The 51,971-nt window shown below is 75.2% G+C and carries 45 protein-coding genes and 4 tRNA genes (1 of these 49 cut by a window edge); 32 read left to right on the top strand and 17 right to left on the bottom strand.

Annotated features, from left to right (window positions below; translation table 11 throughout):
• The 14 genes from RDI86_RS13185 to htpX all read left to right on the top strand — a co-directional run.
• Positions 1–2,837: fibronectin type III domain-containing protein (locus RDI86_RS13185; RefSeq protein ID WP_308821559.1), on the top strand; the 2,837-nt coding region annotated here is incomplete at its 5' end.
• Positions 2,838–2,884: 47 nt separating this feature from the next.
• Positions 2,885–3,859 carry a MoxR family ATPase gene (locus tag RDI86_RS13180; protein ID WP_076405057.1) on the top strand — a complete coding sequence of 325 codons (975 nt, stop codon included), beginning with the start codon at positions 2,885–2,887 and terminating at the stop codon, positions 3,857–3,859.
• Between the two features lie 82 nt (positions 3,860–3,941).
• On the top strand, positions 3,942–5,285 hold the full coding sequence (locus tag RDI86_RS13175) for a DUF58 domain-containing protein (RefSeq protein ID WP_083711821.1): 1,344 nt from the start codon (positions 3,942–3,944) through the stop codon (positions 5,283–5,285).
• Positions 5,285–7,786, top strand: coding sequence for a transglutaminase-like domain-containing protein (locus RDI86_RS13170; RefSeq protein WP_308821558.1), 2,502 nt, complete (start codon positions 5,285–5,287; stop codon positions 7,784–7,786). The genes RDI86_RS13175 and RDI86_RS13170 overlap by 1 nt, the downstream gene beginning before the upstream one ends.
• On the top strand, positions 7,783–9,402 hold the full coding sequence (locus RDI86_RS13165; protein ID WP_308821557.1) for an RDD family protein: 1,620 nt from the start codon (positions 7,783–7,785) through the stop codon (positions 9,400–9,402). The genes RDI86_RS13170 and RDI86_RS13165 overlap by 4 nt, the downstream gene beginning before the upstream one ends.
• A complete protein-coding gene (locus RDI86_RS13160; RefSeq protein WP_308821556.1) occupies positions 9,399–10,256 on the top strand; it encodes a protein phosphatase 2C domain-containing protein in 858 nt (285 codons plus the stop codon). The genes RDI86_RS13165 and RDI86_RS13160 overlap by 4 nt, the downstream gene beginning before the upstream one ends.
• Positions 10,253–11,944, top strand: a complete 1,692-nt coding sequence (locus tag RDI86_RS13155) for an FHA domain-containing protein (RefSeq protein WP_308821555.1) — start codon at positions 10,253–10,255, stop codon at positions 11,942–11,944. The genes RDI86_RS13160 and RDI86_RS13155 overlap by 4 nt, the downstream gene beginning before the upstream one ends.
• Positions 11,941–13,734, top strand: coding sequence for a protein kinase (locus RDI86_RS13150; protein ID WP_308821554.1), 1,794 nt, complete (start codon positions 11,941–11,943; stop codon positions 13,732–13,734). The genes RDI86_RS13155 and RDI86_RS13150 overlap by 4 nt, the downstream gene beginning before the upstream one ends.
• Positions 13,731–14,432, top strand: a complete 702-nt coding sequence (locus RDI86_RS13145; RefSeq protein WP_043654136.1) for a hypothetical protein — start codon at positions 13,731–13,733, stop codon at positions 14,430–14,432. Before RDI86_RS13150 ends, RDI86_RS13145 begins: the two co-directional genes overlap by 4 nt.
• Positions 14,433–14,535: 103 nt before the next feature.
• On the top strand, positions 14,536–19,014 hold the full coding sequence (locus tag RDI86_RS13140; protein WP_061268516.1) for an FtsK/SpoIIIE domain-containing protein: 4,479 nt from the start codon (positions 14,536–14,538) through the stop codon (positions 19,012–19,014).
• A 135-nt stretch (positions 19,015–19,149) separates the two neighbouring features.
• Complete coding sequence (locus RDI86_RS13135; RefSeq protein ID WP_021482523.1) at positions 19,150–19,422, top strand: WXG100 family type VII secretion target; 273 nt, start codon at positions 19,150–19,152, stop codon at positions 19,420–19,422.
• 131 nt (positions 19,423–19,553) lie between these two features.
• Complete coding sequence (locus RDI86_RS13130; protein ID WP_211931983.1) at positions 19,554–20,027, top strand: LpqN/LpqT family lipoprotein; 474 nt, start codon at positions 19,554–19,556, stop codon at positions 20,025–20,027.
• 217 nt (positions 20,028–20,244) lie between these two features.
• Positions 20,245–21,657, top strand: coding sequence for an FAD-dependent oxidoreductase (locus RDI86_RS13125; RefSeq protein ID WP_034653179.1), 1,413 nt, complete (start codon positions 20,245–20,247; stop codon positions 21,655–21,657).
• Positions 21,658–21,889: 232 nt separating this feature from the next.
• A complete protein-coding gene (gene htpX, locus RDI86_RS13120; RefSeq protein WP_021483666.1) occupies positions 21,890–22,774 on the top strand; it encodes a zinc metalloprotease HtpX in 885 nt (294 codons plus the stop codon).
• A 44-nt stretch (positions 22,775–22,818) separates the two neighbouring features.
• On the opposite strand, the gene RDI86_RS13115 is transcribed toward htpX, so the two are convergent.
• The 3 genes from RDI86_RS13115 to rarD are packed head-to-tail and all read right to left on the bottom strand — an operon-like array spanning position 22,819 to position 25,387.
• Positions 22,819–23,793: an HAD family hydrolase gene (locus tag RDI86_RS13115; RefSeq protein ID WP_308821553.1), complete on the bottom strand. Its 975-nt coding sequence runs from the start codon at positions 23,791–23,793 to the stop codon at positions 22,819–22,821.
• A 5-nt stretch (positions 23,794–23,798) separates the two neighbouring features.
• Positions 23,799–24,293, bottom strand: coding sequence for a YajQ family cyclic di-GMP-binding protein (locus RDI86_RS13110; RefSeq protein ID WP_043654125.1), 495 nt, complete (start codon positions 24,291–24,293; stop codon positions 23,799–23,801).
• A gap of 56 nt (positions 24,294–24,349) precedes the next feature.
• Entirely contained in the window at positions 24,350–25,387 is a 1,038-nt protein-coding gene (gene rarD / locus RDI86_RS13105) for an EamA family transporter RarD (RefSeq protein WP_308821552.1), read from the bottom strand.
• A gap of 130 nt (positions 25,388–25,517) precedes the next feature.
• Here rarD and RDI86_RS13100 point away from each other — a divergent pair.
• The 6 genes from RDI86_RS13100 to RDI86_RS13075 all read left to right on the top strand — a co-directional run bounded on the left by RDI86_RS13100 (position 25,518) and on the right by RDI86_RS13075 (position 27,150).
• A tRNA-Tyr gene (locus RDI86_RS13100) sits at positions 25,518–25,599 on the top strand.
• Positions 25,600–25,764: 165 nt separating this feature from the next.
• Positions 25,765–25,837, top strand: a tRNA-Thr gene (locus RDI86_RS13095).
• A gap of 61 nt (positions 25,838–25,898) precedes the next feature.
• A tRNA-Met gene (locus RDI86_RS13090) sits at positions 25,899–25,975 on the top strand.
• A gap of 86 nt (positions 25,976–26,061) precedes the next feature.
• A complete protein-coding gene (gene rpmG, locus RDI86_RS13085) occupies positions 26,062–26,232 on the top strand; it encodes a 50S ribosomal protein L33 (protein ID WP_021482899.1) in 171 nt (56 codons plus the stop codon).
• Positions 26,233–26,260: 28 nt separating this feature from the next.
• Positions 26,261–26,719 (top strand): MaoC family dehydratase N-terminal domain-containing protein, encoded by a 459-nt coding sequence (locus tag RDI86_RS13080; protein ID WP_076405063.1) that lies wholly within the window; start codon positions 26,261–26,263, stop codon positions 26,717–26,719.
• Entirely contained in the window at positions 26,716–27,150 is a 435-nt protein-coding gene (locus RDI86_RS13075; protein WP_021482901.1) for a MaoC family dehydratase, read from the top strand. Before RDI86_RS13080 ends, RDI86_RS13075 begins: the two co-directional genes overlap by 4 nt.
• Positions 27,151–27,238: 88 nt before the next feature.
• On the opposite strand, the gene RDI86_RS13070 is transcribed toward RDI86_RS13075, so the two are convergent.
• The gene (locus RDI86_RS13070) at positions 27,239–28,270 is read right to left on the bottom strand and encodes a hypothetical protein (protein ID WP_061268513.1); all 1,032 of its coding nucleotides are present in this window, start codon (positions 28,268–28,270) and stop codon (positions 27,239–27,241) included.
• On the bottom strand, positions 28,267–28,881 hold the full coding sequence (locus RDI86_RS13065; protein WP_370670917.1) for a SigE family RNA polymerase sigma factor: 615 nt from the start codon (positions 28,879–28,881) through the stop codon (positions 28,267–28,269). Before RDI86_RS13065 ends, RDI86_RS13070 begins: the two co-directional genes overlap by 4 nt.
• Positions 28,882–29,042: 161 nt before the next feature.
• Between RDI86_RS13065 and RDI86_RS13060 the strand changes: the two genes are divergently transcribed.
• Positions 29,043–30,572: a Tat pathway signal sequence domain protein gene (locus RDI86_RS13060; protein ID WP_308821551.1), complete on the top strand. Its 1,530-nt coding sequence runs from the start codon at positions 29,043–29,045 to the stop codon at positions 30,570–30,572.
• 9 nt (positions 30,573–30,581) lie between these two features.
• Here the strand turns inward: RDI86_RS13060 and RDI86_RS13055 are convergent, their stop codons facing one another.
• Positions 30,582–31,724, bottom strand: coding sequence for a LacI family DNA-binding transcriptional regulator (locus RDI86_RS13055; protein WP_168944725.1), 1,143 nt, complete (start codon positions 31,722–31,724; stop codon positions 30,582–30,584).
• 72 nt (positions 31,725–31,796) lie between these two features.
• Between RDI86_RS13055 and RDI86_RS13050 the strand changes: the two genes are divergently transcribed.
• From RDI86_RS13050 to RDI86_RS13040, 3 genes are all read left to right on the top strand, one after another.
• Positions 31,797–33,404 (top strand): MFS transporter, encoded by a 1,608-nt coding sequence (locus RDI86_RS13050; RefSeq protein WP_308821549.1) that lies wholly within the window; start codon positions 31,797–31,799, stop codon positions 33,402–33,404.
• On the top strand, positions 33,401–34,714 hold the full coding sequence (locus tag RDI86_RS13045) for an MFS transporter (RefSeq protein ID WP_308821548.1): 1,314 nt from the start codon (positions 33,401–33,403) through the stop codon (positions 34,712–34,714). The genes RDI86_RS13050 and RDI86_RS13045 overlap by 4 nt, the downstream gene beginning before the upstream one ends.
• A 62-nt stretch (positions 34,715–34,776) precedes the next feature.
• Positions 34,777–35,994 carry a UDP-N-acetylmuramate dehydrogenase gene (locus tag RDI86_RS13040; RefSeq protein WP_374990535.1) on the top strand — a complete coding sequence of 406 codons (1,218 nt, stop codon included), beginning with the start codon at positions 34,777–34,779 and terminating at the stop codon, positions 35,992–35,994.
• Between the two features lie 87 nt (positions 35,995–36,081).
• Here the strand turns inward: RDI86_RS13040 and RDI86_RS13035 are convergent, their stop codons facing one another.
• The 3 genes from RDI86_RS13035 to RDI86_RS13025 all read right to left on the bottom strand — a co-directional run bounded on the left by RDI86_RS13035 (position 36,082) and on the right by RDI86_RS13025 (position 38,579).
• Positions 36,082–37,068 (bottom strand): L,D-transpeptidase family protein, encoded by a 987-nt coding sequence (locus RDI86_RS13035; RefSeq protein ID WP_308821547.1) that lies wholly within the window; start codon positions 37,066–37,068, stop codon positions 36,082–36,084.
• A 154-nt stretch (positions 37,069–37,222) separates the two neighbouring features.
• Positions 37,223–37,618, bottom strand: coding sequence for a GntR family transcriptional regulator (locus tag RDI86_RS13030; RefSeq protein WP_308821546.1), 396 nt, complete (start codon positions 37,616–37,618; stop codon positions 37,223–37,225).
• A complete protein-coding gene (locus tag RDI86_RS13025) occupies positions 37,611–38,579 on the bottom strand; it encodes a hypothetical protein (RefSeq protein WP_308821545.1) in 969 nt (322 codons plus the stop codon). Before RDI86_RS13025 ends, RDI86_RS13030 begins: the two co-directional genes overlap by 8 nt.
• Before the next feature lie 123 nt (positions 38,580–38,702).
• Between RDI86_RS13025 and RDI86_RS13020 the strand changes: the two genes are divergently transcribed.
• Together RDI86_RS13020 and RDI86_RS13015 are read left to right on the top strand one after the other, a co-directional pair.
• Positions 38,703–40,031 (top strand): aminoglycoside phosphotransferase family protein, encoded by a 1,329-nt coding sequence (locus tag RDI86_RS13020; RefSeq protein WP_308821544.1) that lies wholly within the window; start codon positions 38,703–38,705, stop codon positions 40,029–40,031.
• Positions 40,032–40,095: 64 nt separating this feature from the next.
• Positions 40,096–40,479: a hypothetical protein gene (locus RDI86_RS13015; RefSeq protein ID WP_308821543.1), complete on the top strand. Its 384-nt coding sequence runs from the start codon at positions 40,096–40,098 to the stop codon at positions 40,477–40,479.
• 72 nt (positions 40,480–40,551) lie between these two features.
• Here the strand turns inward: RDI86_RS13015 and RDI86_RS13010 are convergent, their stop codons facing one another.
• From RDI86_RS13010 to RDI86_RS13000, 3 genes are read right to left on the bottom strand one after another with little or no spacing between them, the layout of a single operon-like run.
• The gene (locus tag RDI86_RS13010) at positions 40,552–41,226 is read right to left on the bottom strand and encodes a response regulator transcription factor (protein ID WP_034654727.1); all 675 of its coding nucleotides are present in this window, start codon (positions 41,224–41,226) and stop codon (positions 40,552–40,554) included.
• Positions 41,223–42,878, bottom strand: coding sequence for a cell wall metabolism sensor histidine kinase WalK (locus RDI86_RS13005; RefSeq protein WP_251177559.1), 1,656 nt, complete (start codon positions 42,876–42,878; stop codon positions 41,223–41,225). The genes RDI86_RS13010 and RDI86_RS13005 overlap by 4 nt, the downstream gene beginning before the upstream one ends.
• Before the next feature lie 41 nt (positions 42,879–42,919).
• Complete coding sequence (locus RDI86_RS13000) at positions 42,920–43,255, bottom strand: hypothetical protein (protein ID WP_308821542.1); 336 nt, start codon at positions 43,253–43,255, stop codon at positions 42,920–42,922.
• Between the two features lie 122 nt (positions 43,256–43,377).
• Here RDI86_RS13000 and RDI86_RS12995 point away from each other — a divergent pair, with 122 nt between their 5' ends.
• A complete protein-coding gene (locus RDI86_RS12995; RefSeq protein ID WP_308821541.1) occupies positions 43,378–44,148 on the top strand; it encodes a methyltransferase domain-containing protein in 771 nt (256 codons plus the stop codon).
• 49 nt (positions 44,149–44,197) lie between these two features.
• On the opposite strand, the gene RDI86_RS12990 is transcribed toward RDI86_RS12995, so the two are convergent.
• From RDI86_RS12990 to RDI86_RS12970, 5 genes are all read right to left on the bottom strand, one after another.
• Positions 44,198–45,217 (bottom strand): adenosine deaminase, encoded by a 1,020-nt coding sequence (locus RDI86_RS12990; protein WP_168944719.1) that lies wholly within the window; start codon positions 45,215–45,217, stop codon positions 44,198–44,200.
• Between the two features lie 101 nt (positions 45,218–45,318).
• Positions 45,319–45,984 (bottom strand): response regulator transcription factor, encoded by a 666-nt coding sequence (locus RDI86_RS12985; RefSeq protein WP_082774644.1) that lies wholly within the window; start codon positions 45,982–45,984, stop codon positions 45,319–45,321.
• Positions 45,981–47,303 (bottom strand): sensor histidine kinase, encoded by a 1,323-nt coding sequence (locus tag RDI86_RS12980; protein WP_308821540.1) that lies wholly within the window; start codon positions 47,301–47,303, stop codon positions 45,981–45,983. The genes RDI86_RS12985 and RDI86_RS12980 overlap by 4 nt, the downstream gene beginning before the upstream one ends.
• The gene (locus RDI86_RS12975; protein WP_168944717.1) at positions 47,290–48,147 is read right to left on the bottom strand and encodes an ABC transporter permease; all 858 of its coding nucleotides are present in this window, start codon (positions 48,145–48,147) and stop codon (positions 47,290–47,292) included. Before RDI86_RS12975 ends, RDI86_RS12980 begins: the two co-directional genes overlap by 14 nt.
• On the bottom strand, positions 48,144–49,154 hold the full coding sequence (locus RDI86_RS12970; RefSeq protein WP_308821539.1) for an ABC transporter ATP-binding protein: 1,011 nt from the start codon (positions 49,152–49,154) through the stop codon (positions 48,144–48,146). The genes RDI86_RS12975 and RDI86_RS12970 overlap by 4 nt, the downstream gene beginning before the upstream one ends.
• Positions 49,155–49,359: 205 nt before the next feature.
• On the opposite strand from RDI86_RS12970, the gene RDI86_RS12965 reads away from it, so the two are divergent.
• The 5 genes from RDI86_RS12965 to rplA all read left to right on the top strand — a co-directional run.
• Positions 49,360–49,432: transfer RNA gene (locus RDI86_RS12965), tRNA-Trp, on the top strand.
• Between the two features lie 106 nt (positions 49,433–49,538).
• On the top strand, positions 49,539–49,820 hold the full coding sequence (gene secE, locus RDI86_RS12960; RefSeq protein ID WP_031316181.1) for a preprotein translocase subunit SecE: 282 nt from the start codon (positions 49,539–49,541) through the stop codon (positions 49,818–49,820).
• Between the two features lie 114 nt (positions 49,821–49,934).
• Complete coding sequence (gene nusG / locus RDI86_RS12955; protein WP_085388402.1) at positions 49,935–50,792, top strand: transcription termination/antitermination protein NusG; 858 nt, start codon at positions 49,935–49,937, stop codon at positions 50,790–50,792.
• A 96-nt stretch (positions 50,793–50,888) separates the two neighbouring features.
• A complete protein-coding gene (gene rplK, locus RDI86_RS12950) occupies positions 50,889–51,320 on the top strand; it encodes a 50S ribosomal protein L11 (protein ID WP_021482529.1) in 432 nt (143 codons plus the stop codon).
• A gap of 184 nt (positions 51,321–51,504) precedes the next feature.
• Positions 51,505–51,971: the 5' portion of a 50S ribosomal protein L1 gene (gene rplA, locus RDI86_RS12945; protein WP_034653773.1), read on the top strand. The gene runs 250 nt beyond the window's last position; 467 of the gene's 717 nt are visible here — the first part of the coding sequence; the start codon lies at positions 51,505–51,507; its stop codon lies off the right edge, out of view.

The following is a 51,971-nucleotide window of genomic DNA, read 5'->3' as shown; positions in this document are numbered from 1 at the left end:
CCGTGCCCGTGGAGGACATCCTGGGCAAGACCGAGGTCACCGTCCCCGTCCTGGACAACGACGAGGACCCCGACGGCGCCGCGAGCGAGCTCACCGTGACCACCGACGCGACCACCGCGAGCGTCACCCCCGACGGCGAGCTCACCGTCACCCTCACCGAGGGTCGCCAGGTCATCACCTACACGGCGACCGACATCGACGGCCTGACCGCCAAGGCCTTCGTCAAGGTCCCCGGCCTCACCGACCAGAAGCCCACGCTGCGGCCGGGCACGCAGCTCGAGGTGCTGGCGGGGGAGTCGCTCCCGATCGACCTCACCGAGCACGTGCTCGTCGTGGAGGGCCGCTCCCCGCGCCTGACCACCGAGGACAAGGTCAAGGTCACCGAGGGGGACCGGCAGGTCCCGTCCGTGACCGAGATCGTCTACACGCCCGACGCGGACTACACCGGCCCGGCGTCGGTGTCGTTCGAGGTGACGGACGGGTCGGGCCCGGACGACCCGGAGGGCCGGACGAACGTCCTGACGATCCCCGTCCAGGTGCTCCCGCCGGAGAATTTGCCGCCGGAGCTGTCGACCCCGACGCTCGACGTCGCGGCGGGCGAGGAGGCCTCGATCGACCTCGCGCGCTTCGCGACCGACCCCGACGGCGATCCCCTGACCTTCAAGGCCACCGGCCAGGCCCAGGGCGTGACCGTGTCCGTCGAGGGCACCACGCTGCGCGCCCAGGCGACCCCGGACGTGCCCAAGGGCTCGGTCGTGCAGGTCCCGATCACCGTCACCGACGGCGAGCACCCCCCGGTCGAGGGCACCGCGACCCTGACCGTCGTGGCCTCCACCCGGCCCCTGGCGCGCGCCAACCCCGACACCGTCGACGACGCCCACCAGGGCAAGGCCACCACCGTGCCCGTCCTCGCCAACGACTCCAACCCGTTCCCCGACCGGCCGCTGACCCTCGTCGACGCCGTGGTGGAGACGGGGCAGGGCACCGCCTCCGTCTCGGGCGACCAGGTCTCGGTCACCCCGCGCGACGACTTCGTCGGGGTCATGGTCGTCCGGTACCGGATCCAGGACGCGACGAAGGACCCCGACCGCGAGGTCGAGGGCCGCGTCCAGCTCAAGGTCCTGGGCAAGCCCGAGGCGCCCGCGACCCCGCAGGTCGTCGAGGTCCGCTCCAAGACGGTCGTGCTCACCTGGGACCCGCCGAACAACAACGGCGCCGACATCACCGGCTACACCGTGCGCTCCCAGAACGGCTACACCAAGGAGTGCGGCACCACCACGTGCACCCTCGACGGGCTGACCAACAACGTCGAGTACACCTTCACCGTCTACGCGACCAACGCCGTCGGCGACGGCCCCGCCTCCCCGGCCTCCGCCGTCGCCCGACCCGACGAGAAGCCCGACCCGCCCGCCGCACCCCGCCTCGAGTTCGGCGACAAGTCCCTCACCGTCACCTGGACCAACAAGACCTACACCGACCGCTCGCCGATCCAGGCCGTCAACCTCGAGATCTCGCCCGCGCCGCCGGGCGGCGCCGTGCAGAAGACGGCCCTGACCGGGACGTCGGTGACGTGGGACGGCCTGCAGAACGGCGTCGCGTACAAGGTGCGCGCCCAGGCCGTGAACCTCGCCCCTGACCCCTCGGACTGGGGCGACTACTCGGCCGCCGAGACGCCGGCGGGCAAGCCGGCGGCTCCCGCCAAGCCGGCGGTGCGGCGCACGTCGATCGGCGACACGTCGCAGATGCAGGTCTCCTGGGGCGCCCCGGACGGCAACGGCGCCCCGATCACGCGGTACACGATCGAGGCGCTGCGGGGCGGGAGCGTCGTGCAGACCTCGACCGCCGCCGGCGGCGCGACGTCCGCGACGATCGGCGTCCCGGCGGACACGACGGGCTACGCGTTCCGGGTGCGCGCGCACAACAAGGCGACGGACAAGCTCGGCGACGCCGAGTTCTCGCCGGCGTCGGACCCGGTGCGCGCGTTCGCGAAGCCGGGCGCGGTGTCGAACCTCAGCGCCGACGCGAACGGCACGAACGGCGAGATCCAGCTGTCGTTCGGCGCGGCGTCGGGCAACGGCGTGCGGGCCGACGAGATCACCTACCAGTACGACGCCGGCGGTGGCTGGCAGCCGCTCGGCGCGAACAAGGTCGTCGGCGGGCTGTCGAACGGCAAGCCGTACCGGATCGCGGTGCGCGCCGTCGCGGGGGTCGACGGCGCGCGCGAGCCGGGGGCGGCGGCGACGGCGAACGAGGAGTCGCCCTACGGGCCCATCCCGGCGCCGGTCGTCTCGATGAACGGCGGCGACCGCTCGATCACGTACAGCTGGTCGACCGCGGGCAACGGGCGCGGGTACTCCGTGCAGGTGCGCGGCGCGGTCCAGTCCACCCAGAAGGAAGGCTCCGGGAGCCTCTCGGTCGGCTACTCCGAGACGCGCGAGATCTGCGTCCGGGTCACCCCGACGGAGGGCGCCCCGAAGGAGACGTGCAGGTCGGCGACGTCCGACAAGAAGCCCGAGCCCGTCCTCACGGTGAGCAAGGGGAGCAACCACAAGCTCCCCGACGGGAAGTGGCCGGGCGAGTGCGGGCACTCGTCGTGCGCCGAGCTCTACCTCACCATCAAGGACGGCCCGGCCAACACCTCGTTCCGGGTGACGTGCTATGGCGGCGGTTCGCAGATCGGGTCCGGCAACTACAGCCGCGACGCCCAGGGCCGCGCCCTGCAGACGGACGGGAACGGGAACTACTCCGGCGGCCAGCAGTGCGTCTACGGCCAGCCGGGCGGCTCGGCGCGGATCGAGACGACCATCGGGAGCACGAACACCATGACGTGGTACTAGCGCGGCCCGCGCCCCACCTCGGACAGCACAGCGAACGGAAGCGACGAATGACCACCATGACCCCCGAGCAGGCCACCTGGTTCGCTCAGACCTTCGACCGCCTCGTCGGCAACGTGGGCCAGGCCGTCCTGGGCAAGGCGCACGTCGTGCGCCTGACCCTGACGTGCATGCTCTCCGAGGGGCACATCCTCCTCGAGGACGCGCCCGGCACCGGCAAGACCTCGCTCGCGCGCGCGCTCGCCGCGAGCGTCCAGGGCACGAACAACCGCATCCAGTTCACCCCGGACCTCCTGCCGTCCGACGTCACGGGCGTGACGATCTACGACCAGAAGACGGGGAAGTTCGAGTTCCACCCGGGCCCGATCTTCGCGTCCATCGTCCTCGCGGACGAGATCAACCGCGCCTCGCCCAAGACGCAGTCCGCGCTCCTCGAGGTCATGGAGGAGGGCCGGGTCACGGTCGACGGCGTCGGTCACGAGGTCGGCCGCCCGTTCATGGTCATCGCGACGCAGAACCCCATCGAGCAGGCCGGGACGTACCGCCTGCCCGAGGCGCAGCTCGACCGCTTCCTCATGAAGGCGTCGATCGGCTACCCGGACCACGCCTCGACGGTCGAGATCCTCTCGGGCGCGTCCGTCCGCGACCGGAGCAAGACGCTCCAGCCGCTCATCACGACGCAGGCCGTCACGGAGATGGCCGAGCTCGGCGCGCGCGTGCACGTCGACGGCGCGGTGCTCGAGTACGTCTCCCGGCTCGCCGAGGAGACGCGCAACGCGCCCGAGGTGCGCGTCGGCGTCTCCGTCCGTGGTGCGCTCGCCCTCGTGCGCTGCGCGAAGGTGTGGGCCGCCGCGCACGGGCGCAACTACGTCCTGCCGGACGACGTCAAGGAGCTGGCGCAGCCGGCGTGGGCGCACCGCCTCGTGCTCGACCCCGAGGCGGAGTTCGCGGGCGCGACGAACGAGGCCGTGCTCGGCCGCCTGCTCGCCGACGTCGCGGCGCCGCAGGAGCGCCGCAGCGCCTGACGCGACCGGCGTCCCGCACGCCGGCCGCACGCCGTCCCGCCGCCGGCGGACCGACGGCCCGCACCGACCGAGAGCCCATGCCATGAACGCCACCTCCGGCCCGACGAGCGGGCGCCCCAGCGCCCGCTCCGGCCGCACCGCCAGCGGCGGCCGCCCGGGCGCACCCCGCGCGGGGTCCGCCCTCGCCGGGCTGCTCCGCCCCCTGGCCGCACCCCTCGCGCGGGTCACCGCGCCGGTCGGGCGCGCGCTCGCGCCCGCCGCGCGGACGGTCCGGCCCGTGACGTCCGCCGTCAGCCCGTTCGGCTGGGCTGCGCTCGTCGTCACGGTCGCGGCCTGGTGGGCCGGGCTCGCGCTGTCGTGGCTCGAGCTGCTCGTCGTGGCGGTCCTGCTCACGGTCGCGCTGCTCGCGGCCGTCGCGTTCGTGCTCGGGCGCTTCCGGTACGCCGTCGTGCTCGACCTCGCGCAGCAGCGCGTGACGGTGGGGGACCGTGCGGTGGGCCGGCTCGACGTCCGCAACGACTCCGCCCGTCCGCTGCTCCCGTCGGTCATGGAGCTGCCCGTGGGGCAGGGCATGGCGACGTTCCCCGTGCCGCGCCTGCGCCCGCAGGGGAGCCACGAGGAGATCTTCACCGTGCCGACCCACCGGCGGTCGGTCATCTCCGTCGGCCCGGTGCGCTCCGTGCGGGCCGACCCGCTCGGGCTCCTGCGGCGCGAGGTCGTGTGGACCGAGCCCGAGGAGCTCTTCGTCCACCCGCGCGTCAAGAACCTGTCCGGCTCGTCGACCGGGTTCCTCAAGGACCTCGAGGGCCGCGTGACCACCGACATCTCGAACTCCGACGTGTCGTTCCACGCGCTGCGCGACTACGTGCCCGGCGACGACCGGCGCCACATCCACTGGAAGACGACGGCCCGCACGGGCCAGCTCATGGTGCGCCAGTTCGAGGAGACGCGGCGCTCGCACCTCGCGGTGCTGCTCTCGACGCGGGCCGAGGACTACGCGCACGACGACGAGTTCGAGCTCGCCGTGAGCGCGTGCGGGTCCCTCGGGCTCCAGGCGATCAAGGAGGACCGCGGCGTCACGGTCCTCGTCAACGACGGCAACCTGCGCGGCGACCACCGCACGCGCCTCCTCGACGACCTCGCGCGCGTGGAGACGCAGTCGCAGCGCACGTCGCTCGTCGACGTCGCGCGCGTCGCGGGCCTGACGATCACGGACGCGTCGGTGGTGGCGTTCATCGTCGGGAGCCGGGTCACCCCGACGGAGCTCCGTGCGGCGTCGGCGCGCCTGCCGCAGGACGTGCGCGTCATGGCGATCCAGTGTGTGCCCGGCGCGTCCCTCAGCCGGCACGCGATCGCGGAGCTCGTCGTCCTCACCATCGGCGAGCTCGGCGAGCTCCCCCTCGCCCTGCGGAGGCTGAACGACTGATGAGCGCGCCCAGCACCACGACGCGCGGCTCGCGCCGCGCCACGCCGGTCGGCACGCCGGCGCCCTCGTCCGGCACGTCGCAGCGGAACACGACCCGGCTGCGCGGCGCCGACACGCCGCGCGCCCTCACGGCGCTCGGCGCCGTCGACGCGCTCGCGCTCGTCCTCGTCCTCGGTGCCACGGTCGTCGGGTTCGGCCCCGTCTGGGGCTCCTCGGGCTACCTGATCCCCGCCGCGGGGGGCGCCGTCGTCGGCCTCGCGGTCGCGTGGCTCGGGGCCTGGCGGCGCTGGGCGGCCTACACCGTGCTCCCGGTCGCGGTCCTCGCCTACCTCCTCCTGGGCGGTCTGCTCGCCCTGCCCGCCGACGCGATCGGCGGCGTGCTCCCGTCGCTCGCGACGATCGCCGACCTCGCGCGCGGGGCGGTGACGGGCTGGAAGGAGTTCGTCACGACCGTCCCGCCGCTGCACTCGTTCCCGCACCTCGCCGTCGTCCCGTACCTCCTCATGCTCGTCACGGGGCTCCTCGCGGGCACGATCGCGTGGCGCGCGCGCCGTGCCGCGTGGGCGCTCGTGCCGGTGGCCGTCGCGTTCGTGGCGGTCATCCTGCTCGGGACGGTCATCGCGGCGTACCCGGTGGCGCAAGGCCTCGTGCTCGGCGGCGTCGGCCTGCTCTGGGCGGGGTGGCGCGTCACCGCCGCGCGGCTCGGCGCGCACCAGATCACGACGGAGGCGAGCCGCGCCGCGACGCGGCGCCTGTGGTGGCACCGCGTGCGCACGGGCGCGGCGATGCTCGTCGTCGGGGGCGTCGCGGCGGCGTTCGCGGCCCCCGCGCTCCTGCCCGACGACCCGCGCACCGTCCTGCGCGAGACGGTCGTCCCGCCGCTCGACCTGCACCAGTACGTCAGCCCGCTCACGGCGTTCCGCAAGTACGCGAAGGACATGCGCGAGGACGAGCTGTTCACCGTGCGGGGCCTGCCCCCGGGCGCGAAGGTCCGCCTCGCCGCGCTCGACACCTACAACGGCGTCGTCTACGACGTCTCGAGCGGGCTGCCCGGCTCGGGCGTCTACACGCGCGCGGGCCAGGAGATCGCGACGGTCGCGCCCGGCACGCCGACGCGCCTCGACGTCCAGGTCGGCGACTACACCGGGGTGTGGGTGCCCGACGTCGGCCGGCTCGCGGGCATCACCTACACCGGCGAGCGGGCGCGCGAGCTCGCCGACACGACGTACTACAACGGCACGACCGGCACGGCGCTGTCGACCGCCGGGCTGCGCCCGGGCGACACCTACACGCTCGACGCGCTCGTCACGGCCGAGCCCACCGAGGACGACCTCCGCGCGGGGACGATCGACCAGTCGGTGCAGGTCCCCACACCGCCGAAGGGCGTGCTGCCCGCGTCGCTCGCGGGCAAGGCCGCGCAGTTCATGGGCGAGGAGACCGAGCCCGTCGACCAGCTCTACGCGCTGCGTGACGGCCTCGTCGCGAGCGGCATCTTCTCGAGCGGGCTGGACACGCAGCCGCCGTCGCGACCGGGCCACTCGGCGGAGCGCATCGACACGCTGCTCGCCGACGAGGAGATGGTGGGCGACGACGAGCAGTTCGCCGTCGCGCTCGCGCTCATGGCCAACCAGGCCGGCATCCCGGCTCGCGTCGTGATGGGCTTCTACCCCGACCTGGACAAGAACCCGCTCGAGCCGGGCGAGCCGTACACGGCGACCGGGACCGACGTGCACGCGTGGGCCGAGGTGCCGTTCGTCGGCCACGGCTGGGTGCCGATCACGGCGATCCCGGACGAGGACAACAAGATCCAGCCGGAGCCGAAGAGCCTCCAGGTGCCCAAGCCCCCGATCCTCGAGGACCCGGAGCCGCCGGAGGAGCCCGCCGAGGCCGAGGCCGGGAAGATCGACGACGAGGAGAAGGAGAAGGCCGACAGCGACGGGTTCGACTGGGGGCAGGCGGTCCTCATCGGCGTCGCCGTGGTCGTGCCGCTCGCGCTGCTCGCGCTCCCGGTCGTGCTCGTGCTCGCCTACAAGGCGCGACGCCGGGCCCGGCGCCGCACCGCGGAACGGCCCGTCGACCGCGTGAGCGGCGGCTGGCGCGAGGTGCTCGACACCGCGACCGACCTCGGGACGCCTGTCCCCGCCGGCTCGACCCGCCGCGAGGGCGCGGGGGTGCTCGCGCAGGCGTACGGCGCGACGGCGACGATCCCGCTCGCGCACCGCGCGGACGCGACCGTCTTCGGCACCGGGGAGCCGACGGAGCAGGAGATCGAGGCGTTCTGGGCGGACGTCGACTCCGTCGTCGGAGGGCTACGCTCCTCCGTGAACCGTCGCGCCCGGGTGCGTGCCGCGCTCTCGCTGCGGTCCGTGCGCGCGGGCGGCGGTTCCGCGGGCCTGCGCCGGTGGCTGCCCGGCCGCCGCGCCGGCGCGCGGGGTGGCGCGGTGCCCCCGGCGGCAGGGTCGTCGTCGGGGCCGTCGAGACGACAGGGAGACGAGTCATGAGCGACGTGACGTGCCCCGCCTGCGGGTCCGCGCAGTCCCCGGGGGCCGCGTTCTGCGCGGTGTGCGGGCAGCCGTTCCCGCGGACGGGCCGGCCCGTCGCCGCGCCGTCGGCGGGGCCGGTCGGCGGCGTCCAGGCCGTCGCGGGCCGCGGTGGGCCGGACCTGCCGTACGCCGCCGTCGCGCACTCGGCGCCGGACACGACGACCGAGCCCGAGGTCTACGCGGCGACGCAGAAGGCCTTCGTCCCGGTCTCGGCCGGGGCGTCGCCGTCGTCCCTCGCCGCCGCGCCCTTCGCCGGGACCGGCCGCCGCTTCCTCGCGTACCTCGTGGACGCGGCGGTGCCGGCCGTCGTCGCTCTCGTCGTCCTCGTGGCGGGTCTCGCGGTCGTGGGCGCGCCGCTCGGCAGCGTGCAGACGGTGACCCAGGAGGAGGCCGCCGCGCTGCTCGGCAAGATCCTCGTGGTCTACGTCGTGGCCGCGGTGCTCGCGCTCGCGTGGTGGGTCGGCGTCTGGTTCTGGGAGGGGTCGACGGGCAAGACGCTCGGCAACCTCGCGACCGGCATCCGCACGGTGGACGCGGGCACGCGCGGGCCGGTCGGGTTCGGGCGCGCGGCGCTGCGCTGGATCATCGTGGGCGTCGTGCCGCTGGGCGGGATCCTCGTCGTGCTGCTCAGCCCGCGCTTCGACTCCACCGGCCGGTCGCAGGGCTGGCACGACAAGGCGGGCCGGTCGCTCGTGCTCGACGTGCGCGGCGTCGCCCCCACGTCCTCGGGGTACGACGGCGTCGCCTCGCTCGTGGCGGGCGGCCCCGCCGGGGCGTACGGCGCCCCGGCCGCCCCCGGCGCGTACCTCGCCGCCCCGGGCGGCCAGCCGGCGCCGTACCCGGCGCCCGACGTCGGGCGCCCGCCCGCGCCGTCGGCCGCGACGCCCGCCGCGTCGTTCGCGCCGCCGCCGTCTCCCGCCTCGTCGGCCCGCCCGGGCGAGGCGTCCGGGGCGGTGCCGGCCGCGCCCGTGCCGGACCCCTGGGCCTTCCCGTCCACGCCCGCGCCCACCGAGGGCGGTCTCATCACGGGCGTCCCCGGCGTCGGGAGCGGAGCGTCCGCCCCGCCGCCCGCCGCGCCCCCGCCGGCCGCGGTGCCGGCGCCTGCGCCCGTGCCGACGCCCGCCCCGGCGGCTGCTGCGCGGCCTGCCGCCCCGCCGGCGGGCCCCGAGGCCGCCGAGCCCGAGTGGGACAGCACCCGGATGTCCGCGCGCGACGTGCGCGCGATGGAGCCCGCGCCCGACGTGGCCGTCGTCATCGAGCTCGAGTCGGGGGAGCGGCGCACCGTCGACCGCCCGACCCTCGTGGGCCGCAACCCCCAGGCGCCCGACGACGGACCCTGGACCCTCGTCGCCCTCGACGACCCGACGCGCTCCGTCTCCAAGACGCACGCCGAGCTGCGCGTCGACCCGAGCGGCCTGTGGCTCACCGACCGCGGCTCGACGAACGGGACCGTCGTCTCGGTGCCCGGATCCCCGCCCCGCGTCGCCGAGCCGGGGACGCGCGTGCGCGTCCCCGTCGGCGCGACCATCCACGTGGGCGACCGTCGCCTCGTCGTCCACCCGGGAGTCTCGTGACCACCGACCAGCCCGCCGAGGTGCACCTGGCCTGGGGCGCGGCGTCGCACCGCGGCGCCCGCCGCCTCCTCAACGAGGACCGCTTCCTCGCCGCGCGCTCCGTCTTCTTCGTCGCCGACGGCATGGGCGGGCACGAGGCGGGCGAGGTCGCGAGCGCGACCGCCGTCGAGGCCCTGCGCCCGCTCGCCGACCTCGAGGTCGTCACGCCCGAGGAGGTGCGGACCCGGATCGCGGTCGCGCAGGAGAACGTGCAGGCGATCGTCACCGAGCCGGGCCGCGGCGCCGGCACGACCGTCACGGGCGTCGTCGTCTCCGAGCAGGACGGCAACCCGTACTGGCTCGTCGTGAACGTCGGCGACTCGCGCACCTACCACCTGGCGGGCGGCCGCCTGGAGCAGGTGAGCGTCGACCACTCCGAGGTGCAGGAGATGGTCGACGCCGGTCTCCTCACCCCGACCGAGGCGCTCACGCACCCGCGGCGCCACGTCGTCACGCGTGCGCTCGGCTCGCGCAACGCCCCGCAGGCCGACTTCTGGTACCTGCCCATCGAGCGGCACGACCGCGTGCTCGTCTGCTCCGACGGCCTCACCGGCGAGCTGTCCGACGAGCGGATCGCGGAGGTCCTGCTCGCCACGCCGGACCCGCAGGCCGCGGCCGAGCGGCTGGTCCACGAGGCCATCGCCGCCGGTGGCCGGGATAACATCACAGTCGTCGTCGTCGACGCGACGGGCGTGTCCGACGACACGAGCGGCGGGAGCACGACGCCGCGGGACCAGGTGGCGGCGCCGGGTCCGGTCGTCGACGAGGACACGCTGCCCAGGGATGTTCGTCTGCAGATCGGGGGTCTGATGTGACGCTGCGCTACGTCACCGGAACGGCACGCACCGTGGTGCGCGGCGGCGCGGTCGTCGTGCTGCCCGCACCGGTGGAGCCCTCGCTCGTCGAGCAGGTGTGGGACCAGCTCGGCACGGACGCGGGCGTCGTCGAGGTCCTCCAGGTCCTCACGGGTGCGTTCGGCTCGAGCCTGCGCACCGTGCCGCCGTTCGTCGTCGCGGTCGTCACCGGCCGCCGCGTCCACGTGGCCGCGCGCGGCCGCCTCTCCGTCACGCTCGAGCTCGACGGCGGCGAGCGCGTCCAGGTCGAGGGCGAGGGCGTCACCACCTGGTCGGAGCGGGTGCTGGACGACGTCGTCGAGCTGCTCGTCCAGGCGGACGCGGGTGTGGTGCCCGTCGAGCCCGCACCGCCCGGCGGGCCGCTCCTCGGGGACGCGCTCTCCGTGCCGCTGGAGTCGGGCGTGGTGCTCGCGTCCGCGGTCGCGTGGCCGCTCGTCGAGCGCCCCGAGCAGCCCGTCGCGTCGGGCGGCGAGGACCTCGGCTCCGACCCCGGGCCGGACGACGACCGGCTCGCCGCCTCGGAGGCGAGCGTCCCCGAGGACGGAGCGTCGCAGCCCGGTCCGGGTGCGCGCCACGCCGCCGCGGAGACCGCGACGCTCGCCGAGGCGCCCGCGGTGCCGTCGGCGACGACGGTCCTCGGCGGGCTCGGGGCGACGCTCCGGCTCCCGGAGGAGACGATCGCGCCGCAGCCCGACGCCGTCGAGCCGTCGCCCGTCGTGGAGCCGGTCGCGCCGGTCTCCGAGGCGCCCCCGGAGGAGGACGACGACTACGCCCACCTGTGGGGCTCCACCATCCTGCGGACGGTCGAGGACGCCGCGGTCCGGTCCGCGGAGGACGAGGAGACGGACGAGGCCGACGATCCGACGCCGTCGGCCACGGTGCCGCCCGTCCCGGCCGTCCCCGCCCCGCCGGCGGACGAGGCGCCCGTGCCCGCCCCGCCGCCCGCGCCGGACGGCCTCATCGCGGGCGTCCCGCGCGAGTGGACGGGCGCCACGCCCGCCGCCGCGCACCGGGCGGCGACCGTCACGCCCGACGACGAGCCCGCGCCCGTCGCCGGGCTCGACCACGACGGCCACACCGTGCTGTCGTCGGCGATCGCGGACCTGCGCGCGGCGGCCCAGGAGCCGGCGGTCGAGGACGCGCCCGTGCCGCCCCCGGTCCCGTCCTTCAGCCCGCCGCCCGCACCGGGGCAGCAGCAGATCCTCGCGCGCACGTGCCCCGAGGGGCACGCGAACCCGCCGTCGCGCGACACGTGCGCCGTGTGCGACGCGCCGCTCGACGGCGACGCCGAGCTCGCCGTGCGCCCGCCGCTCGGCCGGGTCGTGGTCTCCACGGGGCAGACGCTCGAGCTCGACCGGCCCGTCGTCGTGGGCCGTCGCCCGCGCTCGCCGCGCACGCAGACCGCGGAGCTCCCGCGCCTCGTCACGGTGCCGAGCCCGCAGCAGGACATCTCGCGCTCGCACCTGGAGATCACGCTCGAGGGCTGGCACGTGCTCGTGAGCGACATGGCGACGACGAACGGGACCACGCTCCTGCGCGGCGGCCAGCCGCCGCGGCGCCTGCACCCGTCCGAGCCGGTCCTCGTGGTGGACGGCGACGTCGCCGACCTGGGCGACGGCGTGACCCTGCGCTTCGAGGGGATCCGGTGAGCAGCAAGCGCGCACCGTCCCCTCCACCGGAGATCCGCGGCTTCGAGTACGTCTCGCTCATCGGTTCGGGCGGGTTCTCGGACGTCTTCCTGTACCAGCAGCAGCGCCCGCGCCGCCGCGTCGCGGTGAAGGTGCTGCTGCACGAGTGGTCGAGCCACTCGCAGCGCGCGGCGTTCGACGCCGAGGCCGACCTCATGGCGACGCTCTCGACGCACCCGTCGATCGTCACGATGTACGAGGCGGACATCGCGGACGACGGCCGCCCGTACCTCGCGATGGAGTACTGCTCGCGGCCCAACCTCGGCGCGCGCTACCGCACCGAGCGGCTCCCCGTCGCCGAGGCGCTGCGCACGGCCGTCCAGATCGCCGGTGCCGTCGAGACGGCGCACCGCGCCGGGATCCTGCACCGCGACATCAAGCCCGCGAACATCCTCGTCACCGAGTACGGGCACCCCGCGCTCACGGACTTCGGCATCTCGTCCACGGTCGACGACGCCGCGCGCGCGGAGGGCATGTCGATCCCGTGGTCCCCGCCGGAGTCGTTCGCGGAGCCCCCGCGCAGCGGCATCGCGACGGACGTCTGGGCGCTCGCCGCGACGACGTACACGCTGCTCGCCGGGCGCACGCCGTTCGAGGTGCCCGGCGGGTCGAACTCGAGCGCGAACCTCATCTCGCGCATCGAGGGCTCGCCCCTGCCGCCCACGGGCCGCACCGACGTCCCGGCCTCGCTCGAGCGTGTGCTCGCGACGGCGATGGCGAAGAACCCGGCGTCGCGCTACCCGACGGTCCTCGCGTTCGCGCGCGCACTCCAGCAGGTCCAGAACGAGCTGTCGTACGCGGTGACGCCGATCGACCTGCTCGACGACTCAGGCCACGTCCAGGAGGAGGAGCCGGACGACGACGCCGGGACGCGCCTGCGCCAGGTCGTCTCGATCGACCCGTCCGGGACCGGGACGTCCGCGGGGCCCGTGGCACCCGGCCGCCCGACGCAGCCGACGACCCCGCTGCACACCGCCCCGCCCGGTGCGTGGCCCGGGCAGACCGTCGCCCCGGGCACCGCGCCCGGGCAGCCGGCGCCGTACCGCCCCCAGGTGCCGTACGCGCCCGCCGCGTGGGACCAGGGGCCCTCGGCGGGGACGTCCGGCACGGTGCCGACGACCGCCGTCGGGCAGGGCGGCGCGCCCGTCGCGGAGCTCACGGACCCCTCGCGGCTGTACCCCGGCCCGCGGCGTCCCGGTGTCTGGGGGACCCCGCCCGTCGAGGACACCGTGCACCGGACCGCCGGGCCGGACCAGGCGCCCGACGACGCGTCCCCGCAGGAGCAGCGCTCCGGCCGCGGTGCGCTCTGGGCGACGGTCGCGGGCGTCGTCGGCGTCGCGGTCGCCGTCGGGGGCTTCTTCCTCCTGCGGCCCGACGCGACGCCGGACGACACGGAGACCACCGCGGGCGGCGAGAGCTCGGCCGCGCCCGACGACGACTTCGTCCCGTCCGACAACCTCGGCGACCTCGTGCCCCCGGTGAACGACCTCGTTGGCACCTACGACCCGGCGCGCGAGGTCGCGACGTTCACGTGGGCCTACGACTCGGACAAGGCGCTCGAGGACGACTCCTTCTGGTGGCGCAAGATCGACCCGATCGAGGAGACGCCGTTCAAGGAGAACTTCGACAAGACGTCGGTCGAGCTCCGGGCCAAGCCCGGCGAGCAGGTCTGCGTCGAGGTCATCGTCGACCGGGACGGCAAGGTCTCGGCCTCGCCGCAGAAGGCGTGCGTCACGGGGGAGGCGGCATGAGCGAGCTGGCGGTCGAGTTCTGCGGCGAGTGGTTCCGCCCGTCCACCGACGGCGACCCGTTCGACATCGGGCGCGACGGGGACCTCGCGATCGAGGACAACCCGTACCTGCACCGGCGCTTCCTGCGCATCGCGCACGAGGGCGGCATCTGGTGGCTCGCCAACGTGGGGTCGCTCATCTCCGCGACGGTGTGCGACTCCGGCGGCGGCGTCCAGTCGTGGCTCTCCCCGGGCAACCGCCTGCCGATCGTCTTCCCGACGACGTCGATCGTGTTCACCGCGGGGCCGACGACGTACGAGATCACCGCGCAGCTGCGCGGCGCGCCCTACCAGGAGATCCGCTCGGAGGACCCGGAGGCGGGCGGCGCGACGACGATCGGCATGATCACGTTCACGACGAGCCAGAAGCAGCTCATCGTGGCGCTCGCCGAGCCGATGCTGCGGCGCGACGGCACGGGCCTGTCGGAGATCCCGTCGTCCGCCGCGGCGGCGGCCCGGCTCGGCTGGGCGACGACGCGCTTCAACCGCAAGCTCGACAACGTGTGCGACAAGCTCGACCGGATCGGCGTCAAGGGCCTGCGCGGCGGGCCCGGCGCGCTCGCGACGAACCGCCGCGCGCGCCTCGTCGAGTACGCCGTGGCGTCGCGCCTCGTGACGGCGGCCGACCTGCCCCTGCTCGACCTGACCGACGACGGCTGAGCCCGCCCGCTCGTGCGAGCGCGCGCCGCGCGCTCCGGTCGGTCGCGCCCGTCGACCGCTCGCCGTCCGCCGCTGACCACCCGGACCCGAACGAGGAACTCCCGTGCGAATCAAGCTCACGCTGCACCGTCCCGACGCCAGCACGACGAACGTCGCCGTCACGGCCGACGCGACGGCGTCGGTGCGCGACGTCGCCGAGGCGCTGTTCGCGGGCGACCCGACGCGCGCGGGCACCGCCGTCCCGGACCGGCTCACGCTGCAGGTCGGGACGTCGCCGTCGGGCAGCGGCCAGGGCCGCGTGCTGTCGCCGACGAGCGACCTCGTCGAGGCGGGCCTGCGGTCCGGCTCGACCGTCTCGATCGTGCGGGTGTCCGAGCAGTTCGACTCGCCGGGCCAGGACCGCGGGGCCGCCGTCGCCGTGCTGCGCGTGCTCGAGGGCCCGGACGCGGGGCGCGAGTTCTCGCTGCCCGTCGGCACGAGCTACCTCGGGCGCGACCGCAACATGGACATCCGCCTGAGCGACCCGCAGGTGTCGAAGCGGCACGCGCGCATCACGGTCGGCGAGACGATCGAGATCACGGACACGAACTCCGCGAACGGCCTGGTCATGGGCGGCCAGCGGATGCTGCGCTCGACGCTCACGTCCGCGGACACCGTGACGATCGGCTCGACCGTGGTCTCGGTCGTCGCGCTGCACCGCACGACGAGCCTCGCGCCGACGAGCCCGGTCGTGGAGTTCAACCGGTCCCCGCGCGTCGTGGCCCGCTTCGGCGAGCGCAAGCTGCGCGCGCCCAAGCCGCCGCAGCCGCCCGAGCCGCAGCGGTTCCCCTACCTCGCGATGGTCGCGCCGCTCCTCATGGGCGTGATCCTCTACTCCGTCACGCGCAACGTCCTGTCGATCGTGTTCATCGGGCTCAGCCCGATCCTCATGCTCGGCAACTACCTCGACCAGAAGGTGCAGGCGCGGCGCAAGCTCAAGGCGCAGCGCGAGCAGTTCGAGGCCGCCGTCGTCGCGATGCGCGACACGATCGACCGCACGCACGCGGTCGAGCGCGCGGTGCGGCTCTCCGAGGCGCCCTCGGTGGCCGACACGGTCGACGCGGTGCGGCGCCTCGGCGGCCTGCTGTGGACGCACCGCCCGGAGCACGACGCGTTCCTCTCCGTCCGGATCGGTCTCGGCTCCGCGCCCGCGCGCACGCAGCTCGAGCAGCCGAACGAGAACAACACGCTGCCGGAGTACTGGAACGAGCTCGAGAAGCTGCACGCGCAGTGCGCCACGATCTCCGGCGTCCCGGTCGTCGCGCGCCTGCGGACCGACGGCGCGCTCGGCGTCGCGGGGGCGGGGGCCGCGGTCGACGCCGTCGCGCGCGGCGTGCTGGTCCAGCTCGCGGGCCTGCACTCGCCGTCGGAGCTCGTGCTCGCGGCCGTGACGTCGCAGCGCTCGCGCGCGGACTGGGAGTGGCTCGAGTGGCTCCCGCACACCGGGTCGGCCCACAGCCCGCTGGGCGGCGAGCACCTCGCCGACAACCCGGGGGCCGCGCAGTCGCTCCTGTCCCGGCTCGAGGACCTCGTCGAGCTGCGCGGCGCCGACCTCGGCACGCACGCCGAGCTGCGCGGGCCGATCGACCCCGAGGAGGGGGAGGACACCCCCAAGCCGGTCCTGCCGACCGTCGTCGTGCTCGTCGAGGACGACGCCCCGGTCGACCGCTCGCGCCTCACGCGCCTCGTCGAGCGCGGCGCGGACGCGGGCGTGCACGTCGTGTGGGTCGCGCCGTCCGTCGAGCAGCTCCCGGCCGCGTGCCGCACGTTCGTGCTCGTGGACACCGTCGACACCGCCGACACCCCGGGCGGCTCCGCCGGCGCGACGAGCGGCGAGGTCCGCGTGGGCCGTCTGACCTTCCCCGTGGCGTGCGAGACGGTGGACCTTGCGACGGCGCACGAGGTCGCGCGCATCCTGGCCCCGGTGGTCGACGTCGGCGCGCCCGTCGACGACGACTCCGACCTCCCGCGCTCGGTCTCCTACCTCGCGCTCGCGGGCACGGCGCTCGCGGAGGACCCGAGCCGGCTCATCGACGCGTGGCGCGAGAACGGGTCGCTCACGCCGCGCGACGGCTCCCCGCCGGTACGGCGCTCGGCGCCGACCAACCTGCGCGGGCTCGTCGGCCACTCGGGCACCGAGCCGCTCTACCTGGACCTGCGCACGCAGGGCCCGCACGCGCTCGTGGGCGGGACGACGGGTGCGGGCAAGTCCGAGTTCCTCCAGTCCTGGGTGCTCGGCATGGCCGCCGCGCACAGCCCGGACCGCGTGACGTTCCTGTTCGTCGACTACAAGGGCGGCGCCGCGTTCGCCGACTGCGTGAACCTGCCGCACACCGTCGGGCTCGTCACGGACCTCTCGCCCCACCTCGTGCGCCGCGCGCTCACGTCGCTGCGGGCCGAGCTGCGCTACCGCGAGCACCTGCTCAACCGGAAGAAGGCCAAGGACCTCGCGTCCCTCGAGCGCACGGGCGACCCGGACGCGCCGCCGAGCCTGCTCATCGTCGTCGACGAGTTCGCGGCCCTGGTCAACGAGGTCCCCGAGTTCGTGGACGGCGTCGTGGACGTCGCCCAGCGCGGCCGGTCCCTCGGGCTGCACCTCATCCTCGCCACGCAGCGTCCCGCGGGCGTCATCAAGGACAACCTGCGCGCCAACACGAACCTGCGCGTCGCGCTGCGCATGGCCGACGAGGACGACTCGACGGACATCCTCGGCATCCCCATGGCCGCGCACTTCGACCCGTCGATCCCGGGCCGCGGCGCCGTGAAGACCGGCCCCGGTCGGATCACGCCGTTCCAGACCGGGTACGCCGGCGGCTGGACGACGTCGCGCCCCGAGCGTCCCCGGATCGACGTGCAGGAGATGTCGTTCGGCACCGGGGTGCGCTGGGAGCTCCCGGAGCCCGAGGTCGAGGAGGTCACGGACCCCGGCCCCAACGACATCGCGCGCGTCGTCGCGACGATCTCGCGGGCCGCGACCGAGGCCGCCGTCCCGATGCCGCGCAAGCCGTGGCTCGCCGAGCTCGCGCCGACGTACGACCTCGCGCGCCTGCCCAACCCGCGCACGGACACGATGCTGCTGCTCGGCGTGGAGGACGACCCGAAGTCGCAGGCCCAGCCGACGGTGTTCTACGAGCCCGACCGCGACGGCAACATGGCGATCTACGGCACGGGCGGCTCGGGCAAGAGCGCGACGCTGCGGACGATCGCGGTCTCGGCCGCCATCACCGCGCGCGGCGGCCCCGTCCAGGTGTACGCGATCGACGCGGGTGCGAGCGGCCTGCGGATGCTCGAGGACCTGCCGCACGTCGGCGCCGTCATCTCGGGCGACGACGAGGAGCGCGTCCAGCGCCTGCTGCGCACCCTGCGCGACCTCGTGGACGAGCGGTCCGCCCGCTACGCCGCCGTCCGCGCGGGCAGCCTCGACGAGTACCGCCGGCTCGCCGGCGCGCCCGACGAGCCGCGCATCCTGCTCCTGGTCGACGGCATCGGTGCGTTCCGCGAGTCGTACGAGTTCCGGCCCGCGCACGCGTTCCCCGTGTGGGGCGCGTTCACGGCCGTCGCGACCGACGGGCGCCAGGTCGGCGTCCACGTCGTCGTCGCGGGCGACCGCGCGGCGTCGGTCCCGACGTCGCTCGGCTCGACGATCCAGAAGCGGCTCGTGCTGCGCCTCGCGAGCGAGGACGACTACCTGACGCTCGGCGTCCCGAAGGACGTGCTGTCGCTGACGTCCCCGCCCGGTCGCGGCGTCCTCGACGAGAACGAGGTCCAGGTCGCGGTGCTCGGTGGCGACCCGAACGTCGCGCTCCAGGCGCGCGAGCTCGGCAAGCTCCGCGACGCGATGACGCGGCTCGGCATCCCGCAGGCGCCGGGCGTCGAGCGGCTGCCGGACGGCTTCGCGCTCGAGTCGCTGCCCGAGGTCACGGGCGGGCGCCCCACGATCGGCCTCGACGACCTCGACATCGCGCCCGTGGGGCTCCCCGCGCGCGGCACGTTCATGCTCTCCGGCCCTCCCGGGGGCGGCCGCACGACGGCGCTCGTCACCATCGCGCAGGCCGTGCGCCGGGCGCGCGCGGGCCGGGTCGTGTACCTCTCGCCGCGCCGCACGAGCATCTCGGCGCTCGACGCGTGGGACACCGTCGCGACGTCGCCCGAGGAGGTCGTGACGCTCCTCGAGACGCTCACCCAGGCGATCGAGGGCGGGTCGCTGCGCCCGGGCACGCTCACGGTGCTGGTCGAGTCGGTGACCGAGTTCACCGGCACCCCGGCCGAGCAGCCGCTCGTCGCGTTCGTGCGGGCCGCCACGCGGGCCGAGCAGCTCGTCGTGGGCGAGGCGGAGTCCTCGACGTGGGGCCAGGCGTGGGCGATCGCGCAGCCGTTCAAGGCGGGCCGCACCGGCCTGCTCCTGACGCCCGGCGACCTCGACGGCGACACGCTGCTCGGGACGGGGCTGGGCCGCATCCGCCGCGCGGACTTCCCGCCGGGACGCGGCTTCCTCGTGGTCTCGGGGAGGGCGCGCAAGCTGCACGTCGCGCTCCCGCGGTAGCGACGTGACGACCACGGGCACCTCATGGGGACACCTCCCCATCGACGGCGCTCGTGGGCCGATGGTTGAGTACTGCCATCGACAACGGGACGACGTCCACGCAGGGTGGGGGTCGAGACACAGAAGGAGAACACCATGGCTGGTGGCATGTGGGGCGCGAACGTCGAGGAGCTCCGTGGGCTCGGTCAGACGCTGCAGCAGAAGGCGGACGAGATCCGGACGACGATGCAGAACCTGAACTCCCAGATCCAGAGCGTGCCGTGGGAGGGCCCCGACGCCCAGCAGTTCAAGGGCAGCGACTGGCCGGCCGCGCAGACGCAGCTGAACAACGTCGCGCAGACGCTGACGGACGCGGGCCAGAAGGCCACGCAGAACGCGCAGCAGCAGGAGCAGGCTTCGAACAGCTGATCCGGCTGAGCTCCGCCGAGGGCGCGGGACCCCGAGAGGGTCCCGCGCCCTCGGCGTACGCACGCCCTGGCTCGGGTGCGAGACTGCTGACGCGCCCCGTGGCGCCCACCCCCGACGAGAGGACCTGACGCATGACCGAGCTGCGCTACCCGAGCGACGACTTCCCCGCGCCCGTGGGGGTGCGCGTGGTCGCGCCGGAGAGGTGGGTCCCGCTCCCGCACGTGGGCCTGCCGCTCGCGCTCGGCCGCGAGGTCGAGCCGGGGGAGTTCAACCCGAACGTCATCGTCACGGTGTCGCGGATCCGGGCGGAGCAGACGCTCGACGACGCGCACGCCGAGGTGCTCCGCAAGCTCCGGCCGATGCCGCGCCTGCGCGAGCTCGACGGCGGCGAGGTGGACGTCGACGGCCTGCCGGGGCGCTGGCTGGAGGCGTCGTTCAAGGGGGGCGGGGGCACGGTCCTCGTGCAGGCGGTGCGCACCGTCGTGGTCCCGCGCGGCCCCGTGGCCGACCTCGTGCAGACGACGGGGACGTGCACGCTGACGCAGCACCCGTGGGCCGCGGCGGAGATCCGCGCGGTCCAGGAGAGCCTCCGCGTCGACCGCTGACCCCCGGCGTTACATTCGCCCGGACCGCAAGACGGGGTATCCAGCAGGCGAGACCGGTGTCAGGCTGGTCACGGAGGAGAGGGTCCGAGTGAGGCAACCCTCACCCCAGTCGTACAATCGAGAGGTCTCCTGCGGCCGGTACCCACCGGTCGACGCGGAACGGCCCGTCGGCCGCGCGGGAGAGACCCCCGTCCTCGACCGGAAGGCGCCCTGTCCTGTGAGCAGCATCCGTCCACTGCGCGTCGCGATCGTCGGCGCTGGTCCCGCCGGGATCTACGCCGCGGACATCCTGTCCAAGACCGACCTCGACGTGAGCATCGACCTGTTCGAGCGCCTGCCCGCGCCGTTCGGGCTCGTGCGCTACGGCGTCGCGCCGGACCACCCGCGCATCAAGCAGATCATCGTCGCGCTCCACAAGGTGCTGAGCCGCGGCGACATCCGCCTGCTCGCGAACGTGGACTACGGCGTCGACCTCAAGCTGGACGACCTGCGCCAGTACTACGACGCGGTGATCTTCTCGACCGGCTCGATCCGTGACGCGGCGCTCCCGATCGAGGGCATCGACCTCCCGGGCTCCTACGGCGCGGCGGACTTCGTGTCCTGGTACGACGGCCACCCCGACGTCCCGCGCACGTGGCCGCTCGAGGCCCAGCAGGTCGCGGTCCTCGGTGCCGGCAACGTCGCGCTCGACGTCGCGCGCGTGCTCGCCAAGCACGCGGACGACCTGCTGCCGACCGAGGTCCCGCAGAACGTCTACGAGGCGCTCAAGGCGTCGCCGGTCACCGACGTGCACGTCTTCGCGCGCCGCGGCCCGGCGCAGGCCAAGTTCTCGCCGCTCGAGCTGCGCGAGCTGGGCCACGTCCCGGACGTCGACGTCATCGTCTACCCGGAGGACTTCGAGTTCGACGAGGGCTCGATGGCCGCCATCAGCTCCTCGAACCAGACGAAGCAGGTCGTCAAGACCCTCACCGACTGGACGCTCAAGGACCCGAGCGAGAACACGGCGTCGCGCCGCCTGCACCTGCACTTCCTCCACGCGCCGTCGGCCGTCCTCGGCGACGGCAAGGTCGAGGCGCTGCGGACCGAGCGCACGCGTCTCAACGGCGACGGCACGGTGTCCGGGACGGGCGAGTTCCACGAGTGGCCCGTCCAGGCCGTGTACCGCGCGGTCGGTTACTTCGGCTCGCCGCTCCCGGAGATCCCCTTCGACGAGCTCAAGGGCGTCATCCCCAACCGCGAGGGCCGCGTCGTCGACATCGACGGCGAGCACCTCCCCGGCGTCTACGCGACGGGCTGGATCAAGCGCGGTCCCGTGGGCCTCATCGGGCACACGAAGTCCGACGCGTCCGAGACCGTCCGGCACCTCGTCGAGGACGTCACGGGCGCGGGCGACGGCGGCGACGTCGCGGCGGCCGACCTCACGGCGGGCCGCGTCGCGCCGCTCGGCGAGCCCGAGGCCGTCCTGGACTTCCTGCGCGAGCGCGGCGTCGACCCGATCGAGTGGTCGGGCTGGGAGCTCCTGGACGCGTACGAGCGCTCGCTCGGCGAGCCGCACGGGCGCGAGCGCATCAAGGTCGTGCCGCGCGAGGACATGATCCGCGTCGCGCGCGGCCAGTCGCAGGCCGGCTGACCCGGCCCCGGCCGCACGCCCGACGGCGCCCCACCCGCACCGGGTGGGGCGCCGTCGTCGTCCCGGGCGTGGTCCGGGACCTCCCTCGTCGCGGGTGCCCGACGCCGTCGCCCCGCCCGGGAACGGGACGGTCGCCTCGGGCGTTCATCCAGGTGGGCGTCGGCAGGGTCGGCGCCCGTCGGGCGCCCGGCACACCGCGCGGGCGGGCCCGGGGCGCGGAAGGGAGCACAGCGTGGGGCGTCAGCACTTCAACGGTCTCAAGACGGCGGGCCTGTTCGGCGTCATGTGGGCCATCGTCCTGGGCCTGTGGGCCCTGTTCGGCGCGCGCGCGAACCTGCTGTGGGTGTTCGTCGGCATCGGCCTCGTCACGACGTTCTACGGCTACTGGAACTCCGACAAGATCGCGATCCGCGCGATGCACGCGCGCCCGGTGAGCGAGCTCGAGCAGCCCGCCATGTACCGGATCGTGCGCGAGCTCTCGACCGAGGCGCGCCAGCCGATGCCGCGCCTGTACGTCTCGCCCACCCAGGCGCCCAACGCGTTCGCGACGGGTCGCAACCCGAAGAACGCCGCCGTGTGCTGCACCGAGGGCATCCTGCGCCTGCTCGACGAGCGCGAGCTGCGCGGCGTCCTCGGGCACGAGCTCATGCACGTGTACAACCGCGACATCCTCACGTCGTCGGTCGCGGGCGCGCTCGCCGGGGTCATCACGTCGCTCGCGCAGTTCCTGCTGATCTTCGGCGGCGACCGCGACCGCGGCGGCAACCCGCTCGCGGCGATCGCCATGGTGGTCCTCGCGCCGATCGCGGCGATGCTCGTGCAGCTCGCGATCTCGCGCACGCGCGAGTACGACGCGGACGAGGACGGCGCGAAGCTCACCGGGGACCCCCTCGCGCTCGCGTCCGCGCTGCGCAAGCTCGACGCCGGGACGCAGCGCGCCCCGCTGCCCCAGAACCGCGACCTCGTCGACGTCTCGCACCTCATGATCGCCAACCCGTTCCGCGGTGCGGGCGTCGGCAAGATGTTCGCGACCCACCCGCCGATGGCGGAGCGCATCAAGCGCCTCGAGGCGATGGCCGGCCACGGCCCGGGCTACGGCGGCATCACGTACCACTGACCGGTGCGCACCGGAGTGCGGGGCCTGGAGCCCGGTGGCCGCGCTCAGCGGGCCGTCGACGTCCTCCCGGGTGCGTGGAGCAGGGCCTCGACGGCGTCGAGCAGGACGCGCGCGACGCCGTCGTCGTCGTTCGAGACCGTGCGGTCGGTCGCCGTCGCGAGCACGTCGGGGTGCGCGTTCGCGACGGCGAACGAGCGCCCCGCCCAGCGCAGCATGGGCAGGTCGTTGGGCATGTCGCCGAACGCCCAGACGTCGCGCGGCTCGACGCCGAGACGCGCGCACCAGCGCGCGAGCGCGGCGTCCTTGGTGACCGTGGGGGCGAGCAGCTCGGCGAGCCCTGCCGCGCCGGAGTAGGCGAGGTGGGCGCGGTCCCCGACGGCGTCGCGCACGCGCGCGAAGAACGTCTCCTGCGCCGTCGTCTGCACGTCCGCGACGACGACCGGCTGCGTCGCGGGGGCGTCCTCGACGGGCACGGCGGGGTCGCGCGCGAGGATCTTGCCGACGGGCTGCCGTCCCGCGTCGCCCGGCGCGTCGTCGTGGCCGAGCGTCGTCTCGACCACGGCGACGACGTCGGCGTCGTCGTCCGGCGTGGAGCGGAAGCCCGGGTCGAACGTCGGGCCGTCGACGCGCTCGAACGCGAGCGCGACGCCCGGGACGGCGGCCCGCAGGTCTTCGACGAGCGTCGAGGCCTCGCTGTCCGTGAAGCCGCACACGTCGAGCGGGCTCGCGGTCGCGAGGTCCCAGACGGCGGCCCCACCGAGGCAGATGACGTGCCCGTGCCCGCCCACGACGTCGGCCAGCGCGCCGAGCCAGCGCGGCGGCCGGGCGGTGACGAACACCACCTCGACGCCCGCGTGCTCGGCCGCGCGCAGGGCGGAGCGGGTGCGCTCCGAGACGGTGCCGTCGGAGCGCAGGAGCGTGCCGTCGAGGTCCGTCGCGACGACGCGCGGGAGCCCGCTCGGCGACGCGGCGGGACGGCCCGGCGCGACCGGGCGCGGGCCGCCGTCGGGCACGGTCACGGTGGCTACCGGTAGTTCGTGAACTGCAGCGCGACGTCGAGGTCGGCGCCCTTGAGCAGCGCGATGACGGTCTGGAGGTCGTCGCGCGACTTGCTCGTCACGCGCACCTCGTCGCCCGTGATCTGGGTCTTCACGGCCTTGGGGCCCTCGTCGCGGATGATCTTGGTGATCTTCTTCGCGTTCTCGCTCGACAGGCCCTCCTTGAGGGTCGCGACGAGGCGGTACTCCTTGCCCGACGCCTTGGGCTCCTTGTCGCCCGTGTCGAGGGACTTGAGCGAGATGCCGCGCTTGATGAGCTTGGTCTCGAACACGTCGAGGATCGCGAGCACGCGCTCGGCCGAGTTGGCGACCATGACGATCGTCTCGCCGCTCCAGGCGATCGACGCGCCGACGTTGCGGAAGTCGTAGCGCTGCGAGACCTCCTTGGCGGCCTGGTTCAGCGCGTTGTCGACCTCCTGGCGGTCGACCTTGCTGACGATGTCGAACGACGAGTCGGCCATGGGTGGTCCTCTCTCGGGCCGGGAACGGTGCTGGGTCCCACCGTAGTCGAGCGTGCTCAGCGACGGGCCGCGAGGCGCGTCGCCCGGGCGGTGCGCAGGCCGTCGACCGACAGCACGACGAGCGCGAGCCAGACGAGCCCGAAGCCCGCCCACCGCGTCGGCGACATGGGCTCGTGGAACACGAGCAGGCCGAACAGGAACTGCAGCGCGGGGCCCAGGTACTGCAGGAGGCCGACGACGCTCAGCGGCAGCCGCCGGGCGGCCGCGCTGAACAGCAGCAGCGGCAGGGCCGTGACGATCCCGGCGGAGGCGAGCAGCAGCGCGTGCCCGACGTCCTCGGTGCCGAACGTGCCGGCTCCCGTGGCGCCCAGCCACCCGAGGTAGACGAGCGCGACGGGCGTGAGCACCGCCGTCTCGACGGCGAGCCCCGGGAGCGCCTCGACAGTGCGGCCCACGCGGTTCTTCACCAGGCCGTAGAGGCCGAACGAGCCGGCGAGGACGAGCGCGATCCACGGCAGGCCGCCGGCACCGGTGCTGATGACGACGACGGCGGCCGCGCCGACGCCGACCGCGACCCACTGCGCGGGCCGCAGCCGCTCGCGCAGGACCGCCACGGCGAGGAGCACGGTGACGAGCGGGTTGATGAAGTACCCGAGCGCGGCGTCCAGCACGTGGCCGGAGAGGACGCCGTACACGTAGACCGTCCAGTTCGTCACGATGAGGACGGCGGCGACGGCGAGCGTCCCGAGCGTCCGGGGCGACCGGAGGGCGGCGACGAAGCCCCCGAGCTGGCGTGTCGCGGCGAGCAGCACGAGACAGAAGAGCAGGCTCCACACGACGCGGTGGGCGATGATCTCGAGCGGTGCGGCCGGCTCCAGGAGCGGGAAGTACAGGGGCATCGCGCCCCAGAGGAAGAACGCGCCGGCACCGAGCAGCAGGCCCCAGCGGTCCGTCGGGGCGGGTGCGCCGCGGTCCGTGCCCGACGGCGCGGGTGCCGCGGCGTCGGACGGTGCGGCGGGGACGGACGGGGCGTCGGGGGGCGCGGGCGTCCCGGTGCCGGGGAGGTGGTCCGGCGCGGGGGAGGGGTGGGTCACCGCACCACTGTACGGAGGGGCGCCCACACGCGGATTTCGCACCTGGTCCGCTCGGGCTGTATCGTTGGCTCGCCCGCACGGCAGGGGCTGCACCTGGTGCAGCGTCCACCGGCGAGCGACAACTCCACACGGCAGGTTGCCCGAGCGGCCAAAGGGATCTGACTGTAAATCAGACGGCTCAGCCTTCGGGGGTTCGAATCCCTCACCTGCCACCGGAGCGACGGGGCGTCACCCACGGGTGGCGCCCCGTCGTCGTGCCGGTCCGGTGCGTGGGGCGTGCCCCGCGAGCGCGTCGCCGGCACGGTCCGACGGCCCGGAAACGGCGGAACGACGCCGATTTCTCTCGGCGCCATGTTCCGTGTAGAGTTTTCCGCGCTGCCCCGATAGCTCAGTCGGCAGAGCGTCTCCATGGTAAGGAGAAGGTCAAGGGTTCGATTCCCTTTCGGGGCTCTGTGGTGACGCGGGGTCGTCTTGCTGGAATACTGCAAGGCGACCTCGCGTTCAGTCACGCGGCGGGGTAGCTCAGATGGTTAGAGCGCACGACTCATAATCGTGAGGTCGCGGGTTCGATCCCCGCCTCCGCTACCACTTTCGACAACCTCGTACGGCGGCCGGCGTCGTGCGACCTGCACAGCACATGCGCCCTCCGGAGGCGCGAGAGGTGGCTCACTACCGTGGCAAGCAAGAGCGCTGACGTTCGCCCCAAGATCACGCTGGCCTGCGTGGACTGCAAGGAGCGCAACTACATCACGAAGAAGAACCGTCGCAACGACCCGGACCGCCTGGAGCTCGCGAAGTTCTGCCCGCGCTGCGGCAAGCACACCGCGCACCGCGAGACCCGCTGAGCCTCCGGCTCCGCGCCCGCGACCCGCAGTGAGCGTCAACCTGGCCTATGTCGGCCGCGAGTACCCCGCCAACGCGCCGTACTCGGTGGGGCGCGAGAAGCTGCGCGAGTTCGCGGGCGCCGTCGGCGCCACCCACCCCGTGCACCACGACCTCGTGGCGGCGCGGGGTGCTGGCTATCCGGACCTCGTCGCACCTCCGACCTTCGCGGTCGTCGTCGCCCAGCGGGCGGAGGGGCAGCTCATCGAGGACCCGGAGGCGGGCATCGACTTCTCGCGCGTCGTCCACGCGGACGAGCGCTTCACGCACCACCGGCCGATCGTCGCGGGCGACGAGCTCGTGACCGTGCTGCACGTGGACTCGATCGTCGAGCGAGCCGGCCTCGCGATGGTCACCACGCGCTGCGAGATCGCGGCCCTGTCCGACGCCGGCGCCGAGCCGGTCGCGACCGTCACCTCGACCCTCGCCGTCCGCGGGGAGGGCGCATGAGCACCGACGTCACCCGTCCCGTCCTCGCCGACCTCTCCGTCGGCGACGTGATCGGCACGCGCACGGTCGAGGTCGACCGCGCCCGCCTCGTGCGGTACGCCGGTGCGAGCGGCGACTTCAACCCCATCCACTGGAACGACGCGTTCGCGGCCGAGGTCGGCCTGCCGGGCGTCATCGCGCACGGCATGTTCACCATGGGGGCCGCCGTCGCGCTGGTGGAGGACTGGGCCGGTGACCCGGGCGCGGTCGTCGACTACCAGACCCGGTTCACGCGTCCCGTGCCCGTGCCCAACCCAGGCGTCGCGACGCTCGAGGTGACGGGCACCGTCGGCGCGATCGACGGCGAGGCGGGCACCGTCCGCGTCGACCTCACGGTCACGTTCGAGGGCGCGCGCGTGCTCGGCAAGACGCAGGCCGTCGTCCGCCTCTGACCCGCGGTCGCCCGGGGCGACCACGCGCTCCTGACGCCACGAGGGCGCCGCACCCGGCCGGGTGCGGCGCCCTCGTCGTCTCGAGGACTCAGCAGGTCTTCCAGCAGTCGGGGCCGCCGCTCGCCGGGGGCGGCCCGGCGACCTCTCCCTCGTCGAGATACGTGGTGTGCAGCACGACGTGCTGCAGTGCGGCGGCGCCGTCGCCGTCCGACCCCGCGGTCGGGGCGTCGGCGGTGGGCTCGGAGCCGGACGTGCCGAGATCGACGTCGAAGGTGAGCTCGAGGAGCCGGTGCTCCGCCGTGTCGTAGACGAGCCTCACGATCCGGTTGCTCTGGTCCTGGCCGACCCATTCGAGGCCCTCCCCGGTACGCCCCTGCGTGTCCTGGACGGCGCCGAGCGGGGTGCTGGCCGCCAGCCCGGTGAGCGTCGCCCAGAGCCCGTCGCGCACGGCGGGCGAGGTGGGGCCGCTGTGCAACAGGTTCCACGTCTTCTGGGCGAGCGCGTCCTCGTTCACGGTCCCGACCTCCGCCCGGACGCTGTCGCGCAGGAGCGCGTCGAGCTCCGCCGGGTCCGTCGGGAGCGTGGCGAGCTCGTCCCAGCCGAGCCGGACGTGCTCCCCGTCGATGACGAGCGACCCGAACGTCGAGCCGGGCGAGGGTTCCATGGCGTCGTCCCCCTCGAAGGCTCGGTACGAGTCGCCCTCCGGATCACGCGCGGTCCAGTACGTGATGCCCTGCGAGCGCTCCTCGGTCCGTCCGTCGCTGGTCGTCTCCGTGCTGGTCGTCAGGGTGCGGACGCGCCAGTACGGCCCGTCGGCCGGGCCGTTGCCCTGCGGCCTCCCGTCGGGGACCGGCGCCGCGGCGTCGCCGCCGCTCGCCGGAGCGATCTGCGACGGGTGCGTGGGACTGGGCTCCGACCAGTAGGACGCCGCACCCACCCCGCCGGCGACGACCGCGAGCGCGCACAGGCCCGAGACCACGGTGCGGCGCCGTCGTCGGCTGCGGCGGGCCGTCGGGAGCACGCGGTCGGTGTCGACGTCGATGCGGGGGGCGAGCGTGTCGACCCGTGCGCGCAGCGCGCGCACGAACGTCTCGTCGTCGGTCGGAAGGGTGCCGGTCATGGCTGCCTCCTGTCGGTCCGGTCGGTGGGGCGGTGGTGCGGCGCGCCGGCGGTGCCGAGGACGGAGCGGAGCTGTCCGAGCCCGCGGGACGCCGTGGACTTCACGGTGCCGACGGAGACACCGAGGTCGTCGGCGACCTCCCTCTCGCTCAGCCCGACGAGGTGGCGCAGCACGACGACCCGGCGCTGGCGGGCCGTGAGCGTCGCGAGCGCGCGGACGAGGGCGTCCCGCTCGGCGTGCTGGTCGGCCCGGGCGTCGCTCGCCGTCTCGGGTAGGTCGGGCGGAGCGACGAGCACCTCCCGTCGTCGGCGGCGCCACGTGTCGACCCGCAGATTGGCGAGGGTGCGGCGGGCGTACGCGTAGGGATCGCGCTCACGGGCCGTGCGCCAGTGCAGGTACGTGCGGGTCAGGGCCTGCTGGACGAGCTCGTCGGCCAGGTGCGCGTCGCCGCACAGCAGCCACGCGGTGCGCGCGAGCCGGGGAGCGGCGCTCGCCATGAAGTCGCTGAACTCCTGCTCGTGCGACGTGACCACCCGGACGACGGGGAGCAGGGCGTCGGGTGGTGGGCTCTCGTCGGGCTGGTCGTCGGCCGAGAGGGCGATCGCGTTCACGGTCATGACTGTCACACGCGCGAGGGCTCCCGAAGGTTGAGTCTCCGGCGTGCGATGCGGCGCACCGGGTTCGATACGTCTCGCCTCGGCACACCCCTTTCGCCGTGAGAGCGCTCCCACTATGGTGGGTCGCGCCACTCACGACGTCGAAGGAGACGCTCATGACCCAGCTCGACGGCCGCTCTGGACGGCCCGACCTCACCGCGCACGACCCCGGTCCCGCTCGCGGCGTCGACCGACGCACCGTCCTCGCCCTCGGCGGCGCGCTCGCGCTCGCGGGGCTGACCGCGACCCCGGCGGCGGCCCGCTCGGGTGCGACCCTGCCTGCGGCGACGGGCGCCGTCGGGCAGGCTGCCGGCGTCCCGGCGCGGGGCCGCGCGGCGTCGGTCCAGCGCGCCCACGGCTTCCTCGCCGCGGCGACCGACGCCTACCCGGAGGTGAACCCCGGCCCGCGGCTCGCGCAGTCCTACGCCGACCAGCTCGGGCTGTTCTCCACCGCGTTCGTCTACGACAACGCCCTCGCGATCCTCGCGACGCTCACCGCGGGGCGACGCCACCTCGACCGCGCGCGGGCGCTCGGCGACGGGCTCGTCTTCGCGCTCGAGCACGACCCCGACCACGACGACGGCCGGCTCCGGCAGGCGTACAACGTCGGTCCCTACACGTTCTACGACGGCACGCCGCAGGAGCACGGGCTCGTGCTCCCCGACGGGACGGCGAACGTCGGGTGGCAGTTCGGCTTCCTCGGGACGGCGGTCGGGGACATGGCCTGGCCGGGCATCGCCCTGCTGCACCTGCACGCCGTGACGCGCGAGCGACGCTACCTCGACGCCGCCCGGCGGATCGGCGAGTGGATCGTCGCGAACACGTGGTCGCAGGCGCCCCTCGGCGGGTTCTCGTTCGGCGTGGACGGCGCGAACGTCCCGATCCCCAACGGCTCGACCGAGCACAACGTCGACTGCGTCGCGTTCTTCCGCCAGCTCGGGTACGTGACGCGCGACCGGCGCTGGAGCCGTGCCGCCGAGCACGCGCGCGCGTTCGTCGACCGCATGTGGGAGCCCGAGGGCGGCTACCTCTACACCGGCACGAACGACGGCACCGAGATCAACCGGGACCCGCTCCCGCTCGACCCGCAGACGTGGGGGTGGCTCGCGCTGCGCGAGCGGCGCTACGCCCGTGCCCTGGACTGGGCGGACGACGCGCTGGCCGCGCGCGACGTCGCGGGCGAGGGGGTGTCGCAGCTCCCCGCGGGCACGGTCGTCGAGGGCGTGACGTTCTCGAGCGCGAGCCTCACGTCGACGGCCTCGTACAACGACCTGCCGGTGCACCCGCAGGGCGTGTGGCTGGAGGGGACGGCGCAGCTCGCGTCGGCCCTCGCGGACCGCGGGGCGCGCGGGCGGGGGAGTCGCGACGACCGGCGGCGGGGACGCCGGGGCTGCGAGCGGGACGACGACCGGGTCCGCGCCGAGGGCCTGCTGCGGGAGGTCCAGGGCGTGCAGGAGGGCGTCGGCGCCGGTCAGACGATCGGGGGCGCGCCGCTGCCCGAGCGCGCGGGCGTCGTCGCGGCGTCGAGCCTGCTCGACTCGGGGTTCGGGTTCGGGTACTTCCAGGTCCAGCACGTCGGCGCGACGTCGTGGTACCTGCTCGCCGCGGCGCGCGCGAACCCGCTCCAGCCGGGCCGGCTGGGCTGACGCGAGGGCTCAGGTGGTGGGGGCGGGGCCCGTCGTCGTCCCCACCACGAGCTCGACGTCGAGCTCGACCGTGGTGGGCGCCTCGCCCGCGAGCTGGCGGATGACGGCCAGCCCGAGCTCGGCGCCCTTGCGCGCGAGCGGCTGGTGCACGCTCGTCAGCACGTCGGGGGCCAGCCACGGGAGGTCGAGCCCGTCGAAGCCCGCGACCGAGACGTCGTCGGGCACGCGCAGCCCGAGCTCGCGCGCGGCGAGCAGCGCGCCCGCGGCGAGGAGGTCGGAGTGGGCGATGACGGCGGTCGGCCGGGTCGCGGGGTCGGCCGGCTCGGTCGTCCCGTCGGCCGCGGGGCGGCCGAGCAGGGCGAGCGTGGCGGAGCGGCCGTGCTCGACGAGCGAGGCCTCGGTCTCCCAGCTCGCGACCGGCTCGACGACGTCGCGCACGCCCGCGAGGCGGTTGGCCGTCGGGGTCCGGTCCACCTGCGCGAGCCGCGCGGCGTCGAGCGGTCCGCTGCGGTCGGACGTGTCGAGGGGGAGCGAGACCTCGGCGATGCGCGTGTGCCCGAGCTCGACCAGGTGCCGCACGGCGTCCGCGGTGCCGACGCGGTCGTGGATGAGGACGAGCGGGGCGCCCTCGACGGGGCGGCCCTCGCCGACGACGACGGGCACGCCGCGCCGCTGGAGCGCGGCGAGCGTCGCGTCGTCCGTGCCGACGCCCCACACGAGCACCGCGACGTCCATGGCCGCGCTCTCGACGAGCGGGTCGACGGCGCGTGCGGGGTCGTCGGACGGGATACCGGGGATGAGCAGCACGCCGAGGCCGTTCTCGCCCAGGGTCGAGACGAGGCCGTCGAGCACCTGGACGGCGACGGGGTCGCGGAACGCGCGGCGCAGCTGGTCGCCGACGACGACCCCGACGACGCCCGACCGGCCCGAGCGGAGCTGGCGGCCCAGCGGGTTCGGTCCGGTGTACCCGAGCTCCTTCGCGGCGTCGAGCACGCGCGCGCGGGTCTCCGGGGTGATCGGCCCGGCGCCGGAGAACGCGAGGGAGGCCGTCGAGACGGAGACCCCCGCGAGCTCGGCGACCTTGGCGAGCGTGGGCCGGTGAGCCGGCGCGGCGGGCGCCGCGGGCTCCCGGTTCCCGGGGGTGTCGCTCATCACGCTCCCTGCCTCCCGCGGGCGCGGGATTCTCGATTGACGCGCGGCCAGCGTACCCGCACACTGGTGACCATGCCTCGAATCGATTCGAAGCGCACTCTCGTCCGTCGGATCGAATCGATTCGAGGAGGTGCTGCGCAGTTCTCGTCCGGCCCCGAGTCCGACGCCCGCGCCCTGGCCAGGGCCCGCTGGGTGCTCCTCGGGGTGTTCGCGCTCAACGGCGTCATGATGTCGAGCTGGCTCGCGCGCCTCCCCTCCGTGCGCGACGCGCTCGGCCTCGGCCCCGCAGACCTGGGCGTCGTGCTCCTCGCGGGCGCCGTCGGCGCGCTCCTCACGGTCACCGCGGCCGGGCCCTTCGTCACGCGGTTCGGCGGCCGGGTCGCGTTCGCCGTCTCGGCGGGCCTGTTCGGCGTCGCGTTCCTCCTGCTCGGGCTCGGCCCCGCCACCGGGTCGGTCGCGCTCCTCGCCGTGGGCATCTTCGTCAACGGCATGGCGTTCTCGCTCGGCAACGTGCCGATGAACGTGGAGAGCGCGGGCATCGAGCGGCGCGTCGGGCGCACGATCCTGCCCCAGTTCCACGCCGCGTTCTCCGTCGGCGCCGTCGTGGGCTCGCTGGTCGGCGCGGCGTGCGCGCACGCCGAGGTGCCCGTCGTCGTGCAGTTCGTCGCGACCGGGGTCGTCGCCACGGTGTGGCGGCTCGCCGCGATCCCCGCCACGGTCCACGACACCCTCCCGACGCGGACCCCCGCCCGCGGCACCGCGGCGCCGGCCCCGGTCGACGCGCTCGGCGACGCCGTCGTCGACGTCGAGACGGCGGGCCTGCGCGCGCGCCTCGCCCGTCGCGGTGCCCGGCTCGGCGCCGCGCTGTCGGCATGGCGCGAGCCCCGCACGCTGCTCATCGGGCTCGTCATCCTCTCGGCCGCGCTCTCCGAGGGCTCCGCCAACGACTGGCTGTCCCTCGCCGTCGTGGACGGGTTCGCCCAGACCGAGGCCGTCGGCGCGGTCGTCTTCGGTACGTTCGTCGCCGCCATGACCGTCATGCGCCTCGCGGGCACGCGCCTCATCGACCGGTTCGGCCGCGTCACCGTGCTCCGCGCGTCGGGCGTCGCGTCGATCGCCGGTCTCGTGCTGTTCGGGTTCGCACCGACGCTCCCGCTCGCGGCCGTCGGGGTCGTCCTGTGGGGCTTCGGCGCCGCGCTCGCGGTGCCCGTCGGGATCGCCGCGGCGTCCGACGAGCCCCTGCGGGCCGCGAGCCGCGTCTCGGTCGTGTCGGCGTTCTCCTCGATGGCGTCGCTCGCCGCGCCGCCGCTCCTCGGCCTCGCCGCCGAGGCGATGGGCGCGCGCCACGCGCTCGTCCTCATCGTCGCCGCGATGGTTCTCAGCGTCCTCCTCGCGCGCCAGGTGGCGCCCCTGGGCACCGCCGCTGCCCGCGCGGCGCGCCCGGAGCGCGGCACCGACGACGCCGCACCCGTCGCGGTGCAGGATGGTCCGGTGGACGTCCCGACCCCCGGCGCGCACGGCGCCCCGGACGCCGTGGGCGCCCCCGCCCCGGCCGACGGCGCCCGTCGCCGCCGCCCGTGGCGCAGCGTCCGCGCGGGCGCCTCCGCCACCGCCCACCGGGCCGCGTCCCGCCGCCCCCGCACCCGCCCGTCGCACCGCCGCGAGGAGACCTCCGCATGACCACCGCCCGACCCGACCGCCGCGTCGTCGCCCTCGCCACCTGGTCCGTCTTCGCGGTCTTCTTCCTCAACGGGTTCAACTTCGCGACGTGGGCCTCCCGCCTGCCCGCGGTGCGGGACTCGCTCGGCTTCACCGAGGCGCAGATGGGCCTCCTGCTGCTCTTCATGGCGGTGGGGTCGCTGCTCGCGCTGCCGCTGTCCGGGATGGTCGTCCAGCGGCTCGGCGCCTCGAAGGCCGTGACGGTCTTCGCCGTGACCAACGTCGTCGGGCTCGTCACCGCGGTCACGGGCGTCGCGACGGGGGAGGACGTCGTCGTGCGCGTCGGGCTGTTCCTCGCCGGGATCGGCACCGGCGTGTGGGACGCCGCGATGAACCTCGAGGGCGCCGCCGTCGAGCAGCGGCTCGGCAAGGCGATCATGCCGCGCTTCCACGCCGGGTTCTCGTTCGGCACCATGGCCGGCGCCGGCGTCGGCGCGCTCATGGCCGCGCTGCACGTGCCCGTCCAGGTGCACCTCACGGCCGCCGTCGTGCTGAGCCTCGTCGGCGTCCTGTGGTGCGTGCGGTTCTTCCTCCCCGCGGGCAAGGTGGAGCACGCGGTCGCCGACGCCGTCGAGGACGCCGCCGGTGCCGACCCCGCCGCCGCAGCCGGGAGCGGGGCGTCGCACGGCACGAGCAAGGACGAGCGCGGGGCCCTCAGCGCGTGGACCGAGCCGCGCACCCTCCTCATCGGGCTCGTCGTGCTCGCGGCCGCGCTCACCGAGGGCGCCGCGAACGACTGGGTGAGCCTCGCCGTCGTCGACGGGTTCGGCACGTCCGACGCGATGGGCGCCGTCGGGCTCGCCGTGTTCCTCACCGCCATGACCGGGATGCGCCTGCTCGGGACGGGCCTGCTCGACCGCTACGGCCGCGTCGCCGTCCTGCGCCTGGGCGCCGCGCTCGCGCTGCTCGGTCTGCTCGTGTTCACGCTGTCCCCGAACCTCTGGGTCGCGCTCGTCGGCGTCGTCGCGTGGGGCATGGGTGCCGCGCTCGGGTTCCCCGTGGGGATGAGCGCCGCGTCCGACGACCCCGCGCGCGCCGCCGTGCGCGTGAGCGTCGTCGCGACGATCGGGTACTCCGCGTTCTTCATGGGGCCGCCGCTCATCGGGTTCCTCGCCGAGCACGTCGGCTACCGCGGGGCGCTCCTCGTGATCGCCGTGCCCGTCGTCGTCGGCCTGCTGGTCGTCGGCGCGACGCGTCCGCTCCCCACGGCCGCCGGTGCCGCGGGCCAGCAGGCCGCCCAGGGCGCGGACCGCGCGGGGCGCGCCGACTGACGGGGAACCCGAACTACGCTGGACGGGTGACCTGCGAACCTGCCGCCCCCGTCGACCGTGACCTGCCCGAGATCGTCGGGACCGCCCCGGGGCTGCGTCCCGAGGCCGTCGGGACGCCGTCGCTCGCCGAGCTGACGACGCTGCGCGTGGGCGGGCCGGCGGACCGGTACGTCGAGGCGCACAGCGAGGCCGAGCTGCTGGAGATCGTCCGGGCCGCCGACGAGGCGGGGGAGCCGCTCCTCGTGGTCGGCGGAGGCTCCAACCTGCTCGTCGGCGACGAGGGCTTCGGCGGCGTCGTCGTGCGCGACCTGCGGCGCGGCATCACCGTCGACGCGGAGGACTCGTGCGGGGGCGCGAGCTTCCACGCCCCGGCGGGCCAGGACTGGGACGAGCTCGTGGCGCGCGCGGTCGCGGAGGAGTGGGTCGGGGTCGAGGCGCTGTCGGGCATCCCCGGCACCGTCGGCGCGGCGCCGGTCCAGAACATCGGCGCGTACGGGCAGGACGTCGCGGGCGTGGTCTCGACCGTGCGGGTCTGGGACCGCGCACGATCGCGCGTGCGCACGCTCGCCCTGGGCGAGCTCGCGTTCGGCTACCGGACGTCGCTGCTCAAGCGCAGCATGCACGTGGACGCCGGCGCCGGGTCCGACGACGACGGTCCCTGGTACCCGTCGCCCCGCTACGTCGTGCTCGACGTGGGCTTCCAGGCGCGGCTCGGGTCGTTGTCGGCGCCGGTCGCGTACCCCGAGCTGGCACGCACGCTCGGGGTCCAGGTCGGGGACCGCGCGCCGAGCGCGGACGTCCGCGCCGCGGTGCTCGCCCTGCGCGCGCGCAAGGGCATGCTGCTCGACGGCGCCGGCCCCGACGTCGACCCCGCGGCGGGGCCCGACCACGACCGCTGGAGCGCCGGGTCGTTCTTCACGAACCCCGTCGTCCCTGCCGAGCAGGCGGACCTGCTCCCGGCCGAGGCCCCGCGGTACCCGGTCCGCACGGCGACCCCGACCCGGACCACCGGCCCGAGCCTCGGCGAGATCGACCCGACGCTCGTGAAGACGTCGGCCGCGTGGCTCATCGAGCACGCGGGCTTCACCAAGGGGTTCGGCGTGCACGGCCCGTCGAGTCTCGCGCGGCTGTCGACGAAGCACACGCTCGCGCTGACGAACCGCGGCGGGGCGAGCGCGGAGGACGTCGTCGAGCTCGCGCGCGCGGTGCGCGACGGCGTCGTCGAGGCGTTCGGCGTCGAGCTCGTGCCGGAGCCGGTGCTCGTCGGCGTCGCGCTCTGACCCGCCCGTCGCTGAGTGCATGATCTCGTCGCGTTCGGACCCCGCCGCCGCGACGAAGTCATGCACTCACCGCACCGGGGGCTCGGCTCAGTAGACGAGGACGGTGGTGCCGGGGTCGGCGCGCCAGGTGTCCCAGAGCCAGTTCATGGCCGAGTTCGCGACGCGGACGCACCCGTGCGACGCGGGCCACGGCGGGATCGACCCCGAGCCGTGCACCGCGATCCCGCCGGTGAAGAACTTGGGGCGCCACATGTCGCCGAGCTCGAGGCTGGACGAGTGGTTCCCGTCGACCTGCCGGCCTACCTGGAACGTGCCGCGCGGCGTGCTCGCGCGGTAGGTGCGCCCCTTCGCCTCGTACGACTCGCCGTTCCCGGACGACGCGTTGACCACCGTGACGACGCGACCGTCCTCGACGGCGAGCAGGAGCTGGCGGTCGAGGTCGATCTCGACGACCTTGCCCGACCCGCTGCGCGGCTGCGGCGTGACGCCCTCGTCGAGCGCGGCCTGGGTCGCGGGCCCGACGACGCCGTCGCGCGAGAGGCCCGCCGCCTTCTGCAGGGCCCACACGGCCTGCTGGGTGCCGCCGCCGAAGTCGCCGTCGGGCGCGCCGATGAAGTAGCCGAGGTCGGCGAGGCGCTGCTGGAGGGCGACCACCCGCTCGCCGGTCGCCCCGCGCGCGAGCTCGACCGGCTCCGGCGGGGCCTCGGGCGTCGGCTCCGGCGTGGGCTCGGCGGCGGGCGGCGGCGTGCTGGGCTCAGGCGTCTCGGTGGGCGTCGGCTCGGGCTCGGGCGTCTCGGTGGGCGTGGGCTCCGGGGTCGTGGTGGGCGCGGACGGGCTCGGGCTCGTCGGCTCCGGCGAGGCCGGGCTCTCGGAGGCCGACGGCGTTCGCCCGGGCTCCATGTCCGGCAGGCCCGCCTGGCAGCCCGCGAGCGCCAGCGCGGCGGCGAGCGCGGGCACGACGGCGCGGGCGACCACCCGCCGGACGGGCCCGCGACGGCGCGGTGCCGCCATCGGTCGCGCGCCGGTCGCGGGCGCGCTCGCCGTCGCGGGCGAGCGGACGGTTCCCTGCTCCACCTGGTCCCCCTTCGTCTGCCGCGGCGTCGCCGCGATGGTCCATCATGCGCCGTCCGCCGCGCCCGGCCGGACGACGGCACCGGTTCTCGGCGGATCGTGACCCGGTCGTGACGCACGGTCTGTGGCGCCGTCGGTGCCCGGTCGGTGTCGGTGGTCAGTGCGGCGCGCCCCGCTCCGGGCGGTGCGCGCCGAGCAGCGCGCCGCGCAGGACGTCGACGATCGCGTCGTCCGACAGCCCGGCCTCGCGGCCGGCGTGCACGAGCTCGTGCGCGGCGTGGCGCGCGGCCACGTCCGTGGGGGAGACGCCGTCGGCGACGACCGTCCCGGCCCGGCGACGCGTCGTGACGACCCCGGCCGCCTCGAGCTCCCGGTACGCGCGGGCCACCGTCCCGGGGGCGAGACCGAGGTCCGTCGCGAGCGCGCGGATCGTGGGGAGGCGGTCCCCGACGCGCAGCCGCCCGGCCGCGACGTGCGCGACGACCTGGCTCCGGATCTGCTCGTACGGGGCGAGGCCGGTGCGCAGGTCGATCTCGACGCGCAGCTCACCCATCGCGACGCCCGTGCCCCGCGGACGCCGGGGCGGCGACCTCCGCGTCGGGGTCGGGGGCAGGACGCACGCCGACGGCGACCGCCACGAGGGCGATCACGACGGCGACGACCACGAGCACGACCGCTCCGGGGTAGCCCGCCCGGGCGGCGGCGTTCGCGCCGTAGGCGAGCGTGCCGGCCGCGGTGAGTCCGAGCGCGAGCTGGGTGCCGCGCAGGACCCGGTGCGCGGACGCGCGACGCAGCGCGAGGTCCCACCCGGGCTCGACGCGCGGGACGGCGGGGCGGCGCGCGACCAGCCGGAGCAAGCCCTCCGCGCCGGCCACGAGCAGCACGGCGCCGGCCGCGAGCCAGGCGCCGTAGAACCACCCGGGGTAGGGGCTGGTCGTCGACGTGACGTCGCCCAGCACGCGCGTCACGGACCGCCCGTCCGCCCCGGCGGTGAGGCCGCCGACCGCGGTGAGCACGAGCACGAGGGCACCGAGGGCCCAGGTGAGGCGGCGCAGGCCGCGCGGCGCGACGTCGGACACCGTGCGCGGGCGCAGCGTGGCCGCCCGGACCGCCGTGCGCTGGCGCGGCCAGGTGCGCTCGCCGACGGCGTGCGCCCCGAGGAACGCCAGGCCGACGAGCGCGGGGGAGAGCCCCACGAGCACGCCCTCCGCGAGGCCGCCGACGGCGGTCGTCACGGCCTGCACGAGGACGGCGCCCACGAGCGCGGCGGCGGTCGCCGCGGCGACGCTGACGGTCGTCGCGTGCCGTCGGGCGGCGCGGCGCACCGGGTCCCCGTCCGCGAGCCCGTGCAGGGCGGGCGCCGGCTCGCGCGTCAGCGCGCGCACGATGAGCACCACGAGGGCGCCGACGCCCGCGAGTACGGCGAGGGCGACGACGCTCCACAGCAGGTCGTACGCGGCGGGGAGGAACATGTTGACCCCGCCCGGCTCCTCGGAGACGCTTTGTATCAACACAGCGATACATTCCCACGGACCCGCGCGCGGGTCAAGGGCCGCCGGGCGCCGCGGGCGGACTCGATGAGAGGACTCTCATCGGGCTCTCACCTCCGTTCCACGCGCGCACGGTGCCCTGGGCGCATGACGATCGCCCCCGCCGTCCCCGACCAGCGCGCCTGGCTCGACCTGCTCACCGGTCCCGACGCGGGCGGCCTCCTCGACGCGGCGCTCGGGGCCGACGGCGTTGCGCTCGGCACGTGGCGCGTGCACCAGGTGCACGCGCGCCCCGGCGCGGAGGTCACCGTCGGGTACGACGTCGTCGCGCGCCGCACGCTCCCGGCGCGGCCCGGCGGGGCGGTCGCGACCGTCGACGCGACCGCGTACCTGCTCGCCACGACGGCACCCCTGCCGCCGGACGCCGTCGGGCCGGGCGTCGCGCGCCTGGAGGACGGGCCGCGCGTCGTGCACGTGTGGCGGCACCCGGCCGACCCGGCGCTGCCCGCGCTCGCCGCGGCGTGCGACGCGTCCGGGCTCACGCGCCGCCTGGACGACGCGGGCGTGCTCGCCCCGGGCGAGGCCGTCGAGTCGGTGACGATGGTCGCCTACCGACCGCTGCGGCGCGCGGTGCTCCGCGCCCGGACGCCCTCCCGCACGCTCTACGTCAAGGTCGTCCGGCCCGGCCGGGCGCGCGCGCTCGCGCGCCGCCACGACCTCCTCCAGGACGGGGCCGTGCGCGCCCCGCGGTGCCTCGCCCGGGACGACGACGGCCTCGTGGTCCTCGAGGAGGCGCGCGGCCCGTCGCTCGCGCAGCACCTCGCGGCGTCGGGACCGGAAGCGCAGCCTGAGGCGATCGACCCGCACGAGCTGCTCCGTGCGCTCGACGCGCTGCCGGAGCGCGCGACGACGCTGCGCCGTCGGCCCGCGTGGGCGGAGCGCGTGGAGCACTACGCGACGTCGGCGCTCGCGGTCCACGGTCTCGACGCCGAGCGGGTGCGGCACGTGGCGCGCGCCGTCGGGGACGCGGTCGCGACGCGCGACCCCGGCCCCGTCGTGGCGACGCACGGCGACTTCTACGAGGCGAACGTCCTGCTCGCCGCGGGCCCGGACGCCGTCGACGTCCCGGGGGCGACGGCCCGGCCGCGCGTGGCCGCGCTGCTCGACGTGGACACGCTCGGGCCGGGCCACCGCGTGGACGACCTCGCGTGCCTCGTCGGGCACCTCGCCGTCCTGCCCGCGCTCGCGCCGACCGTGTACGGGGGCGTGGGCGGGCTCGTCGAGCGGTGCCTCGCGGTGTTCGGGACCGCCGTCGACCCGGTGGGGCTGCGCGCCCGGGCCGCGGGCGTCGTGCTGTCGCTCGTGCCGGGCGCGGGCTCGCGCGAGCTCGCGGAGGCCTGGCTCGCGGTCGCCGACGGGCTGCTGCCGGTTCCTGAGAGCACTCTCATGACGACCTCCTCGGAGTCTCACGCGTGAGCGGGAGGCTCGAGACCTGCACGGCCGAGGGGTCGTGCGCACCATCGGACGAAGGAGAAGCACCATGAAGGCACGCAGCGCATGGATCGTCACCGGGGCGCTCGGCGCGGTCGGTCTCGGGGCCACGATGGCCGCCGCCCAGGGCGCGCTCGACGCCCCCGACGAGGCGGTCGTCTCCCCGTCGGTCGAGGTGACGACGTCTGGCGCCGCGACGGCTGCGGCGACCGCGTCGGCCACCCCGAGCCCGACGGACGTCCAGAACGGGACGTCGATCACGACGGTCACCGCGGGCTCCGCGAACACGTCCGCGTCGCCCACGACGGCGGCCTCCGCCGTGACGAGCCAGACGGCGAACACCGCCCCGACGGCCGACACCGCGGGCACCGCGCAGACGGCGAGCACGCCGGCCAGCCCGGTGACCCCGCCGTCGCCGCAGTCCGCGACCTGACCGGGCCCGGGCCTCGCCGTCCGCGCCCGCACGACGCCCGCCCCGGCCCCCGGGGCGGGCGTCGTCGTCGGTTCAGGAGCGCCGCGGCGCGTCCGCGAGGCGGTAGCCCATCCCGCGCACGGTGACGAAGTGCTCCGCGCCGAGCTTGTTGCGCAGGTACCGCACGTACACGTCGACGACGTTGGAGCCGGGGTCGAAGTCGTACCCCCACACGCGCGAGAGGAGCTGCTCGCGGCTGAGGACCTGGCCGGGGTTGCGCAGGAACGCCTCGGCGAGCGCGAACTCGCGCGCGGAGAGGTCGACCTCGCGGTCGGACGTCCGGGCCCGCCGAGTGCGCAGGTCCAGGCTCAGCGCACCGTGCGTGAGCACCGTGACCTCGCCCGCGGGCTCGCTGCGCAGCCGGAGCCGGATGCGCGCGAGGAGCTCCTCGAAGCGGAACGGCTTGGCCATGTAGTCGTCGGCGCCGCCCTCGAGCCCGGCGACGGTGTCCGTGACCGACGTGCGCGCCGTGAGGATGATGACGGGGATCGCGTTCCCGGTCTCCCGCAGCCGGCGCAGCACGGTGAAGCCGTCCTGGTCCGGCAGGCCGAGGTCGAGCACGAGGAGCGCGAAGTCGCCGCTGCTCGCGAGGTCGAACGCCTCGCGGCCCGTCGCGACCGTGGTGCTCGCGTAGCCCGCGGCGCGCAGCCCCTTGGCCACGAACGACGCGATGCGGGTCTCGTCCTCGGCGACGAGGATCTGGCTCACCGGGTGGTCCTTCCGTCGTGGTCGGTGCCGGTCTCGGCGCCGGACTCGGTGCTGCTCTGGGTGTCGTTCTCGGTGCCGCTCCGGCTGCCGGTCGGGGTGCGGGTCTCGGAGCCCGACCCCGGGCTGGTCGGCTGCGCGTCCGGCGTGTCGGGCGGCAGCTCGGGGGTCGCGGCGGACGGCGCCGTGGGTGCGGTCGGCGCGGTCGCCCCGTACGGGGCTACCGCGTCACCGGTCGGCCCGGGGGCCTGCCCGGGGACCGGCACGAGCGGCAGGTCGAGCGTGAACGTCGACCCGACGCCTGGCGTCGAGGCGACGTGGACGCGGCCGCCGTGGCCGTCGGCGATCGCGGCGACGATCGCGAGCCCCAGCCCGGCGCCCTCGGGGTGCGCCACACCGGGTGTCGTCGCCTGCGCGAACCGCTCGAAGATCCGTTCCTGCTGCTCGGGGGCGATCCCGACGCCCTCGTCGCGGACCCAGACGCGCACGCGCGCGCCGTCGTCGGACACGGCCGAGCCGAGCGCGACGGCCGACCCGGGCGCCGAGAACTTCACCGCGTTGGCCGCGAGCTGGAGGAGCGCCTGCGTGAGGCGCTGCGCGTCGGCCCGCACCGCGACGTCCGCGCGCGCGTCGACGAGCCACCGCCGGTCGCCGAGCGTGCGGACCTTGTCGTGGACGTCGTCGAGCAGGCGCCCGAGGTCCGTGTCGAGCGGGCGCACGAAGTCCGGGCGCCCGGCGGTCGCGAGCGTCACGAGGTCGTCCACGAGGCGGTTCATGCGGTCGAGCTCGTCGAGCGCGAGGTCGCGCGTCTCGGTCGCGTCGGTCGCGTCGTGGGGGTCCATGAGCTCGAGGTGGCCTCGCACCACGGTGAGGGGCGTGCGCAGCTCGTGCCCGACGTCGTCGATGAGCCGGCGCTGCGAGTCGAACGCGCCCTCGAGCCGGTCGAGCATGCCGTTCACGGTGCGGGACAGGTCGGAGAGGTCGTCGTTGCCCGTGACCGGGATCCGCGCGGAGAGGTCGGTCTCGCCGATGCGCTGCGCGGTGCGCGAGAGCGTGCGGATCGGGAGCAGGAGCCGGCCGGCCACGACCCAGCCGACGACGCCGATGAGCACGAGCGCGCCGAGCGCGACGACGGCGTACGTGCGGAAGACCTGGGCGAACTCGGCGTGCTCCGCCGAGCGGTCGTAGGCGAGGACGAGTGCCGCGGGCGGCCCGGCGCCGTCCGCCCCGGTCGCACGCACGGGCGCGACGAGCGCGCGGTAGTCCGCGGTCGCCGTCCCGACCGAGCGCAGCACCACGTGGTCGCCCGCCACGAGCGGCGACAGCGCGGCGACGAGCTCGGCGTCCTCCTCGAGGCGCAGGCGCACGTCCTGCTGCGACACGAGCGGCGTGCGACCCTCGCGCAGCCCGAGCACGCCCTCGTTCTGGGCGGGCACGGTGAGCTGGATCGACGCGACGACGACGTCCTCGGCGGACCGGAACGGCTCGCCCGTCACGGGGTTCACGCCGGAGCCCGCGATCCGCCGGAGCTCGTTCGCGCTCCGCACGAGGCTCTCGTCGATGCGCGCGTCGAGCTGGCCGCGCTGCAGGAACCACGCCGCGCCGCCCGCGAGGAGCAGCGCGAGGGCGGACAGGCCGAGGAACGCCGCGAGCATCCGGGTGCGGACCGTGAGCCCCGCGCCACGCGCCCGGCGCCTCACCCGTCGCCCCGGTCCGGGCCGTCGCGGTCGTCGTCCTGGTCGTCGGTCGTGTCGGCGTCCGGGTCGTCCCCCGAGTCGTCCTGGTCGTCGCTCGACGGCGGGGCGGGCGTGACGCGGTCGTCGTCCTGGTCGTCGTCGTCGCCGTCGTCGTCGGTCGGGCTGGGCGTCGGCGCCGGCGTCGTCGGGGTCTCGGTCGGGGGAGCGGGCGTCACGACGACGGCCACGCCGACGTCGCGGTCCTGCGGCCGCGCGGCGAGCGCGCCCGCCGCGGCGGCGCCGGCGAGGACGAGCACGAGCGCCCCCACGAGCCACGCGACGGTCCGGCGAGTCATGGACCCAGTATCGGAGAGCCGGATGAGACGCACATGAGAGTCCGCGCGACGAGCCGGGACGACGCGTGTATCTTGATGTCAAGATTGTTGACGTCTAGATACTGCGACCGGACGGAGTCGTCATGCCACGCGACTGGGACCCTGCCCTCTACCTCCGCCACGCCGACGAGCGCACGCGCCCGATGGCCGACCTCGTGGCGCGCGTCCCCGTCGACGCGCGCACGGTCGTCGACCTCGGGTCCGGCCCCGGCCACCTGACCCCCCTCCTGCACGCGCGCTGGCCCGACGCCGCGATCACCGGGATCGACGCGTCGCCGGCCATGGTGGCCGCCGCCCGGCGCGACGCGTCCGCGCCCTGGGTGCGGTACGAGCTCGCGGACGTGCGCTCGTGGGCGCCGCCCGCGCCCGCCGACGTCGTCGTGAGCAACGCGACGCTCCAGTGGGTGCCCGGCCACCTCGACCTGCTTCCCCGGCTCGCCGACCACGTCGCCCCGGACGGCGCGCTCGCGTTCTCCGTCCCCGGCAACCACGACGCGCCGAGCCACCGGCTCCTGCGCGAGCTCGCTGCCCGACCCCCGTACGCGGCGCACGCCGCGGGCGTCGAGCGCCCCGCGGCGCACGACCCCGAGGTGTACCTCGACGCGCTCACCACCCTCGGCTGGACCGTCGACGCCTGGGAGACGACGTACGTCCACGTGCTCCACGGCCCGGACCCCGTGCTGCGCTGGGTCTCCGCGACGGGCGCCCGCCCCGTGCTCCAGGCCCTCCCCGACGACCTGCGCGACGCGTTCGTCGCGCAGTACGCCGCCGCGCTGCGGGACGCGTACCCGGAGCGCGGCGCGGGCACCCTGTTGCCGTTCCGCCGCGTCTTCGTCGTCGCGACGCGCGCGTGACCGCTCGTGTCAGCCCGCCGATCCCCGGCGGCCAGCGCGCACGCGGGCGTCAGCCCGCCGTGAGCCAGTCGTCCACGCCCGCGAGCAGCCGTCGCTTGGTGCCCGACGACGCGCGGCTCGCCCGGATCGACGACCGCGCGAGGTCGGCGAGCTCCGCGTCGGAGAACCCGTGCTCGCGCCGCGCCGTCTCGTACTGCCCGACGAGCCGGGACCCGAACAGCAGCGGGTCGTCCGCGCCGAGCGCGACCTGCGCGCCCGCGTCGACGAGCGCGCCGAGCGGGACCTGCCCCGCCTCCTCGTAGACGCCGAGCGAGACGTTCGACGCCGGGCACACCTCGAGCGCGATCCCCCGGTCCACGACGTCGTCGAGGACGCGCCGGTCCTCCGCCGACCGCACCCCGTGGCCCAGGCGGTCCGGGACCAGCTCGCGCACGACCTCGTGCACGTGGCCGGGGCCCAGGAGCTCGCCGCCGTGGGGCACCGACGCGAGCCCCGCCCGTCGCGCGATCGCGAACGCGCGCGCGAACTCGGCCGTGTCCCCGCGCCGCTCGTCGTTGCTCAGGCCGAACCCCACGACCTCGCCCGCGCCCTCGCCCGCGTACTGCGCCGCGAGCCGCGCGAGGGTCCGCGCGTCGAGCGGGTGCCGCGTGCGCGACGCCGCGACGACCACCGCGACCTCCGTCCCCGTCGCGGCGCTCGCGGACCGGGCGGCGTCGAGCACGATCTCCACGGCCGGGGTGATGCCCCCGACGAACGGCGCGTACGACGTCGGGTCCACCTGGATCTCGAGCCGCCCCGACCCCTCCGCGGCGTCGTCCTGCGCCGCCTCGAGCACGATGCGCCGCATGTCGGCCTCGGACCGCACGCACGCGCGCGCCGCGTCGTACAGGCGCTGGAACCGGAACCAGCCGCGCTCGGTGGGCGGGAGGCGCAGCGGGTCGCCGTCGACGAGCGCGTGGGGGAGCCGCACGCCGTACTGCGCGGCGAGGTCGCGCAGCGTGTCGGGCCGCATGGACCCCGTGAAGTGCAGGTGCAGGTGGGCCTTCGGGAGCGTCGCCAGGTCTCGCACAGCGGGAGTCTGTCACGAGCGCCCGGCGCCCGCCGTCGGGCGCGGGACGACTGCGGCGCAGGTCCCGCCGCAGGTCGGGGTGCCGACGGCGTCCGCGCGCGTCACGCCCCGGGGAGGAACCCGCGCTGCATCGCGACCGTCACGGCGGCGGTGCGGTCGTCCACGCCGAGCTTGGCGAAGGCCCGCAGCAGGTGCGTCTTCACGGTCGCCTCGGCGATGAACAGCTCGCGCCCGACGGCCGCGTTCGACAGCCCGCGGGCCACGAGCCTCAGTACCTCGACCTCCCGGTCCGTGAGCCGCTCCGTCCCGCGCACCGACGTCACGAGCCGCGTCGCGACGCTCGGCGCCAACACCGTCTGCCCCCGCGCCGCGGCGCGCACGCCCGCGACGAGCTCCTCGCGCGGCGTGTCCTTGAGCAGGTAGCCGGTGGCGCCCGCCTCGACGGCCCGCAGGATGTCGGCGTCCGTCTCGTACGTCGTGAGCACGACGACGCGCGGCCCCGCCGCCCCGCGCCCGCGGCCCGGTGCGCCGAGGATCGCCGCGGTCGCGCCCACGCCGTCGAGCACGGGCATCCGCAGGTCCATGAGCACGACGTCGGGCGCCAGCTCGCGCGCGAGCTCCACCGCCTGCGCGCCGTCGCCCGCCTCCCCGACCACCGCGAGGTCCGGCTCGGCGGCCAGCATCCCCACGATGCCCGAGCGCACGACCGGGTGGTCGTCGACCACGAGCACCCGCACCGCGCCGTCCCGGCCCGTCGTCCCCGTCACCGCACCGCTCCTCGCCTCGTCGGGGCCGTCCGGCCCGTGCCCACGCCCGTCGCGGGCAGCCGCACCGCGACGCGCGTGCCCCCGCCCGGCGCGGGCCCGACCTCGAGGCTGCCGCCCTCCGCGGCGACGCGCTCGCGCATGCCCCGCAGACCGTAGCCCTCGGCCGCGTCGTCGGGCAGCCCGCGACCGTCGTCGCACACCTCCAGGAGGGTCCCGTCCGCGTCGTGGCGCAGCCCGACCCGCACCGTGCCCGCCCCGGCGTGGCGCCGCACGTTCGTCAGCGCCTCCTGGGCCGAGCGCAGCAGCACGACTTCCTCGGCGCTCGACAGCCCCGGGACGTCGTCGGCCGCGAGCACCACGCGCGTCCCCGTCTCCTCGGTGAAGCGCGTCGCGAGGCGGCGCAGCGCCTCCCCGAGCGTGCTTCCCTGCAGCGGGGCCGGCGCGGAGGCCGCGACCAGGGCCCGGGCCTCGGCGAGGTTGTCGCGCGCCGTCGACTCGACGAGCGCGAGGCGCTCGCGCGCCGCGTCCGGGGCGCCCCGGTCCAGGTCGGCGCCCGCGGCCTGCGCGAGCATGACGACGCTCGTGAACCCCTGGGCGAGCGTGTCGTGGATCTCCTGGGCGACCCGCTCGCGCTCCGCGAGCACGCCCGCCTCGTGGTGCGAGCGCGCGAGCTCGGCCTGCGTCGCGCGCAGCGCGTCGACGAGGCGCGCGTGCCGCTCCGACTGCCGCATCGTGTGCGCCGTCCACAGCCCGAGGCTCAGCGCGAACGCGAGCGCGACGCCCATCTGCGGCGCGGCGCTCGCGAGCTCGTCGGGCTCGACGCGCCCCGTCGCCGGGTCGAACGCGAGGGCGAGCGCGGTGCCGGCCGCGAGCGCGACGCACAGCACGACCTGCGCCCAGAGGTGCTCCGAGAGCATCCAGATCTGCGTGAAGACGGCGAACAGGAGCAGCGTGCCGAGCGCGTCCTGCCCGACGACGACGAGCGTGCCCGCGATCGCGACGACGAGGTAGAGGTGCGCCGGCACCTGGGCGCGCGTGCGGGCCGCGCGCCGCCCCCACGCGAGGTAGGCCAGGAGGATCGTCCCGAGCGCGGCGAGCGACACGAGCAGGGCCGTGCCGGCGACGCCCGCGGTGAGCAGCGCGAGCGCGCTGAGCACGACGATGACGTAGAACGCCACGTCCCACCAGCGCACGTCGCGCGCCCAGGTGCCGTCGAGCTGGGCCGTGGCCGCACCGTCCCTGGCCCCCTCCTCGCCCCCGGCCCGGTCCCCGGCCGCGGGGAGCCCGCCCGCGGGCGACGGCGGGTCAGCCGTCGTCACGGCGCCGCCACCGGAACGACCGCGCGCCCACCACGAGCCCCAGGACCAGCCATGCGACCAGTACAGCAGCGGTCGCGCCGTGCTGCCACGACCCGGACGGCTCGAGCGCCGCGGCCTGCTCGGGGAGGAAGACCGAGCGCATGCCCTGAGCCATCCACTTGAGCGGGAACACCGAGGCGACGGTCTGCATCCACGCGGGCAGCGCGAAGAACGCGAAGAACACCCCGGAGATGAACTGCAGCACGAGCACGACGGGCGTGACGACCGCCGTCGCGGAGCGGCCCGAGCGTGGCAGCGACGAGAACGCGACCCCGCACACGGCGCCCGCGGCGCACCCGAGCACGAACACCCACGCGAACGTCGTGAGCCGGGTCGCGGCGTCGGGCATGTCCCAGGGCATCGGGACGTCGTACACGACGGCCGCGAGGAGCAGCAGGAGCGCCGTCTGCACGATCGAGGTCGCGAGGACCAGGCCCACCTTGCCGTAGAAGTACGCCGACGCGGGCAGCGGGGTCGCACGCAGGCGCTTGAGCGCACCGTCGTCGCGCTCGACCGCGATCGAGATCGCGAGCGACTGGAAGCTCGTGAGCATGACGCCCGTCGCGATCATGCCCGGCAGGAAGTACTGCGCGAAGGGCACGGAGTAGCCCGCGTCACCCTGGTCCTGCCCGTCGAACACCGTCGCGAAGATCGCGAGCATGATGAGCGGGTACGTGAAGATGAAGACGACCGCGTCGCGCTCGCGGAAGAACCCGCGCAGCTCGGCGCGCGTGCGTTCGATGCCGAGGCGGGCGGCCCCGGGCAGGGCGGCGCGCGGGGCGCGCGTGGTCGGGGCGACGGTCACGGTCGGGCCTCCTCGGGGACGACGACGGTCGCGTCGTCGGGCGTGCGGGCCGCGGCGGGTGCGCCGGGCCGGTCCGGGTCGGGGGCCGGGTCGCTCGACGCGGCCGGCTCACCGATGAGCTCGAGGTAGACGTCCTCGAGGCTCGGGCGCGTCACCTCGAGCCCGGGGACCTCGCCGTCGGGGTACCGCGCGGCGAGCGCCGCGACGACCGCGGTGGGGGAGTCCGTGCGCTCGGAGCGCCGGGTGCCGCCGTCGAGCCACCGCACGACGGGACGGCGCGCCTCCGCGCCCCCGAGGCGGTCGGGCGCGTCGAGCGCGACGACCTGCCCCGACCGCACGACGGCCGCGCGGTCGGCCAGGTAGGCCGCCTCGTCGAGGTAGTGCGTCGTGAGCAGGATCGTCGTGCCGTCCTCGCGCAGCGACCGGACGAGCGCCCAGAACGCGCGGCGGGCCTGGGGGTCGAACCCCGTCGTGGGCTCGTCGAGGAACAGCAGCTCCGGCCGGCCGACGATCCCGAGCGCGACGTCGAGCCGTCGGCGCTGCCCGCCGGAGAGCTGGCGCGTGCGCGTGCGGGCCTTCTCCCGCAGCCCGACGGCGTCGATCACCTCGTCGGGGTCCCGCGGCGTCGGGTAGAACGTCGCGAAGTGCCGGACGAGCTCGGCGACCGTGAGCTCGGCCTGGTCGCGCGAGTCCTGGAGGACGACGCCGAGGCGCGAGCGCCAGGCGCGGCCCGCGGTCTGGGGGTCCTCGCCGAGCACGCGGACCTCGCCCGCGTCCCGGCGGCGGAAGCCCTCGAGGATCTCGACCGTGGTGGTCTTCCCGGCGCCGTTGGGGCCGAGGACCGCGAAGATCTCGCCGCGCTCGACGCGCAGGTCGATGCCGTCGACGGCCTGCTTGGGCCCGTAGCGCTTGCGCAGGCCGCGCACGTCCACGGCCGGTCCGCTCTGCCCGGCGCCGGGGCCGGAGCCGGCGCCGCGGGGGCCGGCGGGGAGGGGTGTCGTCGTCATGGGACCAGCGTGTCGGCGCGAGCCCCCGGGCCGCGACGCCCGTTCGTCCGGACCTCGTGTCCACCGATCGGTGGACGGTGGTTCGACCAGGGGCGCCGCGTCGCGTACAGTGATCCCTCGGTGGTTGACGCCCGCCACGCTGGTCCGCGCCCGTGAGACGACTTTCGTCCGGGGATCGAGGCCGTGCGGGGCGCCGTCGGCACGAAGGGTAGTGGCGCAATTGGTAGCGCAGCGGTCTCCAAAACCGCAGGTTGCAGGTTCGAGTCCTGTCTACCCTGCACGGCGTGGCTCTCGCGGGACCTTCCCGGGATCCGCGCGCGGCCCGGCACCGGGTCGCACCGAGGGTTCGAGCAGGTCCCGTACGTGAGCGATGGGGAAGATCGAGTGAGCGAATCGCCGTCAGAGGCCGTGGGCGCAGGCGGTGCACGCGCCGACGAGGTGAAGAAGAAGGGCGGTCCGTCCGCGGACAAGAAGCCCAACGTCTTCGCGCGCATCGCCCTGTTCGTGCGCCAGGTGGTCGCCGAGCTCCGCAAGGTCGTCACGCCGACGCGGTCCGAGCTCATCACCTACACGACGGTGGTCCTCGTCTTCGTGGTCGTGGTCATGGCGTTCGTGACCGTCCTCGACCTCGGGATCGGCCAGGCCGTCCGGTGGGTCTTCGGCTAGCGCACGACCTTCCCCGGCCAGGCCGGGTCAGCACGGCAGCCGGCGCCTCTCGGGGCGCCGTCGGCGCTTCCAGAAGAAGTCTTCGAGCAGTTCGTTGAGAAAGCAGGTTCGTTCGTGTCCCAGGAGTCGCTGGACCAGACGGAGAACGTCGACCCGACGCAGCCCGAGGGTGCCCAGGACGACGTCGACGAGACCACGGACGTCCCGGCGGTCGACGGAGCCGACGAGGCCCTCGACGCCGCTGACGAGGCCGACGACGACGCGACGGACGACGCCGCTGACGAGACCGACGACGCGTCGGACGACGACGAGCCGTCGGACGACGACGAGGCCGACGAGGTCCGCCCGGCCGACGAGGACGGCGACGTCATCGAGGACCCGGTCGCAGAGTTCAAGCGCACGCTGCGCTCGCAGCCGGGCGACTGGTACGTCATCCACTCCTACGCGGGCTACGAGAACCGCGTGAAGGCCAACCTGGAGAACCGCATCCAGAGCCTGAACATGGAGGACTACATCTTCCAGATCGAGGTCCCCATGGAGGAGGTGGCCGAGATCAAGAACGCGCAGAAGAAGATCGTCCGACGCGTGCGCATCCCCGGCTACGTCCTCGTGCGTATGGACCTCACCGACGAGTCGTGGGGCGCCGTGCGCCACACGCCCGGTGTCACCGGCTTCGTCGGGCACACCCACCAGCCGGTGCCGCTGACGCTCGACGAGGTCTTCTCGATGCTCGCGCCGATGCTCACCCCCGCCCCGGAGGCCGGCAAGCCCGCGCAGGCCGCGGCGAAGGCTCCCGTCGAGGTCGACTTCACGGTCGGCGAGTCGGTCACCGTCACGGACGGCCCGTTCGACACGCTGCCCGCCACGATCTCCGAGATCAACGTCGAGAACCAGAAGCTCAAGGTCCTCGTCTCCATCTTCGGCCGGGAGACCCCGGTCGAGCTGTCGTTCAACCAGGTCGCCAAGATCTGACGCGCGGGCGGCCCGAGCCGCCCCGCGTGAGCGCAGTACTGCAACCGGGTCATCGCCCACGGCGTCGGCCCACGAGAAGAAAGCCAGGGAAGAGTCATGCCTCCCAAGAAGAAGGTCTCCGGCCTCATCAAGCTCCAGATCCAGGCCGGTGCGGCGACGCCCGCGCCGCCGATCGGCCCCGCGCTCGGTCAGCACGGTGTGAACATCATGGAGTTCTGCAAGGCCTACAACGCGGCGACCGAGTCGCAGCGCGGCAACGTCATCCCCGTCGAGATCACGGTCTACGAGGACCGCTCGTTCACCTTCGTGACGAAGACCCCGCCGGCGGCGGAGCTCATCAAGAAGGCCGCGGGCGTGCAGAAGGGCTCGGCGACGCCGCACACCACCAAGGTCGCGAAGATCACCGCGGACCAGGTGCGCGAGATCGCCCAGACCAAGCTCGAGGACCTCAACGCGAACGACCTCGACGCCGCGTCGAAGATCATCGCCGGCACGGCCCGCTCGATGGGCATCACTGTCGAGGGCTGAGCAGAGCGAGCGCGGAGGTAGGACGAGCGCCAGCGAGTCCTGCCGGAGCGTGAGCGGCGCTCGGCCCGAGCAGACCATGCGTCGGGCCGAGCGTGGCAACATCGGAAGTGTCCGTCCACGACCGTGGGCGGCAGTGGCAGGGTCCGCGCGGACCCGCTGACCACGACTGCAGAAGGAGAAGCAGATGGCAACGCGCAGCAAGGCGTACCGCAACGCCGAGGAGAAGATCGACCGCGAGCGTCTCTACGCGCCGCTCGAGGCGATCCGTCTCGCCAAGGAGACGTCGACCGTGAAGTACGACGCGACCGTCGAGGTCGCGTTCCGCCTCGGTGTCGACCCGCGCAAGGCGGACCAGATGGTCCGTGGCACGGTCAACCTCCCCCACGGCACGGGCAAGACCGCCCGCGTCATCGTCTTCGCGAACGCGGCGAAGGCGGAGGAGGCCCGTGCGGCCGGTGCCGACGAGGTCGGCGGCGACGACCTGATCGAGAAGGTCGCCGGTGGGTACACCGACTTCGACGCCGCCGTGGCGACGCCGGACCTCATGGGCAAGGTCGGTCGTCTGGGCAAGGTGCTGGGCCCCCGTGGTCTCATGCCGAACCCGAAGACCGGCACCGTGACGATGGACGTGGCGAAGGCCGTGTCGGACAT

Origin of the sequence: Cellulosimicrobium sp. XJ-DQ-B-000, from assembly GCF_031119065.1 — a bacterium.
Lineage (GTDB): Bacteria > Actinomycetota > Actinomycetes > Actinomycetales > Cellulomonadaceae > Cellulosimicrobium > Cellulosimicrobium funkei.
The sequence above is the reverse complement of the archived record's forward strand: the minus strand, read 5'-3'. Positions and strand labels throughout refer to the sequence as shown.

Bases quoted from the DNA above. Each gene is read 5' to 3' on its own strand.
- RDI86_RS13180 (WP_076405057.1), top strand. From the start codon at position 2,885: ATGACCACCATGACCCCCGAGCAGGCCACCTGGTTCGCTCAGACCTTC.
- RDI86_RS13175 (WP_083711821.1), top strand. From the start codon at position 3,942: ATGAACGCCACCTCCGGCCCGACGAGCGGGCGCCCCAGCGCCCGCTCC.
- RDI86_RS13170 (WP_308821558.1), top strand. From the start codon at position 5,285: ATGAGCGCGCCCAGCACCACGACGCGCGGCTCGCGCCGCGCCACGCCG.
- RDI86_RS13165 (WP_308821557.1), top strand. From the start codon at position 7,783: ATGAGCGACGTGACGTGCCCCGCCTGCGGGTCCGCGCAGTCCCCGGGG.
- RDI86_RS13145 (WP_043654136.1), top strand. From the start codon at position 13,731: ATGAGCGAGCTGGCGGTCGAGTTCTGCGGCGAGTGGTTCCGCCCGTCC.
- RDI86_RS13135 (WP_021482523.1), top strand. From the start codon at position 19,150: ATGGCTGGTGGCATGTGGGGCGCGAACGTCGAGGAGCTCCGTGGGCTC.
- RDI86_RS13130 (WP_211931983.1), top strand. From the start codon at position 19,554: ATGACCGAGCTGCGCTACCCGAGCGACGACTTCCCCGCGCCCGTGGGG.
- RDI86_RS13110 (WP_043654125.1), bottom strand. From the start codon at position 24,293: ATGGCCGACTCGTCGTTCGACATCGTCAGCAAGGTCGACCGCCAGGAG.
- RDI86_RS13075 (WP_021482901.1), top strand. From the start codon at position 26,716: ATGAGCACCGACGTCACCCGTCCCGTCCTCGCCGACCTCTCCGTCGGC.
- RDI86_RS13070 (WP_061268513.1), bottom strand. From the start codon at position 28,270: ATGACCGGCACCCTTCCGACCGACGACGAGACGTTCGTGCGCGCGCTG.
- RDI86_RS13060 (WP_308821551.1), top strand. From the start codon at position 29,043: ATGACCCAGCTCGACGGCCGCTCTGGACGGCCCGACCTCACCGCGCAC.
- RDI86_RS13055 (WP_168944725.1), bottom strand. From the start codon at position 31,724: ATGAGCGACACCCCCGGGAACCGGGAGCCCGCGGCGCCCGCCGCGCCG.
- RDI86_RS13050 (WP_308821549.1), top strand. From the start codon at position 31,797: ATGCCTCGAATCGATTCGAAGCGCACTCTCGTCCGTCGGATCGAATCG.
- RDI86_RS13045 (WP_308821548.1), top strand. From the start codon at position 33,401: ATGACCACCGCCCGACCCGACCGCCGCGTCGTCGCCCTCGCCACCTGG.
- RDI86_RS13030 (WP_308821546.1), bottom strand. From the start codon at position 37,618: ATGGGTGAGCTGCGCGTCGAGATCGACCTGCGCACCGGCCTCGCCCCG.
- RDI86_RS13020 (WP_308821544.1), top strand. From the start codon at position 38,703: ATGACGATCGCCCCCGCCGTCCCCGACCAGCGCGCCTGGCTCGACCTG.
- RDI86_RS13015 (WP_308821543.1), top strand. From the start codon at position 40,096: ATGAAGGCACGCAGCGCATGGATCGTCACCGGGGCGCTCGGCGCGGTC.
- RDI86_RS13005 (WP_251177559.1), bottom strand. From the start codon at position 42,878: ATGCTCGCGGCGTTCCTCGGCCTGTCCGCCCTCGCGCTGCTCCTCGCG.
- RDI86_RS13000 (WP_308821542.1), bottom strand. From the start codon at position 43,255: ATGACTCGCCGGACCGTCGCGTGGCTCGTGGGGGCGCTCGTGCTCGTC.
- RDI86_RS12995 (WP_308821541.1), top strand. From the start codon at position 43,378: ATGCCACGCGACTGGGACCCTGCCCTCTACCTCCGCCACGCCGACGAG.
- RDI86_RS12970 (WP_308821539.1), bottom strand. From the start codon at position 49,154: ATGACGACGACACCCCTCCCCGCCGGCCCCCGCGGCGCCGGCTCCGGC.
- rplK (WP_021482529.1), top strand. From the start codon at position 50,889: ATGCCTCCCAAGAAGAAGGTCTCCGGCCTCATCAAGCTCCAGATCCAG.